Origin of the sequence: Paraburkholderia antibiotica (genome assembly GCF_012927125.1) — a bacterium.
GTDB classification, from domain to species: domain Bacteria; phylum Pseudomonadota; class Gammaproteobacteria; order Burkholderiales; family Burkholderiaceae; genus Paraburkholderia; species Paraburkholderia antibiotica.
In genome coordinates this window covers 227,342-285,012 of the sequence record NZ_JABBFZ010000004.1, presented here as the reverse complement: position 1 = coordinate 285,012, position 57,671 = coordinate 227,342, and the positions used below count along the sequence as shown (strand labels likewise).

The following is a 57,671-nucleotide window of genomic DNA, read 5'->3' as shown; positions in this document are numbered from 1 at the left end:
TTCTGAAGAGTGTGGTTGAGAAGTAGAGCGGGGAAGTAAAGCCGAATGCAAAAGCGCGTCGGGTCAGGCCGCAAGGCCTGTTCCGACGCGCGTGAGTGAAGGGCCGTAGGTTTTTACGCGAGGGTAGACAGGGGCATGGCCAGTCCTTGTAATTGCGTAGCGGAGCGAAAGCCGAAAGGTTTTCGCTCCTTTTTTTATCGCTTATCGTAGGTTGCGTACGGTGCGCGCAGGACCGGATTTGAAGCTCGCGGACCACTTCATCGCCGGCAACTCGACGAGCCGGTAGAACACGTAGGCGGCCGGCACCGCGACCAGCATGTAGCCGAACGACGGCCAGATCGACATCTGCAATGACGAACGGAACAGCCACGACGACAGCAGCACGAAGATCGGCAGATGGATCAGATACAGCGAAAAGCTGAAATCGCCGCAACGGGACAACACGCGGGACAGCGCGCGCGAGACGGTTTCCGACAGCGCACGCAGGCCGCGTGGCGTGTGACGGGCGCCGTCACGCGGATCCAGCGCCTTGTGCAGATAGCACGCAAAGCCGAGCGCCCAGAGCTGGAACGCGCCGTACTGGCCGAAATGAAACGCGACGCAACCGCCGACGATGAAAGCGGCCGCCAGCACGTAGAGCCAGGCCGGAGCGCGCGCGCCGGCTGTGCCGCGTGCTTTCGCATCGGCGATCCACGCGCCAAGCGTCCACGACAACCAGTACGACGTGAAGAACTGGATGTCATGACGCTCCAGCAGGTACGCGGACACGATGTTGATCGCGGCCACGATTGCGAGCACGGCATTCATGCCGATACGTCGCCGCAACGCGAACAGCAGCGGATAGATTGCGTAGAACTGCACTTCGAGCGACAGCGTCCACAGCGCGCCGTTCGACCCGTAGGTCTTGCCCGCGACGCCTTGCAGCGAAAACAGATTGACCAGAAACGCGTGCAGCCCGATCTCGCGAATCTTGTGGCTGACAGGCGGCAGTTGCAGACTCAGCGAATCGAGCGCGAAGGTCAGCACGAGCGCGGCCAGCAACACCGGATAAATACGCGTGAAGCGCCGCAGCCAGAAATTACCGACGTCGAGCCGGTAAGCGGGATTGCCCACGAGCCGCAACGCACCGCCGCGATGGATGCAGTAACCGCTGATCACGAAGAAAATCGGCACGCCGGCCGAGCCCCACGCGATCGGGAAGGTCAGATAGGCGGCGAGCGCGCCGGGGCTGAACGAATGGCCGACGTTCTGATGAAACGCCTGCATGCCGACCCATACGACCTGGCGGCAATGAAAATAGGCGACCAGCAGCGCGGCGATGCCTCGCATCACGTCGATCACGTGCTCCTTGCCGGCGCTCGCGGCGCGCGCATCGCCGCGAGCGCGTGCCGCGGCGGATTGGCTCGTATGAGGCGGCGGAGAGAGAGGCAGGGATGTGCCGGCGGCATCCAGGGCTGGGTCGCTCATGCGCGGTCCTTATCTGAAGCGAAAACGGAAACGGAAAGCTGAAAAGAAAGCTGCGGCGGGAGCATGTTGCTCTTGCGCGAGCGCAGGGCTATCCGCGCTGCATCCATGCTAGAGCACCGCGGCGTCAAAAAATCGATAAAAAATTGCTTTGCCAATTAATGGAATGGTGATTTTGTGACGAATTGTAATTGAGCATGAGCGGATGCGACGTCGAATTATTTACCGCTTTTGACATGCTAATTTAAGACACGGATTTTTCTGACCCGAGGTGAAGTCATGAACCTTCATTTACTTGCCGGCATTGCGGTGCTGCTGATCCTGATCGCCGCCTCCGCGTACCGCGACGCCCTGCGCAACGAGCCAATCCGCCGTTACCGGATGAATCCGGGCAAGCTGCCGCCGGTCGACGATCAGGAATGACGAGCGGCCGGGCGTTTGCGCCCGGTCGGGCCGAACCAGTCGCCCGTCGTTGTGCGGCATGTAAAAGTTTCGGATTTATTCGTCAATTTCATGCCAATGGATATGTAATAATTTCCCTATTTACGCATCATTTGGCATATTGTGAATAAGCCGGATTATTGATTCAGATTGGCGAAAAATCCGCGCGTGAATCTGGCCAGTTTTGTTGCCGGTCTTGCGCCGATACCGATTGGCCGCCAGGTCCGCGAACACACCAACTTCTAACCGATGTGGGAATGCCTACCATGCTGAAAGTCACCAAAGCCGTGTTTCCCGTAGCGGGCCTCGGGACACGATTCCTGCCGGCTACCAAAGCAAGTCCTAAGGAAATGCTGCCGATCGTCGACAAGCCGCTGATTCAATACGCGGTCGAGGAAGCGATTGCCGCCGGCATCACCGAGATGATCTTCGTGACGGGCCGCAGCAAGCGCGCGATCGAAGATCACTTCGACAAATCGTACGAGATCGAGTCCGAGCTCGAAGCGCGCAACAAGCAGAAGCTGCTCGACCTCGTGCGCAGCATCAAGCCGGCCAACGTCGACTGCTTCTACGTGCGTCAGGCCGAAGCGCTCGGTCTCGGCCATGCGGTGCTGTGCGCCGAGAAGCTGGTGGGCGACAGCCCGTTCGCGGTGATTCTCGCCGACGACCTGTTGCACAGCACGAAGCCGGTGATGAGCCAACTCGTCGATACGTTCAACCACTATCACAGCTCGGTGATCGGCGTCGAAACGATCGCGCGCGAAGACAGTCGCTCGTACGGCGTTGTCGACGGCCGTGAATGGGAAGACAACGTGATCAAGCTGTCGGGCATCATCGAAAAGCCGGCGCCGGACAAGGCGCCGTCGAATCTTGGCGTGGTAGGCCGCTACGTGCTGATGCCGACGATTTTCAAGCACATCCGCGCGCTCAAGCCGGGCGCGGGCGGCGAACTGCAACTGACCGACGCGGTGCAGTCGCTGCTGACCGAAGAACAGGTACTCGCGTATCGCTACTTCGGCACGCGCTTCGATTGCGGCAGCAAGCTCGGTTATCTGAAGGCGACGGTCGAATTCGCGCTGCGCCATCCGGAAGTGAAGGCCGAATTCGAAGCGTATCTGCAGGCGTATATGCAGAATGAGGTGCTCGGCGGCACGACGGGGCAACTGACGGCCGAAGCGGCCTGAATGGGAAGTGTTGGTGACCAGCGCAGGGCTGGTTGCGACACGATTTCCTTCGTGAATAGCGATGAATAGCGACACGCGGGCTGTCTGCTCTTACCGAGCGGCAGCCCGATTTTTTTCGCATGCTGGCGGTAGTGGGCTAAGCGAAATCGGGCCGTTCCTGCGTCCGGTAACGCTTCCTTCCTCGCTGATGTTTGCATCAGGCTAAAGCGTCTGGTGTGTAGGGTGCATGTGGTCATGCACGCTCACACATGCGCCGCATCGTTCCTGGCAGGCGCACGATTGCCCGCACTTAATCGGCGACGACGCCTGCTTCACGCAATAGCGCATCGATGGATTCGCTAGCGTGATCGAAACGCCCCGCAGTCTGACGCGTGCCGATGAGCTCGCCCTCGATGATATGAATGTGCGTCGCGACCGTATGCGGATGCACGCCGCAGCGCTGCGCGAGGCTAACGGTCGTTTCCTTCGTGCGCGTCAGCGCGTTCGCAATGATCGCGCGATGCAGCTTCCGATTCGCTGCACGCCTCGCAAGTAACGGCGTGACGTGCACCAGCACCCCATGCATCGCCTGTTCCCATTCGGGATTGGGGTAGCCGCCGGAGCAGCAACGCGCACCGCACGAACATTTCAGCGTGCGCGGCGCGTGGGCAACGACGAGCAACGCACACGACAACGGCGTGAGACGTTCGAGCTGACGGCGGATGCGCGCGGCCTGCGCGGTTCCATCCAGTCCGGTGAGCGCCGATTCGGGTGGAACACGTCGATGCAGCGTTCCGAACGAAGACGCAGCGCTACGCTCGACTGCATGACGCAACGCGTCGCGCAGCGCCAAGGCAGCGCTTGAATAGGTTTCTCGCATGAGCTTTTTTCCTTTCTGGCAGAAGACTCTGAGCTGATCGCTCACGCGAAGAATCATATTTATCGTTCGTTCTTGGGCTTCATTTCAAATCAAAAGCCGGTCGACAGACTTACCGTCAAACAGATGTAAGCCTGACAGATGTCAAATCTGATGGGGTCTGCGGGAGAGTAGAGAACATAAAAGCCACCAGCAAAAAAACGGGCGCCGCAGCGCCCGTTTTTCATGCCAGCTCATAACGATAGAGAGCGGGGCAAAACCACCCCACACCCTCAACCCAGCTTCTTCACCTCGAGCCGGAATTTATGCAGCAACGGCTCGGTATAGCCGCTCGGTTGCTGCCGCCCCTCGAACACCAGTGCCTGCGCCGCCTTGAACGCGATCGTGTCGAAGCCCGGTGCCATCGGTTGATAAAGCGGGTCGCCGGCATTCTGTGCATCGACGACCTTCGCCATCCGCCTGAACGTCTCCTCGACGAGCTCGCGTTTGATCACGCCGTGATACAGCCAGTTCGCGATGTGCTGACTCGAAATACGCAGCGTCGCGCGATCTTCCATCAGGCCGACGTTGTGAATGTCCGGCACCTTCGAGCAGCCGACGCCCTGGTCGATCCAGCGCACCACGTAGCCGAGAATGCCCTGCGCGTTGTTGTCGACCTCGGCGCGGATTTCGTCGTCGCTCCACTGCGCCTTTTCGACGACCGGAATCGTCAGCAGCCCATCGAGCAACTCGTCGCGCAGCGTCGCGTAGTCGGTGCGTTCGAGTTCCTGCTGGACCGCCTGCACGTCGACCTGGTGATAGTGCAGCGCGTGCAGCGTCGCGGCGGTCGGCGAGGGCACCCACGCGGTGTTCGCGCCAGCCTTCGGATGCGCGATCTTCTGTTCGAGCATCGCGTGCATCAGATCCGGCATCGCCCACATGCCCTTGCCGATCTGCGAGCGCCCGCGCAGGCCCGCGCTCAAGCCGACCAGCACATTGCTGCGCTCATACGACGTGATCCACCGGCTCGACTTCATGTCGCCCTTGCGCATCATCGGGCCGGCTTCCATCGCCGAGTGCATTTCGTCGCCGGTGCGATCGAGGAAGCCCGTGTTGATGAACGCCACGCGCTCCGACGCTTTGTCGATACAGGCGAGCAGGTTCACGCTGGTGCGGCGCTCCTCGTCCATGATGCCCATCTTGATCGTGTTGCGCGGCAGCTTCAGCAGGTCTTCGACGCGCGCGAACAACTCGCTCGCGAACGCGACCTCGGCCGGGCCGTGCATCTTCGGCTTCACGATATAGATCGAGCCGGTGCGCGAATTCAGCTTGTTCTGACGATCGCGCAGCGCGCACAGCGTCGTGATCACCGCGTCGAGAATCCCTTCTGGAATCTCGTGACCGTCCTTCGTCAGCACGGCCGGATTCGTCATCAGATGGCCGACGTTGCGGATGAACAGCAGCGAGCGGCCGTGCAGCTTCACCTTCGATTTGCCGTCCGCGCCGGTGTATTCGCGGTCCGCGTTGAGCCGGCGCGTGAAGGTCTTGCCGTTCTTCGCGACCTCTTCGGTCAGATCGCCGTTCATCAGGCCGAGCCAGTTGCGATAGAGCTGCACCTTGTCGTCGGCGTCGACGGCCGCGACCGAGTCCTCGCAGTCGATGATCGTGCTGACCGCCGCTTCGACGACCACATCTTTCACGTGCGCCGAATCGGTCTTGCCGATCGAATCGTTCGCATCGATCTGGATTTCGACGTGCAGGCCGTTGTGCTTGACGAGCACCGCCGACGGCGCGCTCGCGTCGCCCTGATAGCCGACGAACTGCGCGGGCGTTTTCAGCGCGCTCGTACCGTTCTTCAGCGCGACGACCAGCTGGCCGCCCTCGACGCTATAACGCGTCGCGTCCGCATGCGAGCCGTTCGCGAGCGGCGCGGCCTGATCGAGGAACTTGCGCGCGAACGCGATCACCGCGGCGCCGCGCACCGGGTTGAAGCCTTTCTGCTTTTCCGCGCCACCGGTTTCGGGGATCGCGTCGGTGCCGTACAGCGCGTCGTACAGGCTGCCCCAACGCGCGTTCGCGGCGTTCAGCGCATAGCGCTGGTTCGACAGCGGCACGACCAGCTGCGGGCCGGCCTGTTCGGCGATTTCGCTGTCCACGTGGTCGGTCGTGGCTTTGACGCTGGCGGGCACGGGCACGATGTAGCCGATGCCTTCGAGAAACGCGCGGTACGCGCGCAGGTCGCGTACCGGGCCCGGATTGGCCCGATGCCAGTTGTCGAGTTCGGTTTGCAGGCGGTCGCGCTCGGCGAGCAGCGCACGGTTCTTTGGCGCCAGCTCGTGAACGAGGGCGTCGAAACCCGACCAGAAAGCTGCGCTGTCGATTCCGCTGCCGGGCAGGGCTTCGGTTTCGACAAACTGGTCGAGGTTGGCGGCGACCTGCAGTCCGCCGCGCGGGTTCATCTGAGTCATCGACTGCTCCATCTGTTATGGGACCGGTGTGGGGGCATCGGTCCTCGTTGTGCCACGGGTTACCAGTTACACGCCAAGCGCCTGAATGCCGGCCTTCGCGATCTGCGCATCCTGCTCCGACTTGACGCCCGACACGCCGACCGCGCCGATCACGTGGCCGTCGACGCTCACCGGCACGCCGCCTTCGAGCGTGCCGAGCAACGGCGCGCTGAGAAACGCGGTGCGGCCGTTGTTGATCATGTCTTCGTAGACCTTGGTTTCGCGCCGGCCGAGCGCCGCGGTGCGGGCTTTTTCGGTCGCGATGTAGGTGGTCGACGGCGCCGCGCCGTCCAGACGCAGCAGCGCGAGCGGATGGCCGCCGTCGTCGGAGACCACGATCGCGACGGCCCAATGGTTCTTCTCGGCTTCCGCGCGCGCGGCGTCGAGGATGCGGGTTGTTTCGGCCACGCTCAACACGGGTTTGCTCAGCATAATGATTTTCCTGTCTCGATGATGGGAAGGAGGCTTCTACGGGTTCTATCCAGTGACCGCTCGCTCAGTGACTGCAAGGCCTGCGGTGCCTGCCATGTCCTGAAGCAGGCGTGGCGCGGCCTGGCGGCGCGCGTCTGATCCGAAGATTCTACTTGCAGGCGCGCGCTCGCGAAACGGCGGCTTCCCTGGGCGGTCGTCGACGAGGCGCCGATCGCCGGCATCGGCACACGCGCCGCGCCGCGCTTTACAACGCTTTACAATCGCATCTACGCCGAAAACACGGAAAAACCGCGCGCTCACGCGCCATCAACTGTACCGATCACCATGCCGACCATTAGCGAGCTGTTCGTTTATCCGATCAAGTCCTGCGCGGGCATCGCGCTTAACGAGGCGCGCCTGCTGGCGACGGGCCTCGAATACGATCGCTACTGGATGATCACCGATCCGCACGGCGCGATGCTCACGCAACGCGCGTATCCGCGCATGGCGTTGATCCAGGTCGAACTCGGCGCCGAGGATCTGATCGTGCGCGCGCCGGGCATGCGCGAATTGCGCACGCCGCTCGACGCCACGCGGCTCGCGGCGGCGCCGAGGGTCGATACCGCGGTCTGGCGCGATGCGGCCTACGGGCTCGACACCGGCGACGAAGCCGCCGCGTGGTTCAGCGAATTCCTCGGCCTGCAGGCGCGGCTGCTGCGTTTCGATCCGCAGCGCGAGCGCATCGTCGATCGCGATTACACCGACAGCACCGGCGGCGCCACGACGTTTTTCGCCGACGGTTTTCCGCTGCTGGTGGTCGGTCAGGCGTCGCTCGACGATCTGAACGCGCGGCTGAACAGCAAGGGGGCGCCGTCGATCAGGATCGATCGCTTCCGGCCGAATATCGTGCTCGCGGGTCTCGATGCGTACGAAGAGGACTACGTGGAGACGCTAATCGTCGACACGAATGCCACCGCCGGCGCGCCCGACGCATCGCGTGTCGAGCTACGCCTCGTCAAGCTGTGCTCGCGCTGCCCGATGCCGACGATCGATCAGGCCCGCGGCGCGCCCGATCCCGACTGGCCGAACGAGCCGACCGACACGATGCTCGGCTATCGCGTCAGCGCGCGCTTCGACGGCGCGGTGACGTTCGGCAACAACGCGCTGATCGCGAGCGGGGCGGGCGCGTGGCTGCGGGTGGGGCAGCAGGCCGAAGCCGAGTTGGGGTTCGGCGATTGAGTCGTAGCGAAAGCGACTGACAGCGTCGCGTAGAACGAGGTCCGCAAGGACATCGTGTATCGAGCTGTACAACCCTGAATTCGCACGCGCACAGTGCTGCGTCGCACCATCGCTGTGCCTGCGCGCCTCAGAACACGTCGCACGCCAACGTGGCGTTCGATCTGAACTCGCCCCCGCCAAGCCCCACCGGACAAGGCTTTCCGGCCCATTTCCCAAACATGGCACAGCCTTTGCGTAAAGCGTTGCCAGCGGGCCAACGCAGGTCCGTCGCGCACGCAGCAGCACGGCACGCGCCACAGCAACACCGAACAGGACAACGGCGTCCCCCGGATTCAGCCCTCGGCTGGATTCGCGGGACGCCGTTTTTATTTCCGCAATCGCATTCGTATCCGCCCGATCCAAAGGACAGCGCGCTCATGAAAATCATCGTTATCGGTCACGGGATGGTCGGCCACAAACTGATCGAGTGCGTGGCGCAACAGGCCCCGCACGATCTCGACATCACGGTGCTGTGCGAGGAATCGCGACCGGCCTACGATCGCGTGCATCTGTCCGAATTCTTCGCGGGCAAGAGCGCCGACGATCTGTCGCTCGTCGAGCCGGGCTTCTTCGAGCGCCATAACGTGCTGCTCAAACTGAACGCGCGCGCCGTCGCGGTGGATCGCGACGCCCGCACGGTAATGGTATCGACCGGCGAAACGCTGTCGTACGACCGGCTCGTGTTCGCAACCGGCTCCTATCCGTTCGTGCCGCCGGTGCCGGGCCGCGAGCGCGCCGATTGCTTCGTCTACCGAACTATCGACGATCTAGAAGCGATGCGCGCTTGCGGCAAGCACGCGAAAACCGGCACGGTGGTCGGCGGTGGCCTGCTCGGACTCGAATGCGCGAAAGCGCTGCGCGATATGGGCCTGCAAACGCACGTGGTCGAATTCGCGCCGCGCCTGATGGCGGTGCAGGTCGACGACGGCGGCGGCCGCGTGCTGAAGCGCCGGATCGAAGAACTCGGCGTGACCGTGCATACCGCGAAGAACACCACGCAGATCGTCGACGGCGAAGCGGGCACGCACCGCATGCAGTTCGCCGACGGCAGCCACCTCGACACCGACATGATCGTGTTCTCCGCCGGCATCCGTCCGCGCGACGACCTCGCGCGCGCGTGCGGACTCGAGATCGGCGCGCGCGGCGGCATCGTGATCGACAACGCGTGCCGCACCAGCGACCCATCTATCTACGCGATCGGCGAATGCGCGCTGTGGCAAGGCCAACTGTTCGGCCTTGTCGCGCCCGGCTACGAAATGGCGCGTGTGGTGGCAAAGCAGTTGCTGGGCACGAACGACGAAGGCGCCGAATTCGCCGGCGCCGACATGAGCACCAAGCTGAAGCTGATGGGCGTCGACGTCGCGAGTATCGGCGACGCGCACGGCAACACGCCGGAGAGTCGCAGCTATCAGTTCAGCGATGAACGCAAGCAGATCTACAAGAAGCTCGTGGTGTCCGGCTGCGGCAAATATCTGCTCGGCGGGGTAATGGTCGGCGACGCGAGCGAATACGGCACCTTGCTGCAGATGATGCTCAACCGCATCGAGCTGCCCGAGGCACCCGAATTCCTGATCCTGCCGCAAGCCGCCGGCCACGCGAAGCCGGCGCTCGGCGTCGAGGCATTGCCGGCGGCCGCGCAGATCTGCTCGTGCAACAACGTGTCGAAGGGCGATCTGTGCGCGGCGGTGTGCGCCGGCGCGACCGACATCGGTGCGTTGAAGAGCGCGACCGGTGCGGGGACCTCGTGCGGCGGCTGCGTGCCGCTCGTCACCCAGGTGATGAAGGCCGAGATGAAGAAACAGGGCATGGTCGTCAACAACCATGTTTGCGAGCACTTCCCGTATTCGCGCCAGGAGTTGTATCACCTCGTACGCGTCGAAGGGCTGCGCAGCTTCGGCGCGCTGCTCGCGAAACACGGGCGCGGGCTCGGCTGCGATATCTGCAAGCCCGCGGTCGCGAGCATTCTCGCGTCGTGCTGGAACGAATTCGTGCTGAAGAAAGAGCACGCGTCGCTGCAGGACACCAACGACTACTACCTCGCGAACATCCAGCGTGATGGCACGTATTCGGTGGTGCCACGCATGGCCGGTGGCGAAGTGACGCCCGACGGGCTGATCGCGGTCGCGCAGGTCGCGAAGAAATACGGCCTCTATACGAAGATCACCGGCGGTCAGCGCGTCGATCTGTTCGGCGCGCGCGTCGAGCAGTTGCCGCTGATCTGGGAAGAGCTGATCGCGGCCGGTTTCGAATCGGGCCACGCGTACGGCAAGTCGCTGCGCACCGTGAAGTCGTGTGTCGGCTCGACATGGTGCCGCTACGGTGTCGGCGATTCGGTGGGCCTTGCGGTCGAACTCGAGAATCGCTACAAGGGGCTGCGCACGCCGCACAAGATCAAGTTCGGCGTGTCGGGCTGCACGCGCGAATGCGCGGAAGCGCAGGGCAAGGACGTCGGCGTGATCGCCACCGAGAAGGGCTGGAACCTGTACGTATGCGGCAACGGCGGGATGAAGCCGCGCCACGCGGAACTGCTCGCGGCGGACCTCGATAAGGCCACGCTGGTGCGCTATATCGACCGCTTCCTGATGTTCTACGTGCGCACCGCCGATCGTCTGCAACGCACCAGCGTGTGGCGCGACAACCTTGAAGGTGGCCTCGACTATCTGATCGGCGTGATCGTCGACGACCGGCTCGGTGTCGCCGCGGAACTCGAAGCGGAGATGCGCAACGTCGTCGACACCTACGAGTGCGAATGGAAGAAGGCTGTCACCGATCCGCAGACGCGCAAGCGCTTCCGGCACTTCGTGAATAGCGGCGACGCCGACGGCAACGTGAGCTTCGTCGAGGAACGCGGCCAGATCCGGCCGGCCACGCCCGCCGAGCGGCAGGCGAAGCTCGTCGCGATTCCGGTCGTCGTCGAGCCGGCTTGAGGAGTTTTTCCCCCTGTATTTCCGCACATTTATCGAAGGAGCCCAGCCATGAAAAACGAACGTCTGCCGCGCGTATGGACCGCGATCTGCCCGCTCGACGACATCGTGCCGAACACCGGCGTGTGCGCACTGATCAACGGTGAGCAGGTGGCGGTGTTTCACGTCGACGGCGGCGCAGCGCAGGCCGATGCCGCGCCGACGGTCTATGCAATCGAAAACTTCGACCCGGGCTCGCATGCGGCGGTGCTGTCGCGCGGGTTGGTCGGCAGTCTCGGCGAGCGCATCGTGGTCGCGTCGCCGATCTACAAACATCACTTCGATCTGCGCACCGGCGAATGCCTGGAAACGCCGTCGTATTCGGTCAGCGCGTTCGCCGCGCGCGTCGAAGACGGCCAGGTGCTGGTCGAGGTCTGACTCGGCACGGCTCGCCGGTCCCGATCGATTGTCTGGATATCTAACTAGCTGAATCGAGCATGTCTGCTACGAGCGTAAAAACCGTGTGTCCGTATTGCGGCGTCGGCTGCGGGATGGTGCTGCACGTCGAGGACGGTCAGGTCGTGAAGATCGCCGGCGACAAGGAACATCCGGCGAACTTCGGCCGCCTCTGTACGAAAGGGCAGTCGGCGCACGTCGCGCTGCGCAAGTCGGGACGCCTCGAAGGCGCGTTCGTGCGTCATGCGCGCGACGAAGACCCCGTGCCGTTGCCGATGACGCAGGCGTTGCGCGACACCGCCGCGCGGCTGCGGCGCGTGCTCGACCAGCATGGGCCCGATGCGTTGTCGTTTTACGTGTCGGGACAGATGTCGCTCGAAGCGCAGTATCTGATCAACAAGCTCGCGAAGGGCTTTATCGGCACGCACAACATCGAGGCCAATTCGCGGCTGTGCATGGCGAGCGCGGCCAGCGGCTACAAGCTGTCGCTCGGCGCGGACGGCCCCCCGGGCTCGTACGAGGACTTCGATCACGCCGATCTGTTTCTGGTCAGCGGCGCGAATCTGGCCGACTGTCATCCGATCCTGTTCCTGCGCATGATGGATCGCGTGAAGGCGGGCGCGAAGCTGATCGTCGTCGATCCGCGCCGCAACACGACCGCCGAGAAAGCCGATCTGTTTCTGCAGATCAGGCCCGGCACCGACCTCGCGTTGCTCAACGGGCTGCTGCATCTGCTGCACGAAAACGGCGCGACGGATCCCGCTTTCATCGCCGGATTCACTGAAGGCTGGGACACGATGCCCGCGTTTCTCGCCGAGTACACGCCAGAATACGTCGCGGGCATCACGGGTCTCGCCGCCGACGACATCCGCCGCGCCGCGCAGATGATCGCCGCCGCGCCGGAGTGGATGAGTTGCTGGACCATGGGCCTGAACCAGAGCACGCACGGCACCTGGCACACCAACGCGCTGTGCAATCTGCATCTGGCGACCGGCCGCATCTGCCGGCGCGGCAGCGGGCCGTTTTCGCTGACGGGCCAGCCGAACGCGATGGGCGGCCGTGAAATGGGCTACATGGGGCCGGGTCTGCCTGGGCAGCGCTCGGCGCTGGTCGCCGAAGACCGCGCGTTTATCGAAGACCTGTGGGGGATCGCGCCGGGCACGCTGAAAGCCAACGCCGGCAGCGGCACGATCGACATGTTCGCGCGGATGGCCGCGGGCGATATCAAGGCGTGCTGGATCATCTGCACCAATCCGGTCGCGACGGTGCCGAACCGGCAGAACGTGATCGCCGGCCTGCGCGCGGCCGAACTCGTGATCGCGCAGGACGCGTTCCTCGACACCGAGACCAACCGCTACGCCGACGTGCTGCTGCCCGGCGCGCTGTGGGCCGAAGCCGAAGGCGTGATGGTCAACTCAGAGCGCAATCTGACCTTGATGCGGCAGGCCGTCGAGCCGCCCGGCGCGGCGTTGCCCGACTGGCAGATCATCGCGCGCATTGCCTGTGAAATGGGTTTCGCCGACGCGTTCAGCTATACCAGCGCGGAACAGGTGTTCGACGAAATCACACGCGCGGCGAATCCCGCGACCGGCTATGACCTGCGCGGCGCGAGCTATCGACGGTTGAAGGAGACGCCGCTGCAATGGCCGGTGGCATCGATCGATGCGGCCGATCGCAGTCCGCTTCGCTACATCAACGACGGCGTGAGTCAGCCGCTCAGACAGCGACAGGACGGCAGCGTGCCGCGCCTCGTTTTTCCGGGCGCGAGCGGCAAGGCGAAATTCTTCGCGCGTGCCTATGCGAGCGCGGCGGAACTGCCTGACCGCGAATTTCCGATCGTGCTGAACACCGGTCGCGTGCAGCATCAATGGCACACGATGACCAAGACCGGCAAGGTCGCGATGTTGAACAAACTGAACCCGGGACCGTTCGTCGAGATTCATCCGGAGGACGCGACCGCGCTCGGCATCCGCGCGAAAGATGCGGTCGAAATCCGTTCGCGCCGCGGCCGCGCGGTGCTGCCGGCCGTCGTCACCGATCGCGTGAACGCGGGGCAGTGCTTCGCGCCGATGCACTGGAACGACGTGTTCGGCGACGACCTGTGCATCAACGCGGTCACCCACGACGCCGTCGATCCGGTTTCGCTGCAGCCCGAGCTGAAAGTCTGCGCGGTGGCGTTGAGTCCGGTGACGGCCGACCGTATCGAGAGCACGAGCGCTGACGACGACGCGCGTTCCACCCAAACCGGCGCGGCGGTCGCCGCTGCGTGCGCGAAGGATCAAACCATGCCCCGTATCGAAGCGCTCACGAGCCTACTGCAATTGCCGGGCGAGCCGGTGCCTGCACCGACGCTGAACGAGGCCGAGCGCGCTTACCTGGCCGGCTTCGTCAGCGGCTTGCGTAGCGCGGAAGAGCAGGGCATTGATAGCGTGCCGGTACTGCCGCACGCGGCGCCGTTCGAGCCGGCGAAGCGTTTTTACGTCGACGGTTTGCTCGCGGGACTCTATAGCCGTAGCGCGACGAACTCCGCCGCGTCGACAAGCGCATCGCCGAAGCTCACACATAACAACGAACCGCGCGAATCCGGCGTGCGCATCGTGCGCGCACGGCCGAAGGTGACGCTGTTGTGGGCCTCGCAAACCGGCAACACCGAATCGCTGACCGAGCGCTACGCAACGCGCCTGATGGAATCGGGCTTCGAAATCCGCACTGCGTGCATGGCCGACTACCCGTTGGCGACGCTCGCGAAAGCGCAATACGTGCTGCTGATGACGAGCACATTCGGCGACGGCGATCCGCCCGACAACGCGCAGGACTTCTGGACGCAACTGCAGACGGACGGCGCACCGCGTCTCGACGGCGTGCGCTTCGCGGTGCTCGCGCTCGGAGACCGCAACTACGATCAGTTTTGCGGTTACGGCCGACGTCTCGACGAACGGCTCGCGGAGCGGGGCGGCTTGCGTTTGCTGGAGCGTGTCGATTGCGATAGCGAGTGTCAGCCGGTTGCCGATGCGTGGCTCGAACGCATGATCGTCGGTATCAAGGAAGCGGACGCGGCGCTGTATGCGGTGCCGCCCGGCGGCATGATCAACGCGGTAGTCGGGACGGTGCCGACCAGGGCGCGGCCGGCCGCATCGCGCGTGGTCGGCAATCTGCGCCTGAACCGCCAGGGCGCCGCGAAAGATACGCGCTACGTGTCGCTGCAAACGGGCGGCACCACGCTCGAATACGAAGCCGGCGACGCGCTCGGTGTGTGGCCGAGCAATTGCCCCGAACTCGTCGACGAACTGATCGCGCTGAGCGGTCTGCACGCGGAAGCGCCGGTTCACGTCGCGGGCCTCGGCGAGATGCGGCTCGCCGACGCGCTCGGCAAGCACTACGAGATCGCGCGGCCGAGTGCGGAAGCGCTTGCGTTCGTCGCCGCGCGCAGCGGCAACGGCGCGCTGCGCGAACTGCTCGCGCCCGCGCGCAAGACCGATCTGAAGCAATGGCTGTGGGGCCAGCAACTGGCCGATGTGCTGCATGAATTCCCGGTGAGCCTGACGGCCGCCGAGCTGACCGGCATGCTCAAACGTCTGCAGCCGCGTCTGTATTCGATCGCGTCGAGCCCGAAAGCACATCCGGGGGAAGTGCATCTGACGGTGTCCGCGGTGCGCTACAACAACGGGCGGCGGTATCGCAAGGGCGTGTCGTCGACGTTTCTCGCCGATCGTGCGAGCGACGCCGAGGTGCCGGTGTTCGTGCAGAAGTCCGCGCATTTTCGTCCGCCTCATCAGGCGGACACGCCGATGATCATGGTCGGCCCGGGCACCGGCATCGCACCGTTTCGCGGCTTTCTGCACGAGCGCCAGGCGCGCGGCGAGCGCGGCCGCAACTGGCTGTTCTTCGGCGAACAGCATGCGGCCACCGATTTCTACTACCGCGACGAACTCGAAGCGATGCGCGCGAGCGGCCTGCTGACGCAACTCGACGTCGCGTTCTCGCGCGACCAGGCCGACAAGATCTACGTACAGGACCGCATGCGCGAACACGGTGCGCAACTGTGGGCCTGGCTCGAAGAGGGTGCGCATTTCTATGTATGCGGCGACGCGAACCGGATGGCGCGCGACGTCGACGCCGCGTTGAAGGATGTGATCGCGACGCACGGCGGCATGAGCGACGACAAGGCGCTCGAATACGTGAGCCGTCTGACGCGCGAAAAGCGCTATGGGCGCGACGTGTACTGAGCTTCGAATGGCATGACGCTTGCATATTGAAGCCGGTGAAATCGCCGGACGACAGTCGCCCAACGACATGCCACTGCAGATGAATACGACACACAAACGAGACTACCCAGCAATTTATTTAGTGAGGATGTCTGATGAAAAACGTGATGCACTCCCTGAGAAGCGGTGACTGGCGCGCGCTCGTTGCCTGCTTCCTTTATTTCGATACGGGCTTCACCGTCTGGGTGCTATATGGACCGCTCGCGCCGTTCATCAGCAGGAGCATCGCGATGACGCCCGCGCAACAGGGTCTGCTGGTGGCAGTGCCGGTGCTGTCGGCGGCGATTCTGCGCGTGACGCTCGGCAATCTGTATCAGTCCGCGCATGGCAAGCGCATCGCGTTGATGGGCGTGCTGCTGTCGGCGGTGCCGACCATCGTGCTGCCGTTGCTGCAAACGGTGCCATCGTATGAAACGCTGCTGGTACTCGGCGTGTTTCTTGGCGTCGGCGGGGCGAGCTTCGCGGTCGCGCTGCCGATGGCCGGCAGCAACTATCCGCCGAAAGTGCAGGGGCTGGTGTTGGGGCTCGCCGCGGCCGGCAATATCGGCGCGGTGCTCGACGGCTTCCTGTTCCCGCAACTGGCAACCCGCTACGGCTGGCAGATGGCCGCCGGCGGTGCGCTGCCGCTACTCGCGATCGCCGCGCTCACGCTGTATTTCTGGGCCAACGACGCGGGCGTCAAAACGGGCAGCGTGCTGCGCGCATTCGGCGGCTTCGCGACCACGCTGGTCGGGCTGATCGTGCTGGTGCTGCTGGTCGAGGCGGGGCTATTCGGCGCGGGCAAGGCCAGCGTGCTGCTGTTGCCGGTGATCGGCGCGCTGCTCGCGATCGCGGTGCTGCCGAAGCGCTATCGTTCGGTGCTCGGCGAGCGCGATACTTGGGTCATCATGCTCGTCTACAGCATCACGTTCGGCGGCTTTGTCGGGATGTCCTCGTATGTGTCGCTGCTGCTGACGAGTCTCTACCAGTTGAGCAAAATCGACGCGGGCCTGTTCATGGCGCTGCTCGCCGCGACCGGAGCGATGGTGCGTCCGCTCGGCGGGCTGATCGCGGACAGGGTGTCGGGCGTGCGCGCGCTGACCGTGCTGCTTGCGATCATCGCTGTCTGCGACTTCGTATTCGCTGCGGCGATGCCGTCGCTCGCGGGCGGGATCGCGCTGCTGCTGTGCCTGTACACCGCGTTCGGTCTCGGCAACGGCGCGACGTTCCAGCTGGTGCCGCATCGCTGGGCCGGCCGCACCGGCTTGATGTCGGGCATCGTCGGCGCGGCGGGCGGCATCGGCGGCTTCTATCTGCCGGTCGTGATGGGCATCGCGAAGGAAAGCACCGGCAGCTATCAGATGGGCTTCGCGACGTTCGGCGCGCTGGCCGCCTGCGCGTTTCTCGCGATCGTCGCGCTGCGTCGGCCGTGGATGGCGTGGTCGATGCAAACCGCCGGCATCATGCCTGCGCATGCGACGGAGTAATGCCGCGCGGTAACACCACGAAGTAACACGTGATGCACGGCGCTCGCTGGTTGCGGCGCCGTGCGGAAGTTTCAGAACTTATGCCGCAGCGCGACCCGCACGGCCACCTGTTTGTCCGTCGATGACGGCGCCTGCGTACCCAGCATGAACGCGTTGTCGAGAATGGACTGCGTGGTGCCGCCGATCACGCGTTGATACTGACCCTGCACATACACGTCGGTGCGCGTGCTCAGGTTGTAATCCGCCATCAGGCCGACCGTGTGAATCTTCGGCTTGACGGTGCCCGAGGACGCTTCGTAGTTCATCATCGTGTACACATACTGCGCGCCGACGAAGAATCCTGGCGTGAACTGATATCGACCGTTGGCTTCGAGGTTCTGGAATTTGAGCGTATCGAGTCTCACGCCGGGCGCCGCGAGCGGCAGGCCGATATAGTTGTTGCCGGTGGGATTTTTATAGTTCGAGTTGGTATAGGAGAAGCCGGCCGTCGTTTTGCCGAACGTATAGTTGATGCCGCCGCCGACCACCCGCATGCGTCCCGCGATAAAGCTCGCGTCGTTCGACGTGATCGCGCCGACTGTCCCCGCGCCCGGATTGTTCACCTGCAGCCAGGCCGCCGCGAGCAGCAGGCCGCCGTTCGTGTACTGGCCGCCGAAGCTGTACGCGCGGTTGTTGGCGAAGTTCGTATCGTTGCTGAAGCTGTAGAGGCCGCCGAACTTCAGGCCCGCGATCGTCGGGCTCGCGTATTTGACGCTATTGCCGAGGCGGAAGGAGTTGTCGGTGTTGTCGTTGTCGTACGGGTGCGAGAAAAGGAAGCCGGCCCAGCTGCCGTTTGCCGTCGTCTGAGCGAGATAGTCGACCACCGAGTCGTATTGACGACCCAGCGTGAACGTGCCGAAGCGCTCATTGCTCAGCCCCACGTAAGCCTCGCGACCAAACAGGCGGCCGCCCTGGAAGAGCCTGCCCGAGTTCAGTTCGAAGCCGTTTTCGAGCTGGAACACGAGCCGGGTGCCGCCGCCCAGATCCTCCGTCCCCCTCATGCCCCAGCGGTTGCCTTGCGCATAGCCGCTCGCCATTTCCCAGGCCGGGCTACCGCCCGCATTGTTCGTGTAGACGATCCCCTGGTCGATGAGGCCGTAGAGCGTCACGCTGCTTTGCGCGAACGCGCAGGGCGCCGCGAACGCGGCGAATGTAGCGAGGGCGGCGGTGGCGAGGCGGTTTCTTTTCATTCAAGGCTCCGGCTTTTCTTGCAAAAAGCTTACATTCTCAAATTTGAGATGAATGCTGCGTATACGGCACATCCCTGGTTACGGCCTCGAATATGGCGTTGCAGACGCGGCGTGGCGACGCACTGTGTGGTGCGGTCGGGTGCGTGCAGGGGCGAGGCGAGCGTGTGAGCGCGAGCGGAGTGGGCGACGGCGAGCAGTGGCAGCGCGGCTGAAGATCGACATGTGACGGCATCGAGCGCCGGCATTCACACCGCAGTGCCCTCGATCGAAGGACGATGCACGAGCGCGCGGGGCACGCGTTTTACCGGTGCGTGACTGTGCGATTGAACGTGAGAGAGTCTGCTGAGAAAGTGCGCATCATCGGCGGTCCGGTGACCCGAACGCGGGCTCGATAATGCGCGATGCGCCGGCTTCTGCAAACGCCGCAGCTCCTGCAATTGCGTGCGTGAGGTCGCCATCGCCAACCGGATCACCGCACCCCATGCAAAAGGGCCATCGAAATGGCCCCAAGCCGCAAACCGGCGCTAACCGCCTCGAAAAAAGCGGCGATTTAATCCGCGATCCGCCTGTCCGCAAGCGCGTTCTGGCAGTCGGTAATCACCTGTCTGACGAGACGTGCCTGCGGATCGAGTTCGTCGGTATCGAGAATTTCTTCAACCGCGTCGCGTGCCCAGTCGGTATCGACGAACTGCGCATGGCGCCGGGCGATTTCGACCGCGGTGGCCGACAGCTTCGCGATGCAGAGCCAGTCGGCTTCGCGCGCGCGACGGTCGAGCCACTTATGCGCGGCCTGCACGTGAAACGCCGCGTCGGGCCAGTCTTCGTTCAGATAATAAGCGCCGAGGCTTCCGCATGTGAGCCAGCACAACAGCTCCAGACGGTCACGGGGACTCAGATGTTGGCGTACATCACTCATGGCGACGCTCGCTGCAGTAAATGGCTTCCCGGTGAGGGCGGCAGGGCGCCGTCCTCCGCTTTCAACACACATTAGCACGCGATATTCCCGGGCGGCAATTCCCGACCAACCCTGGCGCGCGGCACGAGCGCGGAACGCTGGCGGCAACGCATGAACAGGGTACGAGCAGACGATCGGCGAGGGAGGGGCAGCGCGTGGAGCGAGGTCAGAACGAGGTCAAGGCGAGGCGTGACGCGGCGCGCGCACGCGACGCGGAAACGCCCGTCCGACAAGCGTCCGCGAGCAGGGACGGGCTGATGAAAAACGCGCTGGCGTCGATGAGCGCCGGGAACGCGCCCGGCGCCGACTATCAGCGATCCCCGCGCGTCGCGACGATGAAGAGCCGCGGAAACGGCAGCAGCACGGTGCCGTCGTCGAGCGCCGGATAGGCCTTGGCGATTTCGTCGCGATAGCGTTGCAGGAAGGCGTCGCGCGCGGAGGCATCGAGCGGGGCGATGAACGGCCGCAGCGCGCTGCCCTTGAACCACTCGACCACCGCGTCCGCGCCGCCCGCGAGCGGGTGGTGATAGACGGTGCGCCACACGTCGACGCGCGTGCACAGCGGCTTGAGCAGCGCGTAATACCAGGCCGCGCCGTGGCGCATGGTGCGCTCAACGCCCTTCAGTTGCGGCGCCCACGGGCCGTCGGCGGCGATCTCGCGCAGCAGCCGGTGCGCCGGTTCGTCGAGATTGTCGGGCATCTGCACCGCCAGCGTGCCGCCGGCCGCGAGCTTGTCGACCAGCGCCGGAAACAGCCGCTCGTGGTCCGGCACCCATTGCAGCACCGCGTTCGCGAGGATCACGTCATACGGTCCACGCGCGTCCCACGTCGAAATATCACTGACCTCGAAACCGAATTGCGGCAGGCGCTCGCGAGCCGCCGCGATCATGTCGGTGGAACTGTCGATTCCGCTGATCGACGCGCCCGGCAGACGCGCGGCCAGCACCTCGGTCGAATTGCCCGGCCCGCAGCCGATATCGACCGCGAGCCGCGCGCCTTCCGTCGGCACTGCGGCGAGCAGATCGCGCACCGGACGCGTGCGCTCGTTCTCGAACAGCACGTACTGCTTCGCGTGCCAGTCGCTGGGTTCGGGCAGGGTGGTCCCGGTCATTTTTTTGCTCCTTCGTGGGGTTCGGTGCGCTCATTTTCGGCAGATCGGCACGCAGAGTAAAATGAATTTATTCTTCCGATTGCTGCATTTTTCTAATGAAAATCGACACCCTCGGCGTGCAGGCTTTCGTCGCGATTGCCGATCGCGGCAGCTTCCAGGGTGCGGCGGATGCGCTGCACGTGACGCAAACCGCGATCACGCAGCGGCTACGCAAGCTCGAAACCTATCTCGGCGTCACGCTGATCGAACGCACCACACGCTCGATGGCGCTGACCGAAATCGGTCGCAGTTTTCTGCCGCAGGCGCGCCGGCTGCTCGGCGAACTGGCCGATGCGCTGGTCGAAATCCGCGAAACGGGTATGGCGCAGCGCGGCGACGTGTCGATCGCGTGCGTGCCGACCGTCGGCGTGCAGTATTTACCGCGCATTCTGCAGGCATATTCGGCGCGCTATCCGCACAACCGCATCAAGATTCTCGATCACGCATCGTCGGCGGTGGAGGAGGCCGTGTTGCGCCGCGAGGTCGAGTTCGGCATCAACATCGCGCGCGAGCATCATGCCGATCTCGCCACCGTGCCGCTCACCGAAGACCGCTACGTGCTGATCTGCCACGAGGCGCATCCGCTCGCGAAGCGGCGGCGCATCGCGTGGCGGCAGTTGCAGGCGTATCCGCTGATTTTCGCCGGCGAGGTCAGTGGCAACCGCGCGTTGCTCGACGTGGCGCTGGAATCGAGCGAACTCGCGCTGCGCTCGTTCTACGAGGTGCAGCGCAGCTCGACCGCGGTCGGGCTCGTCGCTCAACGCGTCGGCGCGGCGGTGGTGCCGGCGCTCGCGTTGCAGAAGGGCGCGTACCCGAGCGTGCGCACCGTCGAGCTGATCCAGCCGACGGTGTCGCGCACGCTGGTGCTGGTCGCGCGCAAGACCGCGCAGCTGTCGCCGGCCGCGCAGGCGCTCTACGACATGATTCGCGAGCAGGCGACGCTGAAGAGCGCGTGACGGCGCGTCGCGCGCACGGCAAACTGGCTGGCGGCGCCAGTGCCGGCGTTACATCGCATCGCTTCGTTTACCTTACCCGTCGTTCAATCCACCCTACACACGGACCCACGCTCTCATGCTGCAGATCCTCGGCAAGACCACTTCGATCAACGTGCGCAAGGTGCTGTGGACCTGCGCGGAACTCGGCCTTGCGTTCGAACAGGAAGACTGGGGCTCGGGTTTCCGTTCCACCGACGTCCCCGAGTTTCGTGCGCTCAATCCCAACGCGATGGTCCCGGTGATTCGCGACGGCGAGTTCGTGCTGTGGGAGTCGAACTCGATCATCCGCTATCTGGCGAACCGCTATCGCGGCGACTGGCTGTATCCGGCCGATCCGCTCGAACGGGCGCGCTGCGATCAATGGATCGACTGGCAGGCAAGCGAGCTGAACCGCTCGTGGAGCTACGCGTTTCTCGCGCTGGTGCGGCGCTCGCCCGAGCATCAGGATGCGCGGCAGATCGCGGCGTCGTGTGCGAACTGGTCGGCGCACATGGCGATCGTCGAGCAGCAGCTCGTGCGTACCGGTGCGTTTATCGCGGGAAACGCGTTTTCGCTGGCGGATATTCCGATCGCGCTGTCGGCGAACCGCTGGTTCGAAACGCCGCTACAGCACGACGACTTTCCGGCACTCGCTGCGTATATGGCGAGACTCGCCGAGCGCGACGGGTATCGCGCGTATTGCCGTAATGGCACGCCGTGATTGGCGCCGCTTACGAAAATCATCGCCAATTCTGACGAATTTATTACGCGGGATGCTTCTGCGCGGCACACCCCGCATCCCCTACAATGACGGCCATTTCATTTAGCGACATTGAAGGTCCAACGATGCGGGCAACGAAATTCGCGCTGGCTGTGCTGATGGCGTGCTTCACTCTGAACGCGAGCGCCGAGATGACGGCCGCACAATACAAAAAATGGGCGCACACCGATAACAATTCGATCTACGCGGCGTACATCACCGGCACGATCAACGCGCTCGGTTGGGCCAACGGCGACCTGGTTGCGCAGAAACGTCCGCCGTTGTTCTGTCCGCCGCAAACGCTCGCGATCGGCAACCAGACCGTTTATCCGATGCTCGACGCGTTCTTCGCGAATCATCCGGGCATCTCCGACGACTTCCCGATCGGCCTCGCGATTCTGCGTGCGCTGCAGGGCGCGTATCCGTGTTGAGCGTGCGAGTCTCGCGAAAGCGGGAATAGAATACGAGCGGTCACTCGTATTCGAACCTCGCATTTCCGCCATGCCGAAATCGACCGCCGCACCGCAGCCCAAGCCCCCACAGTTGAAACCCCGCAAGATGCCGGTTCAGCGACGTTCCGCGCAAACCGTCGAGGCCGTGCTCGAAGCGGCGGCCCGCATTCTGGAGACGTTAGGACTCGATGGCTATACGACCAACGCGGTCGCGCAACGCGCCGGCGTCAGCATCGGCTCGCTGTATCAGTACTTTCCGAATCGCGACGCGCTGACCGTCGCATTGATCGAGCGCGAGACCGCGCAACTGGCAGCCGACATCGACGCCGCGACCTTACTCGAGAACTCGCGCGACTGCGTGCGGGCGCTGGTGCGTGCGGCGGTCGCGCATCAGATGCGCCGGCCGGTGCTCGCACGGATCATCGATTTCGAGGAGCGTCGGTTGCCGGTCGGCGAGCGCGATCAGCGGATCACCGATACCGTGCACGCGGCGCTCGTCGATGCATTGGGCCGCAAGCCGGGCGCGCCCAAACTGCACGACGTCAGCCTCGTGGCGCACGATCTGCTCGCGATCGTGCGCGGCATGGTCGATTACGCCGGCGAGCGCGACGAACGCGATGCGGTGGTGCTGGAAGCGCGGGTAATGCGGGCGGTGGACGGCTATGTCGCGCAGTCACGCCAAGTCGGCGACGCAAAGACAGAGTAGGGAAGAGAACAGCGCAGAGAAGCGCTCAGGAACGAAGCGGGGAAGACAACATGCAGAAAAACGAAGGGGGCGACATCGCAATACCGCCCCCTTCGATCATCAAACCTGCACCAGATTCGGAATCTGTACGTCCGGATTGACGTCCGCGTCGTAATCGACGCCCTTCATTTCAAAACCGAACAGACGCAGGAAATCGGTCTTGTAGCCGGCGAAATCGGTGAGTTCGTAGATATTGTCGTTGGTGACCTGATTCCAGAGTTCCTGCACGCGGACTTGCACCGACGGATCGAGTTCCTTGTAGTCCGCGCGCAGACGGCCTTCGTCGTCGATATGCGGCTGGCTGCCGTAGAGGCTGTCCTTGTACAGGCCATAGACCTGCTCGATACAACCTTCGTGCGTGCCTTGCTCTTTCATCACCTTGAACAGCAGCGACAGATACAGCGGCATCATCGGAATGGCCGAGCTGGCTTGCGTGACGACCGCCTTCAGCACCGCGACGCGCGCATCGCCGCCCCTGGCCGCGAGCTTTTCGCGGATGCCGAGCACCTTCTGGTCGAGATCCTTCTTGGCCGCGCCGATCGAGCCGTTCCAGTAGATGTCGTGGGTGATCTTCTCGCCGAGGTAGGTGAATGCGGTGGTCTTCGCACCGTCGGCGAGCACGCCGGCTTCGCCCAGCGCGTCCATCCACATCTGCCAGTCCTCGCCGCCCATTACCGCGACCGTCTGCGCGATTTCTTCCGGCGTCGCCGGTTCGAGCACGGTTTCCTTGATCACTTCCTTGTCGGTATCGATGCCGCGCAGGTTGACCGCCTTGCCGATCGGCTTCAGCACCGAGCTGAACACTTCGCCCGTCTTCGGATGCTGGCGCTTCGGCGCCGCGAGGCTATAGACGACGAGGTCGACCTGGCCGAGATCGCGCTTGATGACTTCGATCGTGCGCGCCTTGACTTCGTCGGAGAACGCATCGCCGTTGATACTGGTCGCGTACCGGCCTTCGGCGGTGGCGAACTTTTCGAACGCGGCGGTGTTGTACCAGCCGGCGGTGCCGGCCTTGGTTTCGCTGCCGGCACGCTCGAAGAACACGCCGAGGGTGTCCGCGCCCGAGCCGAACGCGGCGCTGATGCGCGCGGCCAGACCGTAGCCGGTCGACGCGCCGATCACGAGCACCTTCTTCGGGCCGTTGGCGATGGGGCCGCGTGCCTTCACATACTCGATCTGTTCCTTGACGTTGGCTTCGCAGCCGGTCGGATGGGTCGATACACAGATGAAGCCACGCACACGCGGTTTGATGATCATGAAGCACCTCTTGTCGGAATTGGCGACATTATAGTGGCCCCGCCGCGGGGGCCGGGCATCGGGCTCTGTGGCGGAAGGGGCATGGGGGTAGGGAAGGGCCGTGGCGGGTCGTGCTCGCCGGCGTCCCTGAGGGCGTCGTCACCGGTGTCCTTAAAGGCGGCCGCAAGACCGTGCGTCGGTCCGGCAAAGCACGGCGATATGCGCGAACCCCGGCAAAAAATCGGTGCACGCGCCACATCTTGATACGATTGCGCCTTTCCCAGCCGACGACAGCACGTGAAGCGCCTCATCTCCTCCTTACTCGCGGCCCTCGACAAAGGGCTGACCCTCGCGAACCCGCTCGTCGCGAAGGGCTGGTGGCATCTGCGCCACCCGACCCGCCGCACCTTTGCGTGGGGGCTCGCGGCGCTGCCGGTGCTGTTCGTGCTGTACGTGTTGCTGCTGATTCCGTTCACGCCGAGCATCGGCGACATCCGCAAGGCGAAGATCGAGCAGCCCGCGCAGATTCTCTCGGCCGACGGCAAGCTGCTCGCCGAATTCAAGCCGTCGAACCGCGAGTGGGTGAAGCTGAAGGACATCTCGCCGAACGTCGTCAACGCGCTGATCGCCACCGAGGATCACCGCTTCTACCAGCATTTCGGCCTCGACTGGCGGCGCACCGCGTCGGCCGCGCTGCACACGTTTTCGGGCGACCGTCAGGGCGGCTCGACGATCACGCAGCAGCTCGCGCGCAATCTGTACCCCGACGAAATCGGCCGCGCGCCGACGCTCACGCGCAAGCTGAAGGAAGCGATCACCGCGCTGAAAATCGAAGCGTTCTACACCAAGGACGAAATCCTCGAAACCTACCTGAACACGGTGCCGTTCCTGTACAACGCGTACGGCATCGAGATGGCCGCGCGCACCTATTTCGACAAATCCGCGTCCGATCTGAACGTGCTCGAAGCGGCGACGCTGACCGGCATGCTGAAGGGCAATGCGTACTACAACCCGGTGCTGAATCCGGAGCGCGCGTTGCAGCGGCGCAATACGGTGCTCGGGCAACTGGCCAAGTACGGCAAGCTGACGCCGGCCCAGTACGACAACCTGAGCCGCAAGCCGCTGCGCCTCGACTTCGAGCGTCAGGTCGAGCCGCCCGGACCCGCGCCGCACTTCACGCAGCAGTTGCGTAAATGGCTGGTCGCATGGGCCGATCGCAACGACTACAACATCTATTCCGATGGCCTCGTCGTGCGCACGACGCTCGATTCGCGTCTGCAGACGATGGCCAACCAGGCGGTCACGCTGCAGGGCAACCAGTTGCAGGGCATCGCGAACTCGGCGTGGGGCACGCGCGCCGGCTGCTCGGCGGACAAGGATCTGCTGCGCACGTTCCTGCGCGAAACGCCCGACTTCAAGGCGGCCAAAGACACCGGCCTGTCCGACGACGACGCACTGAAACGTCTGCTGGCCGACCGCAAGCTCGTGCAGAACGTCTGCGAGACGAAGACGCGCGTGCAGGCCGACTTCCTCGCGATGGACCCGCGCACCGGCGAGATCAAGGCCTGGGTCGGCAGCCGCGACTTCGCCGAGGATCCGTTCGATCACGTGCAGCAGGCACGCCGTCAGCCGGGCTCGACCTTCAAGCCGTTCGTCTACGCGGCGGCCTTCGAGGCGGGCGCGAAACCCGACGACAAGCTGCCCGACAACCCGGTCGAAATCCAGCTCACCGGCGGCGAAATCTGGAAGCCGAGCGACGAGGATGAGCCGAGCGGCCGCGAGATCAGTCTGCGCGACGCGCTCGCGTATTCGCGCAATCGCATCACCGCGCAGGTGATGCAGACGGTCGGCCCGAACAAGGTCGCGAAGCTTGCGCGCGCGATGGGTGTACGCGACAGCCAGCTCGACCCGGTGCCGTCGCTGGCGCTCGGCACGAGCCCGGTCACGCTGAAGGAAATGGTGTCGGCGTACGGGACGATCGCGAACCTCGGCAGCTACGTCGAGCCGCTGATGGTCACGCGCATCGAGGACCGCAATGGCAACGTGCTCGCCGAATTCGCGCCGGCCTCACCGAAACGCGAGCTGCCCGCCGATACCGCGCGCACGCTCGTCGATGTGATGCGCGACGTCGTCAGCCGCGGCACCGGCGCGAGTATCCGTACGCGCTTCGGCGTGCGCGGCGACGTCGCCGGCAAGACCGGCACGACCCAGGGCAACGCGGACGGCTGGTTCATGCTGATCCAGCCGCAACTGGTGGCGGGCGCGTGGGTCGGCTTCAACGACAGCCGCGTGACGCTGCGCAGCGATTACTGGGGGCAGGGTGCACATAGCGCGCTGCCGATCGTCGGCGATTTCTTCCAGCGCGCGCAACGCTCGCGGCTGGTGGACAGCCACCTGAAATTCGATACCGAGCAGCAGCCCGGCTGGTTCGCCGAGCGGACCGAACGTCTGCGCGACTGGTTCGAGCATCTGTTTTCGCGCGCGCCGGGGCAGGACAAGCAGGTGGTCGTGCGTAACCCGGTGCGCCGGGCGCCGGAGACGACGGCCGAGCCGGCGCAGGCAGCGGCTTCCGCTGCGTCGGCCGTGCAGGAGACGGCGGGCGCGCCCGCGTCCACGGCGGCAAGCGAGCCGCGCGCGTTGCCGCCGCTGCTGCCGGCGCCGGGCCTCGTGGCGACGCCGACGACCTCAGCGACGGGTAATGGCGTCGATGGGGAAACACATGGCGGCGGTGCCGCGGCGCTCGCGCCGACCCCGACGCCGGACGACGTCGTGCCGTCCGATGCGGGCGGTCAGGGCGGCGATGCGACCAATAATGGTGGTGGAGCGAACTGAACGCGGCTGAGGCGCAGAGCCTGGGCCGCGTTGAATCGCGCGTGAATTGCCTGTGAGGCGAGCGGGGGCCGAAGACCGTGCTGAAACAGCGCCGAAAACAGCGCTGAAAAGAGAAGAGGGCCAGGGACTGAAGGCAAAAGCCTGAAAACGGCACGGTGGGCGTGACCGCCCCGCCTCCTACGTCCCAACCCCGAACTCCGCCAATACCGCCTAATACCTCGCCACCCCAGCTTCGCCGGCCGCACGCGCATGCGGATTGCCATGCACGGTTTCGAGCGACGTATCGTGATGCAGCAGCAACACCGCCGCCATGCCGATCAGTCCCGCGCCGGAGAGGCACAGCAGCCCGGCGCCGAAGCCGCCGGTGCTGTCCTTGATCCAGCCCATCGCGAACGGCCCGAAAAAGCCCGCCAGATTGCCGAGCGAATTGATCGCGGCGATGCCGCCCGCAGCCGCCGCGCCCGACAGGAACGCGGCCGGCAAGGTCCAGATCACCGGCAGGCAGCCGAAAATCCCGAAGCCGGCGATCGACAGCGCGATCATCTTCTGCACCGGATTGTCGAGCCCGGCCGCCGCCGCGATGCCGCCGGCCGCGACGAATAGCGCGATCGCGACGTGCCAGCGGCGTTCGAGCCGGCGATCCGAATGACGTCCCCACAGAATCATGCTGGCGAGGCCGACCACATACGGCAGCGACGTCACGAAACCCGTCTGCAGATTGGTGAGGCCGAACGATTTCACGATCTGCGGCAGGAAGAAGCTCAGGCCGTAGTTGGTTGCGTTCGCGCCGAAGTAGATCAGCGCGATCGCGAGCACGCGCGGATTGATCAGCGCCTCCTTCACGCTGAAATGGCGCACCGCCTCGCGATGCTCGCGCTCCTGCTTCTGGCGCGCGATCAGCCAGTTGCGTTCGTCGTCGGCGAGCCAGGTCGCGTCGGCGGGCTTGTCGGTCAGATAGAACAGCACCGCGAACGACAGCAGCACCGCCGGCAGCGCCTCGATCAGATACAGCCATTGCCAGCCGCCGAGTCCGCCCAGCCCGTCGAGCGACAGCAGCGCACCCGAGATCGGACCGCCGATCACCGTCGACAGCGGAATCGCCGCCATGAAGTAGCCGACCACGCGGCCCCGATAGGCGGCCGGAAACCACAACGTGAGCAGAAAGATGATGCCGGGGAAGAAACCGGCCTCGGCGATGCCGAGCAGAATCCGCAGACCGAAGAACACATGCGCGGCGGAGAGCCCGGTCAGGTGCGCGAGGTTCGGAATAAACGCCATCGCGCCCGCGAGAATGCCCCACGTGAACATGATCCGCGCGATCCAGCGCCGCGCGCCGAAGCGTTCGAGCAGCAGGTTCGACGGCACTTCGAAGAAGAAGTACGCGATAAAGAACACGCCGGCGCCGAAACCGAATGCGCTGGCGGACAGGTCGAGCGCCTTGTTCATCTGCAACGCCGCGAAGCCGACGTTCACGCGATCCAGATAGGCGATGAAATAGCAGAGCATCAGGAACGGCACGAGCCGAACCGTGACGCGATGTAGGGTGCGTGCCTCGAGATCCATCGATGTCTCCTCCGGTTCGGCGACCGGTGCGTGCCGCTGTTGGGTGGGTCGTTTGGTGGGGCTAGGGTCGGTGTGTGGATCGGGATGCCCGGGTGCGCAAGGCATCGCTACAGACTAGACGCCAGATGGCGATTCCGGAAGTTCTTTTGTGAACCATACGGTTCGGTCATTACGAATGGCGGAACGGTACGGGATCGCGCGCATTGTTAAGGGGCGCGCAACAGTGTTTCCGGTTGAACCGGCTGATCTTGTTCCGGCAATTACGGATAATTACGCGTTCTTTACCGGTTAAAAATGCAGGTGTTGCACTATGTTGAATCAGGGTTCGGGCAGTCTTCCCGACACAGTCGAAACGATGCGTGACTCGCTCGATACGTCAGGTACATCGAGCGCACAGCGCGCACAGAAGAACGCACACACAGAGCGAAAAGAACGGAAGAGCGCGCGGCTGTCGGCTTGGGCGGCAGTAGTGCTGGCGGGCGTGGGGCTCGTCGGATGCGCATCGACCTCGCACGTGGTCGCCAGCGACAAGCCCGGCACGTACACGGTCGCGGCCAGCGCGACGGGCGGGCGCATGGCGTGGGCGCGCGCGCACGAACTCGCCACCAACGAGGCGCGCGACTACTGCGAGCAGCGCGGCATGCAAAGCAGTGTGAACACGGAAACCGTCAGCGGCGTGGCCGTGATGACCGAGCATGAGTCGTCGGTCAGCTTCGAATGCCATCCCAGGTTTTGAGCCGCGCTCGCTAGTCTTCGATTCATTCGCGATTGCAGCGGCGCGCTCGCCTCAGTCAATGCTGCACGTGCAAACGGGATTGGTTGTGCGTGCATCGACACGCGTCGACGTAGCTGAGCGGTGAGGGTGGCGAGGGCGGCGACGGACACCGCCCCGCCATGATCATTTCTTATCGAACGTCACGAGGTTTTTGTCGTCGGTATCCGCGACGAAAATCGCCAGCAGTTTCGCCGGTTCGGTCGCGCTCGCATTCTCGCTGACCATGTGATGCGCGCCGGGCTTTTCGGTCCACGACTCGCCCGCATGGTAGACGTGCTCCGCGCCGTGATCGACGCGGCTGCGAATCGCGCCCGACAGCACATAGCCCACCACGAACGCCTGACCATGCCGATGCGGCGCCGACTTGCCGCCCGGCGCATAGTCGACGACGAGCGCGGTCATCGTCTTGCCCGGCACGTTCGCGACCGGCGTGGCGAAAGCAGGGGTGATGGTTTCGTGAGGCACGGCGGTGGCCGTGCCGCTCGCGCTGGCCGCATCGACGGCGTGCGCGGAAGCGGGCTGCGATGCGGCTATAGCGGCGATGCCGGCAAGCAGCACCGATGCGCATCGTGTGCGAATTCCAATCGTATTCATGTCGTCACTCCACGCAGGCCTGCTGCAGTTGTTGTGCGTCGCCATGCGCCGCGCTCACGGCCTTCGCCCATTGCGTCGCGACGGCGTCCAGTTCTCCGCGTGCCCGTTCGAGCGCCTCGGCGCGCGCTTCGGGGTTCGCGAATTGCAGCGGCTGTGCATCGACGAAACCCGGCGCGCTCACGCCGAGAAAACCGAACGCCGCTTTCAGCGCGGGCGTCAACGCATCCATCGATTCATACGGCGAGCCCGCGCGCAAATCCGCGCCACGGCTCGTGATGAACAACACCTTCTGTCGACCGAGCTGCCCGACGGTGCTGCCGTCGTCCGCGAACGTGTAGGTCAGGCCGGTGCGCGTGACGCTGTCGATGAAGGCCTTGAACGCCGAGGGCATCGACCAGTTGTACATCGGCATCGCGAACACCAGCGCATCGGCGGCGAGCAACCGCGCGCACAGCGCATCCGATGCCGCCAGCGTCGCCTTCATCGCCGCCGTGCGCTCGTTGGCGGCGGTGTACGTCGCGATCGCAAACGCTTCGGTGACGTGCGGCGGCGTGTCGACCGTGACGTCCAGATAATCGACCTCGAACTCGACGCGCTCTTCACGCAGGCGCTCGAGAAAATAGCGGCTCAGCGCCCGGGAATTGGAACGCTCGCGCTTCGCGCTGGCGTCGACGTGCATGATCCTCATGTTGTCCGTCCTTGCGGTGGGTTTTAATGTGGGATCAAGGTTAGACGTTCGATTGGCCTGTTGGAATGACCGGTTTTGGTTAATTCAGGGTGGCCACTTTGGGAATTGGTCACGTGGACCGAGTTTCTTCGATGGCTCGGCACGGATCGAGGCTGAGGTGCGGCGGGTTTGAGGCTAGCTTGAGGCTGCTTTGCCGCGCCACGGTTACCCGGATTTTTTGGCGGTCGTCGCGCGCCTGACGAATGGGCCGCCCGAAAAAGTCGCCGCCGCACGGCTTTGCGCCGACGTTTTTTCGCGGGCGCGGCGGGCAGGGCGCGCGGACGCCTGTGCGGTCTGCGCCGCGGCGATCTGTTGCGACATGGTCTCGACACGCTGGCGCAGCTGATCCGCCGCGATCGTGCGCTCGGCCAGCAACGCCTCCTTTTCAGCCAGTTTTTCCATCAGTTGCGCGCCGGTCGCCGCATGCCGTGCATTCGACGCGGCCAGTTCGGCCTTCGATACCGCCAGCTCATCGCGCAATGCATCGCGCTCGGCCCGATAGCCGGTTTCCAGCGTCGCCGCCCGCTCCTGACTCGCCTGCAGCTCCTTGCGCAAACGCTGCGTCGCCGCCCGTTCGCTCTCGATCTCCAGCAATGCGCGCTTTTCCGTGGCGGCGAGCCGCTGTTCGTTCTGTTCGTGCGAGCGGCGCAGTTTGGCCAGCTCGTTGGCGAAATCGCGCCGGGCATCGGCGAGCGCGGCGGTGCCGGCCGCAATTTCATCCTTCGATGCCGTCAGTTGCGCGGTGAGCATCTCGTTGGCCGTTTGCAGTTCGACGAGGCGCGTCTCCAGCGCAGTGACCTGCGTGCGCGCGGCGGCGGCGTCTTCGGCCACCTGAGCGGCTCGATCTTCGGCTCGCTGGCACTGGATTTCCCGTTCCCGCATCTGTTCGCGCGACGCCGCGATTTGCGCGTCGGCGTCCTGCCTGAAGACGTCGAGCGCGGCGGTCGCGGCGTCGCTCGATAGGCGCCACAGTTGCGCCGCGAGTTCGCCGGCCGCCGCGGCGACCTCGGGCGGCAAATCGGGGCGACCGACGTCGACTCGGGTCTTATCGCGCACCTCGACCCAGAAGTCTCGCAACGCCTTGGCCGGTGCGCTCATGCTGCCTTTACGCACCAGCTGATAAAGCCGGTTGGCCGTCGGCGTTTCACCGTAACGGAAAAACAGCAGCGCGCAGACCTCGCGGTACAGGGCCTGAGTGTCGGGCGCGCGTTCGCGGGCGGCTTCGATGTCGGATTCGAGGGTCATGGCGCGGGTTGGCTCGAAGAGATAACGTGAAGTTGATAATACAACGTATTACTATAAAAATGCTACACTCAATCATCTACAACACGACATTAGTACTATAATGTCGTGTTTTATATCAGGAGCATGCCGGACCTCCTTCGGTTCAGTTCTCCAGTGCTTCCGGCGATCATCCCGGCGCGAAGGCATCGGGTACCGCTGCTGGTCGCGCGCATTGCGTCGTGGTCTTCGCACCGTGGCATCGACGCGCCGCGGTGCGGTGCGCCGATCTCCGTTCATGATCCACATCAATGGTGTCGCGCCGGCATGCGATGAAATGACAGCACGCAGCCGCCATCGCGCTCAACGGAGGAACCATGAAGCTGACCTTTCTCGGTGCCAGCGAGACTGTCACGGGCTCCCGGTACCTGCTGGAAGAACCCGGCTTGCGCATCCTCGTCGACTGTGGGCTGTTTCAGGGCGTGAAGAATCTGCGGCTGCGCAACTGGGCGCCGCTGCCGGTGCCGGCCGATTCGATCGACGCGGTGATCCTGACTCACGCTCACATCGATCACAGCGGCTATCTGCCGTTACTGGCAAGAAGCGGCTTTCACGGGCCTGTCTATTGCACGCCGGGCACCGCTGCGCTGTGCGAGATCATGCTGCCCGACAGCGCGAAGCTTCAGGAAGAAGAAGCGGATTTCGCGAACCGGCACGGGTTCTCGAAGCATCGTCCGGCCCTGCCGCTCTACACGCAGGACGACGCGCAGCGCGCGCTGCGTCTGCTGGTGCCGCAGCGCGTCGACCATCCGGTCGATCTGCCGCATGGGCTGTGCTTCCGCTTCCTGTCGTCCGGGCACATCCTCGGCGCCGCAAGCGTCGTGATGTGCCGCAATCACACGTTGCTCGCGTTTTCCGGCGACGTGGGCCGCCCCGCGGATCCGATCATGCGCGCGCCTACGCCGCTGGCGCATGCGGATTACCTCGTCGTCGAATCCACCTATGGTGACCGTTTGCATCCTGATTCGAATCCGCAGGACGAACTCGAGCGCATATTCAATCGGACCTTCGCCAAAGGCGGCGTGGTCGTGATGCCATGCTTCGCGGTCGGGCGCGCGCAGGAAATTCTGTATTACATCGCGGAACTCAAGGAGACCGGGCGCATGGCTCATGTACCCGTCTATCTGGACAGTCCGATGGCGGCCAGCGTGACACAGGTGTATCGCAGGCATCTTGCCGAACATCGGCTGACGATCTCCGGGGCAGGCGCGATCGATAAAGCCGCCATCATGATCAGAAGCGTCGAAGAGTCGAAGGCGATCGCGTCGCACAACGGGCCGATGGTGATCATCGCCGGTAGCGGGATGGCGACCGGCGGGCGCGTGCTGCATCATCTGCGCCTGTATGCGTCCGACCCGCGCAATACGATCGTGCTCGTCGGCTACCAGGCCGCGGGCACACGCGGCGCGGCGCTGGCCGCCCATGAGCCGGCGATCAAATTGTTCGGCGAGTATGTGCGTGTACGCGCAAACGTCGAGTCGATTTCGTCTTTGTCCGCGCATGCCGACTATCACGAGTTGCTGCAATGGTTATCGAGTCTGACCGACGCGCCGACCCGCACGTTCGTCACGCACGGTGAGCCGGCTGCGGCGGATGCGATGCGGCGGCGCATTGTGGAAACGCTCGGCTGGTCCTGCGAAGTTCCCACCTACCTGCAAACGGTCGAGCTCGGGAAACTGTAGTCGAACAGTCGTGATGCGCGAAGCTCCGGCCGGCTGCGCTTCTGGCCCGGCGCGTCTGCGCAAGGGGCGGCGTAGCCGCTCTCCCGCTCTTTTCGGCTGCCACGCCGTGCGTGCGCGGATTCGCGGCGGCGAAGCGTGGCGCCATCGCGCTGCCGACCGTGCTTATCTCGTGCGCGCGGCGTTGTCGGCCGCCGGCTCGACGATCAGATCGTCGACCACCGCGCATACGCCGGGCGCGCTCCATGCGACCCCTCGCGCGAGCGCACGCTCCGCGTAGGAGCCAACCTTGCCGGTCAACGTCACCGTGCCGTCCTTCACGTCGATTCCGATGTGTTTGACCTCACGTTCGGCGTGACGCTGCATAGCCTGACCGATCCTCCTGCCGATCTCGTCCGACGCCACCTTGCGGCGCACTTCGATACCATTGGTTACGCCGCGCACGCCTCGCATATGGCTAACCGCGCGCACGACGACATGGCGCTGGTAGGCCCAGTCCACCGCACCCGTCAACGAGACCCAGCCCTTTTCGACCTGGACCTTCACCGCATCCTCCGGCACTGCGACGCTCCAGTGCAGGATTGCGTGAACCGCGCTCGCCACGTCCTCGTCGCTGTGTTCGTCGTGCTTCGGCACGCGCACCTGCATGTCCACGGCGACTCCCTTCACGCCGGCCACGCGTTGCGCCGCCTTTTCGGCAGCGAGCTTTTCCGCATAGCTCGGCGGATGGCCGGAAAGCGTCACGATACCGTTGGTCACCTCGACGCCGATATCCGTCGCGGTGACGGCCGGGTCCCATTCGAGCTCCTCCTCGATGTCCTTTTTCAACTGCCAGTCGGTTTTCATCAGCCCCTCCATGCGGTGCGTCGTTTGACGGATCGTGCCTCGCGCCATCAGAACCAGGCTTCGTGTCGAGACCACGCGACGGCGCTGATGCAGATCAACCGCGCGCGGGTTCGCGCCGCCACCCCGTCCGAACCTATCCGTCGTCCGCGCGCAGTGCCCGAAGTCCGCGTGCTCGCAGAGACGCCGCTTACGGCACGCCCCGGCTTGCGTGTCAGTCGATGGACAGACGTTTGTGGTCGCCCGGCGCCTTTTTCGGCAGGTTCAACGACAGCACGCCGTCCTTGTACTCGGCTTTGGCGTTGGCCTCGTCGACCTCGCCGCCGAGTGCGAACGAGCGGCTGAAGGTTCCGGAGTAGCGTTCGCGGCGAATCACGCGCTCGCCCTCCTTTTCCTCCTGGTTACGCTCGACCTTCGCGTTGATCGACACGACGCGCCCATCGATCTGAATGTCGATATCCTTCTTGTCCACGCCGGGCAGCTCCGCCTTTACCGAATAAGCGCCGTCGTTTTCCGTCACGTCGATTTTCATCGATGCAAGTTCGGTGTCCTGCGTCGTCAGCATCGAGCGCATCGGCCGGAAAAATCCCTGAAACAGTTCCGAAACAGGATCCAGCGAAAGCGGATCGAAACGCGTCAGATTGCTCATTGCATCTCTCCTTCAGCTAAAAAAAGCCAGAACATGGCCCCGTTGACCGGACTACGGCCGGCGCGCGGGCCGGCCGTAGTCCGTCTCGTGAAACCGCAGCTTCAGCGTAGCCGTACATCATGTTGCCTCGTTGATCCACGTCAAGCGTGACCGGATGCGCCGGCCGGCCTCCCATTGCCGTTTGCACGGGCTCGCGGGGTGCGGGTGAGCCGGGCCGTCGTCGCGTGTGCCGAGCCACGCGAGCGACGAGCAGCGGTGAAGACCAGGCGAGGCCGCATCCGCTTGATTTCGGTCAAACGGCGACCTGGGACGGCCCGAAAAATTTTCTTCACGACCGCACATCACGCGAGGAGGCGAGCATGAATTCCCGGGTTTCGGAATGCCCAGCACCGGGGTTGCCGGGCAAGGTACGGGTCGCGGTCGATCAATCCGCCGTCTCGCAACGGGTAGTCGAGTACGCGAGCCACATGGTGGCCCCGGGCGGCATCGTTCGGCTCGTCTGTGTCGCGAAGAATCCGCGCACCCTCGTTCCGGCCGGTTCGCTCGTCAGAAACGCGCTGCAGGCCGCGCGCGACGAACTGTTGCGCGACGCGCGCGATGCGTCGGACCTGCTCGTTGCCGCGCCGCATTCTGTTCGCCGTCGGCGCCCCGACGGCATTGCGACAGCTCTGCGAACACGCATGAGCGCGTTGTCGGTGCGCCCTGCCTTGCCCACTTTGCTTCGCCTGCCCTGCTCGACCAGCTACCTCGCGGGCCGGCCGTGCGCCCGTCGGGCGAACGGCGCCTCGAATCATGGGCGAGCCGCCATCCATGCATGAAATTCCGCCTCGATCGCGACGATCGAGTGCGCACAGGTCGAATACAGCAGGCCCGCCTCGCCGGCGGTGTCGTACATGCCACGGCACATCGCCTTCAGCCGTATCAGCGTACGACCGTCGTCCGCCTGCCCTTTCGATGCCGCGAGATACACGAAGCCGAACGAATGCGGCAGCGCGGTTTCGATGGCCATGTCGTCCGCGCGAACTATCCGGGTGACCGAGTGGGCCTTGATGAACGCGCGCGCGAGCGCCCATGCGGCCTCGCAATCGACTCCCGGTTCGCAATGCACGGCGGCCTGCTGCCGTGCTTCGTAGATGGCCACTTCCTCATGACGGAACGCCGCCTCGCGCGCCGGATTAGCGCAGCCGCCAACGCATGCCGCGCAGAGAATGAACACGGTGATTCGGGGCAATGTGCGATTCACGGTTGCACCTGCATGTGTGATGCATCTGACTCTCTTACGGTAGCGGCGCACGGCGAGCAGTCGCTGATCCCGATCAAGCACGGTCGTCCCTTCGCGCAAAGACCAGGGCGTTCACACGTGAAGCCGACATCCGCGTCGGCAGTAAAAGCGTAGACCTGGAAGCGCGCGAGGAGCACCGCGCGTCGAACGCAACTGGTCGCGCGTTACCGCGCATCAGGCCTGTACGCCGCATGACGGCGCTTGATCTGCATCAATCGCCGCCGCGGTCCGGGCCATAGACTCGATCTCAATCACGAGCTGCCGCCCGCGTTTGTCTGTCCTTCCGACGTTCTGTCATGGAGTTCCGGCGATGAGCTACAAAAGTATTCTTGTCCACCTCGATACGAGTGCGCGTGCACATCCGCGGTTGGAGTTGGCGGTGCAGCTCGCTTACCGGTTTCAGGCCAGGCTGACGGGACTTTTTTCGACCTATGTACCGCCGCGCCAGGCTTTCGTCGTCATGGCGGGTACCGCTGGGTACTATGCCGGGCACGAGCGGCAACGACACGAGAAAGCTGCGGCGCTCGAGCGCCTGTTCCATGCCGAACTGCTGCGCGCAAAAGTCGGCGGTCAATGGGTCGCGGCGGACGGCTACGCGAACGACGTCGTGCCCCCTTATGCCCGCCTGTCCGATCTGATCGTGCTCGGGCAGAGCAACCCGGACGACCCCGAGTCCTTCGTCGCCGAACAGTTCGTCGAACACGTCGTGCTGTCGGCAGGACGGCCCGTACTGCTGGTGCCGTCCATCGGCACCCCGCGGCCGCCGGGCAAACACGTGCTGATCGCCTGGGATGGCAGCCGCGAGGCCACCCGGGCGATCCACGACGCGCTGCCGTTTCTCGAACATGCCGTAAAAGTGACACTGCTGACGGTCCATGCCGCTGGCGATCACCCGTCGGCGGACCGGATTCCGGGCGCCGACATCGCGCTGATGATCGCGCGTCATGGCGTGACAGTCGACGTGCGTGAGCTCAACGTAGCGAACGACACCCCGGTGGGCGACGCGCTGCTGTCGCAGGCATCGGAACTCGATTGCGACATGATCGTGATGGGCGCCTATGCGCACTCGCGGCTTCACGAAGTCATCCTCGGGGGCGCCACGCGCACGATGCTGCAATCGATGACGGTGCCGGTCCTGCTATCGCACTGAATGCACCGCACACCGCATCGGGAAATTTTGAGGAGATCGACATGTTTCATCGCATACTGGTCGCGCTCGATGGCAGCGACACCGCTTCCCGCGCCTTCGACGCCGCCTTGTCGCTCGCGGCCCAGACGGGCGCCGAACTGATGCCGTTCTATGTGATCGACGTGCCCGTCCTTGCCTACGACGCACCCGGTTTCGACCCGTGCGTGATCCAGGACGCCTTCATCGACGAAGGCAGGAACATCGCCGCCGACGCGCAAAAGCGGCTGACTGCACACGGCGTCAAAGGCACGCCTCGTGTCGACGAAGCGTCGGTACCCGGCGAAGACGTGGCCAGGCGGATCGTCGCGGTGGCCGCGGACTGGCACGCCGATGCGATCGTGATGGGCACGCACGGGCGCCGCGGCTTGCGCAGGTTCATGCTCGGCAGCGTTGCCGAACGGGTGCTGCGCAGCGCCGGCTGTCCGGTGCTGATGATTCCGGCGCGCGCCAGCGAGCCGGCGCAACACCCCACTCCCGGGCCCGCAAACGAAAGAGAGCTGACATGAGCTACAAGACCTTGCTCGTTCACATCGACGACAGCAGCCGCTGCGAAACCCGCGTGGCGCTGGCCCTCGATCTCGCACGGCGTTGGGATGCGCACGTAATCGGTTTGTATCTGGTGGGCGATGACCTCGGCAAGCCGTTGTTCGGCGTGGATGAAAACCTGCTTACGAGCCTCACGGCACATGCAACCGAACGGCGCCGCCAGGCCCAGCAGACATTTCTGGCCATGGCCGAGCGCGCGGGACGCCCGGTGGAATGGCGCGCGCCGGCTGGCCCTCCTGTCGAGACCGCGACGCTGCATGCGCGGCACGCGGATTTACTGGTGCTCGGCCAGCCCGATCCGCGGGATCCCACCACGTACGTCGACCGGCATTTCGTCGGCGAGCTGGTTCTTGGCGCCGGCCGCCCGGCGCTCGTGATTCCGCATGCGGGCGCGATACCGACCCTCGGCGAAAACGTGCTGATCGCATGGGATGGCAGCCGCGAAGCGGCGCGCGCGATCGCCGACGCGCTGCCGTTGCTCAGACGGGCACGCTTCGTCGGTGTCGATGTCGTGAGGCGCGCCGACAACTTCGACGCGGCGTCCGGCGCGATCGATGTCGCGGCCTGGCTGGAGGGCCACGGCATACGTGCGTCGTTCTCGACGACGCCGCGCCACGGCATCGTCGGTACCGGGGCCACGCTGCTCAACCGGATCTCGGACCTGCACGCCGATCTGCTCGTGATGGGCGCGTATGGACATTCCCGAGCGCGTGAGCGCGTCTGGGGCGGCGTGACGCGGACCATGCTCGAATCGATGACCGTGCCCGTGCTGATGGCGCACTGACGCCCCCCGACCGATGCGCGCGCGGTGGCGCGCACACCGGTCGTCCCCATACGACGCATGCCCGCGGACCGCATGTCGCCCGCCGGGCACACGCCTGTCCGTCGCACGAGGTATGCGATGCCGCGACATCGCCGCGCAAGCAGCACCGCTCGCGCGGTCTGCTCCGAGTGTCCCTCACCATCCGCGATCGGCGCTGCCGCCGGTTGTCACCCTCGCCGCCTCTTTATTTCCCGCTCGGAAGATTCCTACAACCGTCCCCTGAACTCCTAGGCGTAGTTAAAGCCAAGCCGATATATTTTTGAGATATAACGACCGATACTCATCGATAGGGACACCGTCGCGCCACCCGTATCGATCGATTACTTTCGCGCACGTAGCCGTCCATCGTTGGCATCCTACTGACACCCGATCGCGCCACGGCATGTCACCGCGCGCGCGAAGCGGCAGGCACGAACCATCTTCCGCGACACGACACGCTGAAACGGGCTCGCCCGCCGCACCATCGAAAGCATTGCCAATACGCGTCGTGCGCGCTTTGCGCAAAAAATCTGGAGACGATCATGCAAGCTGCCGCCTCGCGCGAACCCCGCCCTCCCTCACCGCGCTCCGTGTCCATGCTGCCGATTCAGGCTGTCCGGTCCGGCACCGCGATGCCCCATGAAGCGCGCGGCGGGTCGCGTTGCTCCACCTGCTCGATGCGCGCGGCTTGCATGCCGTCCGATCTGAGCGCAAGCGAATTCGCGAAACTGGATGCGGTGATCTGCACGACCCGCCCGATCCGACGGGGTGAGACGCTGTATCGAAGCGGCGATACGTTTCAGAGCATTTACGCGGTGCGTGCCGGGTCGTTCAAAACGGTGGTCATGCATCGCGACGGTCGCGAGCATGTGACCGGTTTCCAGATTGCCGGCGACGCGCTCGGTCTCGATGGCATCGGCTCCGGCAAGCAGAACTGCGATGCGATCGCGCTCGAAGATAGCGTCGTGTGCATCATTCCGTTCGCGCAGCTCGAGGCGATCTGCCGCGAGATGAAGCCCATGCAACACCACATCTACCAGATGATGAGCAGCGAAATCGTGCGCGAATCGAACCAGATGATGCTGCTCGGCACGATGACCGCCGAACAGCGCGTCGCGACGTTTCTGCTGAACCTGTCGAAGCGCTTCAAGGCGCGTGGCTTCTCGGCCGTCGAATTCCATCTGCGCATGACGCGCGAGGAGATTGGCTGCTACCTCGGCATGAAGCTCGAAACGGTGAGCCGGATGTTCTCGAAATTTCAACGCGAGCGGCTGCTCGATGCGAATGGAAAAACGATTCGTATCGTCGATGCACAAGGCCTCGCGCAGGTCTGAACGACGTGTCCGGCGCGCAATGGCGAGCCGGGGTGTCGAGAGCTCCGCGCCGGCGGCGAGACACCCGAACGTTGACCTGACTCAATCGTGCCGAGGTTCTGCGTGACACGCTAACGGTATCGATCGCGTGTTCGCGGCGACGCCGCGACGGGAGACCTCGAGATGAACGACGCCGCGCAAAACGAAACGTGGGCCCCCGGCGACCCGCACTTCGACGCCACCGCGCCCCTGGAGCGGCAACTGCGTTTCGCTGCCGCAGCTTCTGCTGCGCATCGGACGCGGACCGCGACTGAGCCATTCGCCGAGGCGGCCTTTGGGCGACGTGGTGTCATGACCCGCGCGACCCGAGGATGACGCCTCGAATGGGATGTGCGGCGTCCGGCGCGAGGGGCGGCGCGCAACGTCCGGCATCGTCGAGCGCGCTTCGGGTAACCGCCTGGCTTGTCATGCTCCGCCGCGCGACGATGCCGGCTGCCCGGCCACCTGGGCCGCGGCAGATGCGTGCGTGCCTTCTGCGCGGATCAGCAGCACGGGACACCGCGCCAAACGCAAAACCTGTTCCGCGACGCTGCCGATCACGAGGCGCCTGACCCCTCGGCGTCCGTGCGTGCCCATCACGATCAGATCGGCACGAACCCGTTGCGCGTGGCGCAGCACGGCGCTGGCCACGTCGTCGGACAGACTGTTCGATTCCACCATCTCGGCGCGGCATTCGACCTCGGCGCTCGCGCAGGCCCGTTCCGCCGCCCCTAGCACTGCTCGGCCATCCCTGCGCAGCGCATCGATGAGGGTGATCGGATCGTAATAGCCTGCATATGAAAAGAGCGGGGTCTTGTCCACCACATAGAGCGGATGCACGACGGCCTTCGTCAGCGCGGCGAGTCCCAGCACTTCTTCCAGCGCGCGTTTCGAGGCACTCCCGCCATCGAGCGCAACGAGAATATTCCGGTACATGACGATTCTCCGTAGAGGCATTCAGAGTCGATCCGCATGCGCGCCGCGCCAACGCTAGCTGTAGCACGGTACGTTTCCGTTACCGGGTTCCGGTTGCGGCCACGCCGATTCCGCTCGCGCCCTGCCACCCGACGCCGCGCCGCGCGGGCATACGAGCACCGGACAACAAGCGTCGCGCAGTGTTCGCGATGCCACATGTCCCGGGAATGGTTGCGCCGCACCGCGCATGCCGTGGGAGCCCATGGCGATCAGGTCCGCCCGCCATCGTTGCGCTTCGTCGAGAATGGCGCTCGACGTATCGCCCGAGTCATCGTCGAAGTCGAGCAGCGCGGCTTCGGCCGGGTGGCGGCTGGAGGCGAGCATTGCCTCGCCGCGTTGCAGCACCTCGATTCGATGTCGCGACACCATCTCCGACGGCAACCACTCGCGCCAGGCGAGTCCGTCGTCTGCCGCGTAGACGGCCTTGAAACGGGCGTCTGGCGGCGCAACGGCCAGCGCGACACGCAACGAGTCCAGGGCTGTGCCGCTGCCGTCGATTGCGACCAGCACGCGGCGCACGGTCGGGCTGACTGCCTCGAGCGACGTGGCGGGCAGATACAGAACCGGGCAATGAGTAAGCGCCACCAGTTCGTCGGAGTCGATACGCCCTGCGCGTCGATGTTCGTACCGGTGCGCGGCAACCGCGATCAGATCCGCGCGCCACTGCCTCGCGGCATGCGCGAGCGCTTCCGCGGCGCCTTGATGCAATGCGGTCAGGTCGATCACTTCTGTATCGGCTTCGCCGAGGACCTGGCGCAATGCGCTCGCCGTATCGCGTAACGAGGCTTGCGCGCCGTGCAGCATGGCACGGTGTGCCTCGCACCAGTCCGGATAGTTCAGTATCAGCGTCGGGAAAAGTTGTGCAGGATTGCAAACGATGTCGACCAGCCTGAACTTCGCATCCGCGGCGGCGAACTGCCGGGAGAAGTGTGTCGCCGGAACGAGGCCGGTGCGGCCCGTGGACGCCACCATCACGCGCATGAACGGAGTGGGATCGATAGCGGGGTTCATCGGCAGTCCTCGGAAACGTTGCATCGCGGCGCCGCCACTCGGAGTCGTCCCTCGTGAGCGGCGCACGGGTAGCGGGCGCCATAATCGGAGCCCGCATGCGCGGAAGCGCGCCTGTCCGGACATGGCCCGTGATCGCGAACAGCTACGACATGGCGGCGCGGTTACAGCATGGCCCGCGACGCGATACGCCGCTTGATCTGAGTCAACCGTGGGCCGATCGCAAGGACCGCCGCGCCAGCCGGCTTGCCGTGACTCAGGCCGTCGAGCACAGGGTTCGCGCTGCTTCGCATGCCTCGCGCCGTTTCCAGTGTCTATCGCGAGGCGGGGCCCGGCCGCGCTCTGCTCCACCGCTGCTCCACGATAATGAAGGGGCCTACCGGCAGATGCCTCCGTGAGTGGATTGATCGATGTCAATGACGCCCGGTTGCCGCCTCCTGGACTGATTGATGCCGTTCCTCATGCAGTGGGGCCTGTCGTGATCGCACTGTTACGAAACTTCCTGCCTGCGCGGCACTTGCGCTGGGCACCGGTGTTGTACATGGCGAACCCGAACCGACCGCGCTCGTCGATCAGCAGCACTGCATGTTCTGCCATATGCACGACGCGCCGTTTCTCGCCCCGTCGTTCCAGCAGATCGCCGAGCGCTATCGCGACATGCCGAACGCGTCGCGGATGCTCGAACAGAAGCTGCGTCTGGGCGGCAAAGCTCACTGGGGCGACATGGCGATGCCTGCCGCGGTCGAACGCGGCGGCCCGCTTTCGGCGGAAGACGCGCATACGCTGGTGCAATGGGTATTGAGTCAATGACGTGTCATTGACGCTGGCCATGCCGCATGGTTGCCGCGCGCGGGCCAGCGCGTGCCACGCCGTGCCGGAGAATTTTCATGCGCCTCACCGTGCATCTCGACACATTCGATCGCGTCCACCCAATGGCCTTCGCGATTCTGTGGCTCGACAGGAACACACGGAAATGGTCGCGCGAAGGTCACTTCGGGCTCGATCTACCCGAGTGGGGCGTGTTGCATATGGATTGCGGCAATACGCTCGTCTGTGCTCCTCACTGCACGGTGCCCGTGTGCGTGCTCGAAGGACTCGATCTGAACGCCACGGATGGGCCCTTCGAAGGCGAGGTCGGCCGGGTGCAGTCGTGCGCGGAACGCGGGCGCAGTCTGATGACGGGTCACTGGCGCGTGCAGTGCATCGACACCGAACCGTCGGAACCCGAAAACGGCTTGTTCGCCGCTGGAAACGACAGTTGACGGAGCGCCGGCGAGGTCGTGTCCGTTCCTCTGCGGGACGTCGCCGATCGTAGGCGGCGACGTCCGCTCTCCGTCGCATACCCGCTCAGTTATCGCGCGCGGCGTCACGCGACGGCCCGGCACCCGGCAGCATCCGCTGCATCACATGATCTTTCAGAACGAAACGATGGAACAGCGCGGCGAGGATGTGCAGGACGATGAGCGCGAACAGCACCCACGCGAGAATACCGTGGACATCCCCCATTTCGTGGCCAAACGCCGACCCTGTGCTGCTCAACGACGGATAGCGCACGAGGCCTGCGAGGCGAACCGCCCAGCCACGCGAGGATGCGTTGATCCAGCCGAGCAGCGGGACGATGAGTAAGCAGAGGTAGAGGAAAAAATGGGTAATGCGAGAAGCGAAGCCGAGCAACGGCGGCAACTCCTCCGGTTTGGGCCGATGAGTCAGCCGCCAGACTACCCTGAGCACGATGACGGCAATCAGTGTCGCGCCGACGCCAAGATGCCAGGCAATCAGCCCGACCGGCAGCGTGTCCCTGTGGACGTCAGGCATCGTCCAGCCGATCAGGAACTGCGATGCGATCAGCAGGACCGTCAACCAGTGGAGGGTGCGCGCCACGATATCGTATGCGGCCGCGTTGACGTCGTACCGTTTGATCATTTGAAGTCCCCGGGTTGATTGAGTCGGGCCGAATGGATCGCGCATGGCGGTTTCGATTTTTCAACCAATGCCATGAACAGGCAATCGGACAAACTACAGAGCCTAACGCTAACTTCTTAAGAATTCCTGATATCGGCAACCCAGTGGCAGGAATAAGCGGCTATTCGCTGTTTTCAGACACACTGAAACAGATCCGCGTCGGGCTCCACATGCGGTCTGTGTGCCCGGCGGTGTCGGCGCCGCGCGCGGCGGGATGCAGCCCGTGCACGGATCGGAAGCCTCCCGCCAGGACGACGGGCATCGGTCAAATGCCTAACGTTCGATCCAGTAACGGATCGTCGGTCCCTGCTGTTCGACCTTCAGCACGCGGTAACCGGCCCGCGTCGCGTCGGCCGGAATGCTGTTGATCGACTGCGGGCAATCCGCCAGCACTTCCAGCACCTGGCCGCCCTGCAGCGCCTGCATCGCTTCGAGCATCGCGACGACCGGATACGGGCACGGCTCGCCGCTCATATCGAGCTGGAAATCGGCTGCCTTGATCGCTTCAGTCATCAGAACGCTCCTTTCGATTCGGCCTGCACGGCCATTTGCGCACGTCGCGCGACAAACGCCTTTTCCCACCACAGCAGCAACAGGAAGGCCAGTACGAGCCCCGCGTAGGTAACGAGCAGACCGCCCAGCGGCCCGAACGTCGCGAGCAGATTGACCTTCGGCCATGCGAGCGCGAGCGGCGGCCCGATGCGATCCCACAGCGCCGCCAGCACCGTCGCGCCCGCGATATTGCCGATCCCGACGAACCAGTAGTGCACCTGTCCTTCCATCGAGCGATACATCCAGCCCGTTTCGCAGCCGCCCGCCACGACGATGCCGAAGCCGAACAGCACGCCGCCGATGATCGCGTTCGGCCCCGCCCACAGGATCTTCGGCTCGACGCCGAGCTGCACGTAGCTGAAGATGCCGATCGCGCTGGCCGCCATGCCGAGCACGATCGCCCGTGCCATCGCGGTGCGGCCGGTGATCCACATGTCGCGGAACGCCGAGGTAAAGCAGATCTGCGCGCGCTCGATCAGGATGCCGAACGCGATGCCGAACAGCGCGGCGAAGCCGAGCTTCAGCGCGCTCGAGGCCAGTTCGAGCGACGCGGCCACCGCGACGCAGAACACGGCCACGCCGAGGCGAAACTGCCAGCGCGCCAGCGCGGCACGCGGCGCGACCGTGCCGGCGCTAGCGGCTCGCACGAGCCTGACGTCGGCGCGCAGGAACGGCAGCAGCGCGACCCGCGTGCCGAAGTACGAGCCGACGATGGTCGCCAGCGCGAACAGCCACGCATGCAGCGAGAACTGCGGAATGCCGGTGAAGAAAGCGGCGAGGTTGCAGCCCATCGCGAGCCGCGCGCCGAACCCGGCAATCGCGCCGCCGACGAGCGCCTGCGCGATGCGCCGCTTGCGACGCGGCAGGCGCAGCTTCACGTTGTTCGCCCACAGCGCCGCCGCGAGACTGCCGGCGAACATGCCGAGCACCATCACGCCGTCGACACGCGTCCACGGCGTGCCGTGCAGGCCGATGATCCTGAAGTAGCCCCACTCCTCGGGATGCAGGCCGAACATCTGCAGCGCGTGTCCGCCCCAGCGCGTGAATTCTCCCGTCACCGCCCAGAACGTTCCTGTAAGCCCGAAATACAGCGCCGAGAGCACGCCCGCCGTGATCACCGCGGGTAACGGCGCCCAGAATCTGACCATGTAGTCATGCCGGAATGTCGACCACGTCATCGTTTGTCCTTTTCGGTTCTTTATCGGTTTGATTGCGCTGCCCGGCGGTCCGGCGTCGCGGCCACCCCGGCGACGCGCCGCGATCATAACCGACCCGCGCGCATGCGCCCCGCCCCCTTCCCTCGCCCCGAGCCTTGCGCCCTTCCCTATAAAAAACGGTGCGATCGCCGGCTTCCCGGCAATCGCACCGTCTGGTGCAAAGCATCCCTGCGCGCGATCTACGACTGACACCCCGCCATCAGCGCCAGTCGCGCGAACACGACCGCTTTACGCGAGCGTTCAGGCGAGGTCGAAGCGATCGAGGTTCATCACCTTGGTCCACGCCGCCACGAAGTCACGCACGAACTTCTCCTTCGCATCGCCACTCGCATAGACCTCGCACAACGAGCGCAGCTGCGAATTCGAGCCGAACACGAGATCGACGCGGGTGCCGGTCCACTTCTTCTGGCCGGTTTTCGCATCACGCCCTTCGAACACGTCCGCGGCGGCCGACAGCGGCTTCCATTCCGTGCCCATGTCGAGCAGGTTGCGGAAGAAGTCGTTGGAGAGCGTCTCGGGCTTGTCCGTCAGCACGCCATGCGATTCGCCGCCGGCACGCACGTTCAGCACGCGCAGGCCGCCGATCAGCACCGTCATCTCGGGGACGGTCAGCGTCAGCAGTTGCGCCTTGTCGATCAGCAGCTTTTCCGCCGCAACCGGGAGCTTGCCCTTCAGATAGTTGCGGAAACCGTCGGCGACCGGTTCGAGCGCGCCGACCGATTCGACATCGGTCTGCTCCTGCAACGCATCGCCGCGCCCCGGCGAGAACGGCACCGTCACCTGCGCGCCGCCATTCTTCGCAGCCTGTTCGATGCCGGCGCCGCCCGCCAGCACGATCAGATCGGCGAGCGAGATTTTCTTGCCGCCCGACTGCGCACCGTTGAACTCGCTCTGGATGCCCTCCAGCACCTTCAGCACCTTCGCCAGTTCAGTCGGCTGGTTCGCCTCCCAATCCTTCTGCGGCGCGAGACGGATGCGCGCGCCGTTGGCGCCGCCGCGCCTGTCCGAGCCGCGAAACGTCGACGCTGAAGCCCACGCGGTCGAGACCAGTTGCGACACCGACAGCCCCGACGCGAGGATCTTCTGCTTCAGCGCCGCGACGTCCTTGTCGTCGACGAGCGGATGATTGACGGCCGGAATCGGATCCTGCCAGACCAGTTCCTCGGCCGGCACTTCCGGGCCGAGATAGCGCGAACGCGGACCCATGTCGCGGTGCGTGAGCTTGAACCACGCGCGCGCGAACGCATCGGCGAACGCGTCCGGGTTCGCCATGAAGTGCCGCGAGATCTTTTCGTAGGCCGGGTCGAGGCGCAGCGACAGGTCGGTCGTGAGCATCGTCGGCAGCAGCTTTTTCGACGCGTCGTGCGCGTGCGGAATCGTCGGCTGCGCGCCCTTCGCGACCCACTGATGCGCGCCCGCCGGGCTCTTGGTCAGCTCCCACTCGTGGCCGAACAGATTCTCGAAGAAGCCCATGCCCCACTTCGTCGGCGTGGCGGTCCACGTGACTTCCAGACCGCTCGTGATCGTGTCGCCGCCCTTGCCGGTGCCGAAGCTGTTCTTCCAGCCGAGCCCCTGGTTTTCGAGGCCGGCGCCTTCCGGTTCGGGGCCGACGTTATCGGCCGGACCCGCGCCGTGCGTCTTGCCGAACGTGTGACCACCGGCGATCAGCGCGACCGTTTCTTCATCGTTCATCGCCATGCGGGCGAACGTTTCGCGGATATCGACCGCGGCAGCGACCGGATCGGGATTGCCGTCCGGGCCTTCCGGGTTCACATAGATCAGGCCCATCTGCACGGCGCCGAGCGGATTTTCGAGGTTGCGTCCCGGCGGATCGGTGCGGCTCGCTTCCTGGCCATGCAGTTGTTCGTCGGCGACGATCACGCCTTCGTCGTCATCCTTGCCGGCCGCGCCCTTGCCATAGCGCACGTCGCCGCCGAGCCAGGTCTTTTCATTGCCCCAGTAGACGTCCTGATCCGGCTCCCACGTGTCTTCGCGGCCGCCGGCGAAACCGAAGGTCTTCAGACCCATCGTTTCGAGCGCGACGTTGCCGGTCAGGATCAGCAGGTCGGCCCACGAAATCTTCTGGCCGTATTTCTGCTTGATCGGCCATAGCAGCCGGCGCGCCTTGTCGAGGCTGACGTTGTCCGGCCAGCTGTTGAGCGGCGCGAAACGTTGCTGGCCGCGTCCTGCACCGCCGCGGCCGTCGCCGATCCGGTAGGTACCGGCGCTGTGCCACGCCATGCGGATGAAGAGCGGCCCATAGTGACCGAAGTCCGCCGGCCACCACGGCTGCGAATCGGTCATCAGCGCGGCGAGGTCTTTCTTGACCGCAGCCAGGTCGAGGCTCCTGAATGCCTCGGCATAGTTGAAGTCGTTGTCCAGCGGATTGGAACGGTTCGAATGCTGGCTTAGCAGGTCGAGGCGTAATTGCTTCGGCCACCAGTCGCGATTGGTCGTTCCGCCACCGGCGGAATGGACGAATGGGCACTTTGCTTCGTTTGACATGCGTTCTCTCCTTTGGAGGATGTCTCCGTTATGCGTTGCCATGGTGTCAGGCTTCCGTGGCAATTTGACGATCTGAAAACCTGCCAATCCGCCGACTATTCGGCAGTGCGCTCATGTGGGAATGTGACTATTCAGTTAATTCATCGTGCATGTGTCCGTGGGTCGAAGGAAAATCTTATTGATGTAGCCGGCGTATCGCGCCAGCCGGCGGGCTAATCCTATTCGAATATAGGCGAGTACAAACTTCAATAGAATTGAATACGGCAATGCCGTTCATAGCGACCGGCTATAGCTTTCAGAAGCCCTTCATTGGAACGGCTGATACGGTAAGCGAATCGCGCCGATTACGCGCTGAAGCTTGAGCGCAAGCCCCTGATTTACGCCCGACGCAGCCGACTGTGTGATAGGGTTTCGCGTTTCATCTGCAAGAAATTGGGCCCTGCTTTTCTCTCCAGCAAGCGCGAGCGCGCCTGGAGCGCGGCAGAACGACGCCAGCTGCGTGTCGGCCCCGAGGAGTATTACCGATCGTGTCCAAAGCCGCGCCGTCAGCCGCCTCCCATGCCGGGCTCGCCACCGTCCAGCCCGTCGAATCGCTCGTCGTGCCGGAGTTGCTCGATGGCCGCGACGGCACCAACCGCGGCGCGGTCGAAAACTCGCAGCTCTCGGCGCGCAACGATCTCGACGCGGTGCGCGCCTGGCTGTCGAACTACGCGGACACCAAGACCACCTTCGACAATTACCGCAAGGAAGCCGAGCGCCTGCTGCTGTGGGCCGTCGTGCAGCTCGGCAAACCGCTGTCGTCGCTGACGCACGAGGATCTGCTGATCTTCAAGGCGTTCATCGCCGATCCGCAGCCGGCCGCGCGCTGGGTCTCGTCCAACGGCGGCAAGTATCCGCGCGGCGACGAACGCTGGCGCCCGTTCAACGGGCCGCTGTCGCCGGCGAGCCAGCGCCAGGCGCTGATCATCCTGAACGCGATGTTCACGTGGCTCGTCAACGCCGGCTATCTGCGCGGCAATCCGATGGCGCTACTGCGGCAACGCGCGAAGCGTTCCGCGCCGCGCGTCACGCGCTATCTGTCGACGTCGTTGTGGGACGAGGTGAAGCTGTTCGTCGAGCAACTGCCGCAGGACACCGACGCGCAACGCGCGTACTACGCGCGCTGCCGCTGGCTGACCACGCTGTTCTATCTGCAGGGCATGCGGATTTCGGAAGTCGCCGGTGGGCAGATGGGGAGCTTCTTCAGACGACTCGGCGCGGACGGCAAGGATCAATGGTGGCTCGAAACGCTGGGCAAAGGCGACAAGGAACGGATCGTGCCGGTGTCCACCGAACTGATCCAGGAGCTGCGCAGCTACCGCACCTCGAACGGCCTCGCCGCACTGCCCGTGCGGTCCGAGGAAACGCCGCTCGTGATTCCGTTCAAGGGCCGCAACCGCTGCCTGTCGCGCTCGGCGATTCACGACGCGATCAAGGGCATCTTTGCCGGTGCGGCGACGTGGCTGCGCGCGCGCGGCACGGAATTCGCCGATCGCGCCGACGAACTCGAACGCGCATCCGCGCACTGGCTGCGGCATACGGCCGGTTCGCACCAGGCCGACGGCGGCGTCGATCTGCGCACGATCCGCGACAATCTCGGCCACGTGTCGCTGAATACGACCAGCCTTTATCTGCATACCGAAGACGATGCGCGGCATACCGAGACCGTGCGCCGGCACCGGATGAACTGGGACGACGCGAAATCTGAAGACGGCAATGCGGACGGCAATTAAGCGCGAATCCGGCGTCTGAAACAGGCTGTCATTCCGACGGCGTTTTCCCCGATTTTTCCAATTGAATCAGACCCTGACGCGAGGTACGGAACACATCGCGCGACGGGGTTCGTCCGTATAAAACGCAGCCCGTCTTTTGTTGGATTTTTTGCTGGTTTATTCGAATGGCATCGAATGCGTATTGGCTTTTTACTCGATCGATTCCGCCGCGTAATACATCGTAATGACTAAACCGTCGTTCGGCGGCATTCGCATATCAAGAACATAAAACACCGGTCGTTAATAGAACGTCGTTCGACAAATAACCAATACAAACCGGGGAATGAAGTTGAAAACCATCAATCAGGCGCTGCTGGCGTCGGCGGCGTGCGCGATCTTTCTGGCTGGCTGCGCGACCAACGAGCAAGGCCAGCTCGTGATCGATCCGAACCGGGTCAACGCGGTGATCGTCGGTGCGCTGACGCCGCCGCCTCCGGCCGCGGTCGTCGTCGAGCCGGTGTATCAGCCGCTGCCGACCGATGTCTACGTCGCCAACGTGGTCGATCGCGACGTGGTGATCGTCGGTGGCGATACGTATATCTGGGCCGTCGGGCCGGACGGCATCCGGCATCGCCAGTTCTATGCGCACGGCGACCGTCGCGCGGACGTTTTGCATCGCCGCGAGGAACTGCATCACGTGATGGCGAGCCATGATGGCCATCTGCCGATGCATCCGTTCGGCGGCGAGCATTCGGGCGGCGGCCATCCGCAGCCGGGCCGCCCGGACGGACCCGGACCGGCGCCGATGATGACCGGACACGGACAGCCGCCGCACGCCGACATGCACGCGGCCGGGCCGGCGAGACCGGCGCCCGCGCCTCAGAGGCCGGCGTCGAAGGATCCGAAGAAGTCGTAAGAGAAGTCGCAAGGCGGCCGCTGCGCTGTGTTCGAGCATCGGGCAAACAGGGAACGCAGTGCGGTGGCTGTGAAGAATCCGGCGAGAGCGGCGTGATGACTTGCGCCGCGCCGCCGAAGCCGGCGCAGTCGCGGGCCTGGGCCAGGTCTTGCCGGATGGTCCGTTGGCAAGGCGCATTGCAACGAATCGAAGCGCGTCGAACCACGCCAGTGCGTCCCTCAACACATCCTCAACGCCTCCTCAACGTCCCTTCTTCGTCCCTCCAAGCCCCCTCTTCGCCCGCTCACCCGCCCCCAAATCCCCGCCAATCCCACCCCATTGCCCGCTAGAATTGCTGGCTTTGCCCGCCTCGGGCGCGCCGCAAGGCAAAATACGGGTTTTGCGCGCACCGCGAGCGCGGCCGGACCGGCCCGCCGAGCCCGGGCGATAGTGGCTGACCTCGCCAGGTCGCCCACTGCCGGGACCCATGCCCGCGCCGACTGGCCAACGCAGGGCGAGGCCAGGCAAGGCCAGTCAATAGCCACCGCGCGCCGACCCGCAACATCACGGCCCCGCCCGATTCGCCGCGGCTTTTCAGCCCGGCGCTTGCGGCGCGGCAAGGACCGCTCGTCCTTTAACAGAGCAGATCAGGAGCCTTTATGAGCGATTCGAACCCATCCTTTGTCCGTCGGATTTCACTGGCCGTCGGCACGTTTTTCGGCATTCTCGGCAATGGCGACTTCGCCGCCGACGTGCTGCGTCTGCGCAACGGCGAAAAGATCGGCACGGCCGCGGCCGCCGCCGCGCCGGTTGCCCCAACGCCCGCACCCGCTCCGCAACCGAAGCCGCAACCCGCGCCGGTGCTGAAAGAAGCGAGCCCCGACGCCGCGCTGCAACTGCTCGGCCTGCTACAACGCGACGCCCGCTTCATCGATTTCGTCGAGGAAGACATCAAGGCCTATAGCGACGCCGACATCGGCGCGGCTGCGCGTCTCGTCCACGAAGGCTGCCGCACGACGTTGCGCGAGCACTTCACGATCCGTCCGGTGCGCGACGAGGCCGAAGGCAGCCGCGTGACGCTGCCCGCCGGCTTCGACGCGAGCTCGGTGCGCCTGACCGGCAACGTGGTCGGCAGCGCGCCGTTCAGCGGCAGCATCAGCCATCGCGGCTGGCGCGTCGACGAGGTGCGTCTGCCGAAGCTCGCGGACGGCCATAACGCGAAGGTCATCGCGCCGGCGGAGGTGGAGCTATGAGCGACGCACGCTATTCGATCGGTATCGACCTCGGCACTACGCACTGCGCGCTGTCCTACGTGGACACGCACGCGAGCGACGGCGAGAAAACCCTCCAGGAAGTGCTGCCGATCGCGCAGCTCACCGGCCCCGGCGCGATCGACAATCTGCCGCTGCTGCCCTCCTTCCTGTACCTGCCGCATCCTGACGAACTGGCCTCCGGCGACCTCTATCTGCCGTGGACCGGCCAGCGCGAATTCGCGGTCGGCGAGTTCGCGCGCAGCCGCGGCGCCGGCACGCCGATCCGGCTTGTCTCGAGCGCGAAAAGCTGGCTGTGCCATCCGGGCGTCGACCGTCGCGCGGGCATTCTGCCGAACGATGCGCCGCCCGAAGTCGCGCGCGTGTCGCCACTCGAAAGCTCGGTGCGCTATCTGACCCATCTGCGCGAAGCGTGGGACCACACGCATCCGGACGCGCCGTTCGCCGAGCAGGATGTCACGGTGACGATCCCCGCGTCGTTCGATCCGGCCGCGCGCGAGCTGACCGCCGAAGCCGCCCAGGCCGCCGGCTTCACCCGCATGACGCTGCTCGAAGAACCGCAAGCGGCGCTCTACAGCTGGATCGAAAAGAGCGGCGGCCAGTGGCGCAAGCAGGTCAAGGTCGGCGACATCATCCTCGTCGTCGACGTCGGCGGCGGCACCACCGACCTGTCGCTGATCGCGGTGATCGAGCGCGACGGCAATCTCGAACTGCATCGCGTCGCGGTCGGCGATCACATTCTGCTCGGCGGCGACAACATGGACCTTGCGCTCGCGCACGTGGTCGCGCGCAAGCTCGCCGCGCAAGGCACCCAGGCCGACGCATGGCAGTTGCGCGCGCTCACCTACGCGTGCCGCTCGGCGAAAGAAACGCTGCTGTCCGACCCCGCCACCGAGACGGTCCCGCTCGTCGTGCCGAGCCGCGGCTCGAAGCTGATCGGCGGCTCGATCCGCACCGAGCTGACGCGCGCCGAACTCACGCAGACGATCCTCGACGGCTTCTTCCCGCAGGTCGACAGCGCCGCGCGTCCGGTGAGCCGCGCGCGGGTCGGTCTGACGCAGCTCGGCCTGCCGTATGCGCAGGACGCGGGCATCACGCGCCATCTGGCGTCGTTCCTCGGCCGTCAGGTCGGCGCGCTGGCCGAACTCGAAGGGCTCGGCGCGGCGGACGCAAACGCAGCCGCACAAAACGCCACCTTCCTGCATCCGACCGTCGTGCTGTTCAACGGCGGCGTGTTCAAGTCGACGCTGCTGGTCGAGCGGATCATGGGCACGCTGAATAACTGGCTCGCCGCCGAAGGCGCGCCGGGCGCGCGTCTGCTCGAAGGCGCGGACCTCGATCTGGCGGTCGCGCGCGGCGCGGCTTACTACGGCTACGTGCGACGCGGCCGCGGCGTGCGGATTCGCGGCGGCACCGCGCGTGCGTACTACATCGCGATCGAATCGGCGATGCCGGCCGTGCCGGGGCTCGAACCGCCGGTGCAGGCGCTGTGCGTCGCGCCGTTCGGCATGGAGGAAGGCACCGACGCCGAGTTGCCCGCGCAGGAGTTCGGGCTGGTCGTCGGCGAGCCGGTGCATTTCCGCTTCTTCGGTTCGTCGGTGCGTCGTCAGGATCAGGTCGGCACGCTGCTCGACTTCTGGGGTCCCGAGGAGTTGCAGGAACTCGAAGAGATTCAGGCGACGCTGCCCGCGGCTGGCCGCACCGCCGGCGAAGTCGTGCCGGTCAAGCTGCATGCGCGCGTGACCGAAGCCGGCACGCTGGAACTCGAAGCGATCCCGCGCGGCTCGGACGAGCGCTGGAAAGTCGAGTTCGACGTGCGCGGCGGCGCGAATGCGTGACTGAGATGAAGCGGTACAGCGTCGGTATCGATCTCGGCACCAGCAACACGGTGCTCGCGTACGCGGAAGCCGGATCGCAGCAGATCCGCGTGTTCGAGATCGAGCAGCTGGTGAGTCCCGGCGAGGTCGCCGCGCGGCCGCTGTTGCCGTCGGTGCGTTATCACGCGGCCGACGGCGAGCTGAGCGCGGCCGATCTGCAACTGCCGTGGTCGGCCACCCGCGCGGCCACGGCTCAGGACAACAGGGACGCGACGCCGCCGGTCATGGTCGGCCGGCTCGCGCGGCTGCTCGGCGCGCAGGTGCCGGGGCGGCTCGTCGCGAGCGCGAAAAGCTGGCTGTCGCATGCGTCGGTCGATCGCGTCGCGCCGATCCTGCCGTGGGGCGCGCCCGACGAGGTGAGCAGGGTCTCGCCGGTCGACGCGAGCGCGAGCTATCTCGCGCATGTGCGCGCCGCGTGGAATCAGCGCTTTCCGAAGGCGCCGCTCGAACAGCAGGACGTCGTGCTGACGGTGCCGGCGTCGTTCGACGAAGGCGCGCGCGCGTTGACCGTCGAGGCGGCGCGGCTCGCGGGACTGCCGTCGCTGCGGCTGCTGGAAGAACCGCAGGCGGCGTTCTACGACTGGCTGTTCCAGCATCGCGAGACGCTGGCCGACGAACTCGCGGCGACGCGGCTCGTGCTGATCTGCGACGTCGGCGGCGGCACCACCGACCTGACGCTGATCGAAGTCGGCCTCGCCGACAACGGCGAGCCGCGCCTGACGCGCATCGGCGTCGGCAATCATCTGATGCTCGGCGGCGACAACATGGACCTCGCGCTCGCGCATCTGGTCGAAGCGCGGCTACCTGGCGGTGCAGGCGACGGCAAGGCGGCGCCGCAGCGGCTGTCGGCGGCGAGTCTGTCGCAACTGGTCGAGCGTTGCCGCGCGGTGAAAGAGCAACTACTCAGTGCCGATGCACCCGAGTCGGCGTCGGTCACGCTGCTCGGCGCGGGGTCGAAACTGATCGGCGGTGCGCGCAGCGCGCAGGTGTCGCGCGACGAGGTCGAGAAGATCATCGTCGACGGCTTTTTTCCGCAGGTCGCTGCGCACGCGCGGCCCGGCCGGCCGCGCGGCGCGATCGTCGAATTCGGTCTGCCGTATGCAACCGATGCGGCGGTCACGCGGCATATCGCGGCGTTTCTCGAACGCTTTGCCGCGCAGTCGCGCAAGGCGCTCGGCGACGATGCGGGCGCGGCTGCGCTTGCTCCTCCGGAACCGACGGCCCTACCCGTTCCCGACACGCTGCTGCTCAACGGCGGCGTATTCCGCGCCGACGCGCTGTCGCGGCGGCTCGCCGACACGCTCGGCAACTGGCGCGGCGCACCGCTCAACGTGCTGCACAACGACAACCCCGACGTCGCGGTCGCGCGCGGCGCGGTCGCCTATACGCTGGCGCGCGCCGGTTTCGCGCCGAAGATCGGCGGCGGCTCGGCGCGCAGCTACTTCCTCGTGCTCGACGAAATGCCGGCTCTCGCAGAGCGGAGCGACAACGACACCGACGCCGCGTCGGCACCGCGCGGCATCTGCCTGTTGCCGCGCGGCACCGAAGAAGGTCACGAGATCCTGATCGCCGATCGCACGTTCGCGCTGCGGCTCGGTCATCCGGTGCGGTTCCACCTGGTGTCGTCGAGCGCGGACACCGTGTATGAACCCGGCGAACTGGTTGAGTTGAGCGGCGCCGACTTCGTGCGTCTGCCGCCGATCGCGACCGTCGTGCAGCCGCGCGACGGTCAGCGCGCCACCGAAACCACGGTGCGCATCGCAACGTCGCTGACCGAAGTCGGCACGCTCGACGTGCATTGCATCGAACTCGATAACCCGTCGCAACGCTGGCTGCTCGAATTCCAGTTGCGCCGCGAAGACGCGCAGGTGGATCTCGCCGTCGATGGCACGCCGCAACGTCACCCGGCGCTCGACCGCGCGATCGAACTGATCGACCGCCCGTTCGGCTCGCGTGCTCACAACGTCGACCCGAAGGAAATCAAACGGCTGCGCGCGCAGCTCGAACATCTACTCGGCCCGCGCGACGGCTGGAACAGCGCGTTGCTGCGCGAACTGTTCGGCGCACTGTGGGAGCGCGCGCGACGCCGCCGTCGCTCGGCTGATCACGAACGGCTGTGGCTGAACCTGGCCGGCTATTGCGTGCGTCCGGGCTTCGGCTATCCGCTCGACGAATGGCGCGTCGAGCAACTGTGGACGCTGTTCGACGACGGCATCCAGTACGTGCAGGACAGCCAGGTGTGGTCCGAATGGTGGACGCTGTGGCGCCGCGCGGCGGGTGGCCTCGACGAAGACGCGCAACTGCGCGTGCTCGACGCGATGGACTATCTGCAGCAAGCCGCGCAATCGCGGCACAAGCTGCCCTTCGATGTCGCGAAGACCGGCCTGACCGATATGGTGCGGTTGAGCGCATCGCTCGAACGGATTCCGGCCGAGCGCAAGATCGAGCTCGGCGAAGCTGTGCTCACGCGCCTGAAAAAACCGGCGGAAAACCCGCAGAGCTGGTGGGCGGTCGGGCGCATCGGTGCGCGGCAACCGTTCTATGGCAGCGCGCACAGCGTGGTGCCGCCCGAGGTCGCCGCGCAATGGCTCGACGCGATCCTCGCGCTCGACTGGAAAAAGGTCGACCCTGCCGCTTTCGCCGCAGTGCAGATCGCACGCATGACCGGCGATCGCTCGCGCGATCTGTCCGACGAACTGCGCGCCACGGTCGTGCGCCGGCTCGAAACGACGAACGCGCCGCGCGCATGGATCACGATGGTCAGCGAAACCGTCGCGCTCGATAACGCGGACGAAGGCCGCGTGTTCGGCGAGTCGTTGCCGGCGGGGTTGAA

The 57,671-nt window shown here is 65.0% G+C and carries 48 protein-coding genes (2 of these 48 running past the window's edge); 27 read left to right on the top strand and 21 right to left on the bottom strand.

From position 1 onward, the window contains the following. Nucleotides 1-26: the 3' end of a glycosyltransferase family 4 protein gene (locus tag HHL14_RS10350; RefSeq protein WP_169497504.1), read on the top strand. Its footprint begins 2,428 nt before the window's first position; the window shows 26 of its 2,454 coding nt (coding positions 2,429-2,454); the start codon falls outside the window, past its left edge; its stop codon occupies nucleotides 24-26. A 175-nt stretch (nucleotides 27-201) separates the two neighbouring features. Here HHL14_RS10350 and HHL14_RS10345 read toward each other — a convergent pair whose 3' ends face one another. Further along, complete coding sequence (locus HHL14_RS10345) at nucleotides 202-1,467, bottom strand: acyltransferase family protein (protein ID WP_169497503.1); 1,266 nt, start codon at nucleotides 1,465-1,467, stop codon at nucleotides 202-204. 276 nt (nucleotides 1,468-1,743) lie between these two features. On the opposite strand from HHL14_RS10345, the gene HHL14_RS10340 reads away from it, so the two are divergent. Continuing rightward, nucleotides 1,744-1,887 carry a hypothetical protein gene (locus HHL14_RS10340; protein WP_169497502.1) on the top strand — a complete coding sequence of 48 codons (144 nt, stop codon included), beginning with the start codon at nucleotides 1,744-1,746 and terminating at the stop codon, nucleotides 1,885-1,887. A 284-nt stretch (nucleotides 1,888-2,171) separates the two neighbouring features. Continuing rightward, nucleotides 2,172-3,089 (top strand): UTP--glucose-1-phosphate uridylyltransferase GalU, encoded by a 918-nt coding sequence (galU, locus tag HHL14_RS10335; protein WP_169497501.1) that lies wholly within the window; start codon nucleotides 2,172-2,174, stop codon nucleotides 3,087-3,089. A gap of 289 nt (nucleotides 3,090-3,378) precedes the next feature. Here the strand turns inward: galU and HHL14_RS10330 are convergent, their stop codons facing one another. The 3 genes from HHL14_RS10330 to HHL14_RS10320 form a co-directional block, all read right to left on the bottom strand. Next, nucleotides 3,379-3,948: a hypothetical protein gene (locus HHL14_RS10330; protein ID WP_169497500.1), complete on the bottom strand. Its 570-nt coding sequence runs from the start codon at nucleotides 3,946-3,948 to the stop codon at nucleotides 3,379-3,381. A gap of 269 nt (nucleotides 3,949-4,217) precedes the next feature. Beyond that, nucleotides 4,218-6,392, bottom strand: a complete 2,175-nt coding sequence (locus HHL14_RS10325; protein WP_169497499.1) for a malate synthase G — start codon at nucleotides 6,390-6,392, stop codon at nucleotides 4,218-4,220. A gap of 66 nt (nucleotides 6,393-6,458) precedes the next feature. Then, on the bottom strand, nucleotides 6,459-6,863 hold the full coding sequence (locus tag HHL14_RS10320) for a GlcG/HbpS family heme-binding protein (RefSeq protein ID WP_169497498.1): 405 nt from the start codon (nucleotides 6,861-6,863) through the stop codon (nucleotides 6,459-6,461). 324 nt (nucleotides 6,864-7,187) lie between these two features. On the opposite strand from HHL14_RS10320, the gene HHL14_RS10315 reads away from it, so the two are divergent. From HHL14_RS10315 to HHL14_RS10295, 5 genes are all read left to right on the top strand, one after another. Next, on the top strand, nucleotides 7,188-8,081 hold the full coding sequence (locus tag HHL14_RS10315) for an MOSC domain-containing protein (RefSeq protein WP_169497497.1): 894 nt from the start codon (nucleotides 7,188-7,190) through the stop codon (nucleotides 8,079-8,081). Nucleotides 8,082-8,497: 416 nt separating this feature from the next. Then, nucleotides 8,498-11,047: a nitrite reductase large subunit NirB gene (gene nirB, locus HHL14_RS10310; RefSeq protein ID WP_169497496.1), complete on the top strand. Its 2,550-nt coding sequence runs from the start codon at nucleotides 8,498-8,500 to the stop codon at nucleotides 11,045-11,047. A gap of 48 nt (nucleotides 11,048-11,095) precedes the next feature. Then, nucleotides 11,096-11,461: a nitrite reductase small subunit NirD gene (gene nirD / locus HHL14_RS10305; protein WP_169497495.1), complete on the top strand. Its 366-nt coding sequence runs from the start codon at nucleotides 11,096-11,098 to the stop codon at nucleotides 11,459-11,461. A 59-nt stretch (nucleotides 11,462-11,520) separates the two neighbouring features. Further along, nucleotides 11,521-15,705 (top strand): bifunctional nitrate reductase/sulfite reductase flavoprotein subunit alpha, encoded by a 4,185-nt coding sequence (locus HHL14_RS10300; protein WP_169497494.1) that lies wholly within the window; start codon nucleotides 11,521-11,523, stop codon nucleotides 15,703-15,705. A gap of 134 nt (nucleotides 15,706-15,839) precedes the next feature. Beyond that, a complete protein-coding gene (locus HHL14_RS10295) occupies nucleotides 15,840-17,210 on the top strand; it encodes an MFS transporter (RefSeq protein WP_169497493.1) in 1,371 nt (456 codons plus the stop codon). 71 nt (nucleotides 17,211-17,281) lie between these two features. Here HHL14_RS10295 and HHL14_RS10290 read toward each other — a convergent pair whose 3' ends face one another. From HHL14_RS10290 to tam, 3 genes are all read right to left on the bottom strand, one after another. Beyond that, complete coding sequence (locus HHL14_RS10290; RefSeq protein WP_169497492.1) at nucleotides 17,282-18,439, bottom strand: porin; 1,158 nt, start codon at nucleotides 18,437-18,439, stop codon at nucleotides 17,282-17,284. Between the two features lie 550 nt (nucleotides 18,440-18,989). Next, nucleotides 18,990-19,355 (bottom strand): hypothetical protein, encoded by a 366-nt coding sequence (locus HHL14_RS10285; protein WP_169497491.1) that lies wholly within the window; start codon nucleotides 19,353-19,355, stop codon nucleotides 18,990-18,992. Nucleotides 19,356-19,704: 349 nt separating this feature from the next. Beyond that, on the bottom strand, nucleotides 19,705-20,505 hold the full coding sequence (tam, locus tag HHL14_RS10280; RefSeq protein WP_169497490.1) for a trans-aconitate 2-methyltransferase: 801 nt from the start codon (nucleotides 20,503-20,505) through the stop codon (nucleotides 19,705-19,707). 95 nt (nucleotides 20,506-20,600) lie between these two features. Here tam and HHL14_RS10275 point away from each other — a divergent pair, with 95 nt between their 5' ends. The 4 genes from HHL14_RS10275 (at nucleotide 20,601) to HHL14_RS10260 (ending at nucleotide 23,436) form a co-directional block, all read left to right on the top strand. Then, entirely contained in the window at nucleotides 20,601-21,500 is a 900-nt protein-coding gene (locus HHL14_RS10275; RefSeq protein WP_169497489.1) for a LysR family transcriptional regulator, read from the top strand. Between the two features lie 115 nt (nucleotides 21,501-21,615). Beyond that, the gene (locus tag HHL14_RS10270; protein ID WP_169497488.1) at nucleotides 21,616-22,239 is read left to right on the top strand and encodes a glutathione S-transferase family protein; all 624 of its coding nucleotides are present in this window, start codon (nucleotides 21,616-21,618) and stop codon (nucleotides 22,237-22,239) included. Nucleotides 22,240-22,364: 125 nt separating this feature from the next. Then, entirely contained in the window at nucleotides 22,365-22,709 is a 345-nt protein-coding gene (locus tag HHL14_RS10265) for a hypothetical protein (RefSeq protein ID WP_169497487.1), read from the top strand. A 70-nt stretch (nucleotides 22,710-22,779) separates the two neighbouring features. Then, complete coding sequence (locus HHL14_RS10260) at nucleotides 22,780-23,436, top strand: TetR/AcrR family transcriptional regulator (RefSeq protein WP_169497486.1); 657 nt, start codon at nucleotides 22,780-22,782, stop codon at nucleotides 23,434-23,436. 99 nt (nucleotides 23,437-23,535) lie between these two features. Here HHL14_RS10260 and fabV read toward each other — a convergent pair whose 3' ends face one another. Then, entirely contained in the window at nucleotides 23,536-24,732 is a 1,197-nt protein-coding gene (fabV, locus tag HHL14_RS10255) for an enoyl-ACP reductase FabV (RefSeq protein WP_169497485.1), read from the bottom strand. Nucleotides 24,733-25,008: 276 nt separating this feature from the next. Here fabV and HHL14_RS10250 point away from each other — a divergent pair, with 276 nt between their 5' ends. Further along, nucleotides 25,009-27,543, top strand: coding sequence for a penicillin-binding protein 1A (locus HHL14_RS10250; RefSeq protein WP_169497484.1), 2,535 nt, complete (start codon nucleotides 25,009-25,011; stop codon nucleotides 27,541-27,543). Between the two features lie 210 nt (nucleotides 27,544-27,753). Here the strand turns inward: HHL14_RS10250 and HHL14_RS10245 are convergent, their stop codons facing one another. Beyond that, complete coding sequence (locus tag HHL14_RS10245) at nucleotides 27,754-29,106, bottom strand: MFS transporter (RefSeq protein ID WP_169497483.1); 1,353 nt, start codon at nucleotides 29,104-29,106, stop codon at nucleotides 27,754-27,756. Nucleotides 29,107-29,416: 310 nt separating this feature from the next. Here HHL14_RS10245 and HHL14_RS10240 point away from each other — a divergent pair, with 310 nt between their 5' ends. Further along, nucleotides 29,417-29,842, top strand: coding sequence for a hypothetical protein (locus HHL14_RS10240; RefSeq protein WP_169497482.1), 426 nt, complete (start codon nucleotides 29,417-29,419; stop codon nucleotides 29,840-29,842). 162 nt (nucleotides 29,843-30,004) lie between these two features. On the opposite strand, the gene HHL14_RS10235 is transcribed toward HHL14_RS10240, so the two are convergent. From HHL14_RS10235 to HHL14_RS10225, 3 genes are all read right to left on the bottom strand, one after another. After that, on the bottom strand, nucleotides 30,005-30,475 hold the full coding sequence (locus tag HHL14_RS10235) for a cupin domain-containing protein (RefSeq protein ID WP_169497481.1): 471 nt from the start codon (nucleotides 30,473-30,475) through the stop codon (nucleotides 30,005-30,007). A gap of 4 nt (nucleotides 30,476-30,479) precedes the next feature. After that, a complete protein-coding gene (locus HHL14_RS10230; RefSeq protein WP_169497480.1) occupies nucleotides 30,480-31,163 on the bottom strand; it encodes an FMN-dependent NADH-azoreductase in 684 nt (227 codons plus the stop codon). Nucleotides 31,164-31,367: 204 nt separating this feature from the next. Continuing rightward, on the bottom strand, nucleotides 31,368-32,447 hold the full coding sequence (locus HHL14_RS10225; protein ID WP_169497479.1) for a DNA-binding protein: 1,080 nt from the start codon (nucleotides 32,445-32,447) through the stop codon (nucleotides 31,368-31,370). A gap of 353 nt (nucleotides 32,448-32,800) precedes the next feature. On the opposite strand from HHL14_RS10225, the gene HHL14_RS10220 reads away from it, so the two are divergent. Beyond that, the gene (locus HHL14_RS10220) at nucleotides 32,801-34,165 is read left to right on the top strand and encodes an MBL fold metallo-hydrolase RNA specificity domain-containing protein (protein ID WP_169497478.1); all 1,365 of its coding nucleotides are present in this window, start codon (nucleotides 32,801-32,803) and stop codon (nucleotides 34,163-34,165) included. A 162-nt stretch (nucleotides 34,166-34,327) separates the two neighbouring features. On the opposite strand, the gene HHL14_RS10215 is transcribed toward HHL14_RS10220, so the two are convergent. Further along, nucleotides 34,328-35,008 (bottom strand): BON domain-containing protein, encoded by a 681-nt coding sequence (locus HHL14_RS10215; RefSeq protein WP_169497477.1) that lies wholly within the window; start codon nucleotides 35,006-35,008, stop codon nucleotides 34,328-34,330. 211 nt (nucleotides 35,009-35,219) lie between these two features. Next, entirely contained in the window at nucleotides 35,220-35,654 is a 435-nt protein-coding gene (locus tag HHL14_RS10210; RefSeq protein WP_169497476.1) for an Hsp20/alpha crystallin family protein, read from the bottom strand. Between the two features lie 359 nt (nucleotides 35,655-36,013). Here HHL14_RS10210 and HHL14_RS10205 point away from each other — a divergent pair, with 359 nt between their 5' ends. Next, nucleotides 36,014-36,472: a hypothetical protein gene (locus HHL14_RS10205; RefSeq protein ID WP_169497475.1), complete on the top strand. Its 459-nt coding sequence runs from the start codon at nucleotides 36,014-36,016 to the stop codon at nucleotides 36,470-36,472. On the opposite strand, the gene HHL14_RS10200 is transcribed toward HHL14_RS10205, so the two are convergent. Then, the gene (locus HHL14_RS10200) at nucleotides 36,445-36,897 is read right to left on the bottom strand and encodes a hypothetical protein (RefSeq protein WP_329601640.1); all 453 of its coding nucleotides are present in this window, start codon (nucleotides 36,895-36,897) and stop codon (nucleotides 36,445-36,447) included. The two genes, HHL14_RS10205 and HHL14_RS10200, sit on opposite strands and share 28 nt — an antisense overlap. Nucleotides 36,898-37,246: 349 nt before the next feature. Between HHL14_RS10200 and HHL14_RS10195 the strand changes: the two genes are divergently transcribed. From HHL14_RS10195 to fnr, 4 genes are all read left to right on the top strand, one after another. Further along, nucleotides 37,247-38,086 carry a universal stress protein gene (locus HHL14_RS10195; protein WP_169497616.1) on the top strand — a complete coding sequence of 280 codons (840 nt, stop codon included), beginning with the start codon at nucleotides 37,247-37,249 and terminating at the stop codon, nucleotides 38,084-38,086. Nucleotides 38,087-38,127: 41 nt separating this feature from the next. After that, nucleotides 38,128-38,631, top strand: a complete 504-nt coding sequence (locus HHL14_RS10190; protein ID WP_169497473.1) for a universal stress protein — start codon at nucleotides 38,128-38,130, stop codon at nucleotides 38,629-38,631. Further along, nucleotides 38,628-39,455: a universal stress protein gene (locus tag HHL14_RS10185; RefSeq protein WP_169497472.1), complete on the top strand. Its 828-nt coding sequence runs from the start codon at nucleotides 38,628-38,630 to the stop codon at nucleotides 39,453-39,455. The genes HHL14_RS10190 and HHL14_RS10185 overlap by 4 nt, the downstream gene beginning before the upstream one ends. 614 nt (nucleotides 39,456-40,069) lie before the next feature. Next, entirely contained in the window at nucleotides 40,070-40,807 is a 738-nt protein-coding gene (fnr, locus tag HHL14_RS10180) for a fumarate/nitrate reduction transcriptional regulator Fnr (RefSeq protein WP_407945277.1), read from the top strand. A 444-nt stretch (nucleotides 40,808-41,251) separates the two neighbouring features. Here the strand turns inward: fnr and HHL14_RS10175 are convergent, their stop codons facing one another. Both HHL14_RS10175 and HHL14_RS10170 read right to left on the bottom strand, forming a co-directional pair. Continuing rightward, on the bottom strand, nucleotides 41,252-41,761 hold the full coding sequence (locus HHL14_RS10175; RefSeq protein ID WP_169497470.1) for a universal stress protein: 510 nt from the start codon (nucleotides 41,759-41,761) through the stop codon (nucleotides 41,252-41,254). 54 nt (nucleotides 41,762-41,815) lie between these two features. Next, on the bottom strand, nucleotides 41,816-42,934 hold the full coding sequence (locus HHL14_RS10170; RefSeq protein ID WP_230412980.1) for a universal stress protein: 1,119 nt from the start codon (nucleotides 42,932-42,934) through the stop codon (nucleotides 41,816-41,818). Between the two features lie 396 nt (nucleotides 42,935-43,330). Here HHL14_RS10170 and HHL14_RS10165 point away from each other — a divergent pair, with 396 nt between their 5' ends. Together HHL14_RS10165 and HHL14_RS10160 are read left to right on the top strand one after the other, a co-directional pair. Continuing rightward, nucleotides 43,331-43,618 carry a c-type cytochrome gene (locus HHL14_RS10165; protein ID WP_169497614.1) on the top strand — a complete coding sequence of 96 codons (288 nt, stop codon included), beginning with the start codon at nucleotides 43,331-43,333 and terminating at the stop codon, nucleotides 43,616-43,618. A 77-nt stretch (nucleotides 43,619-43,695) separates the two neighbouring features. Further along, the gene (locus tag HHL14_RS10160; protein ID WP_169497469.1) at nucleotides 43,696-44,070 is read left to right on the top strand and encodes a DUF3564 domain-containing protein; all 375 of its coding nucleotides are present in this window, start codon (nucleotides 43,696-43,698) and stop codon (nucleotides 44,068-44,070) included. 85 nt (nucleotides 44,071-44,155) lie between these two features. Here HHL14_RS10160 and HHL14_RS10155 read toward each other — a convergent pair whose 3' ends face one another. From HHL14_RS10155 to katG, 4 genes are all read right to left on the bottom strand, one after another. Next, nucleotides 44,156-44,731: a cytochrome b gene (locus HHL14_RS10155; protein ID WP_169497613.1), complete on the bottom strand. Its 576-nt coding sequence runs from the start codon at nucleotides 44,729-44,731 to the stop codon at nucleotides 44,156-44,158. A gap of 312 nt (nucleotides 44,732-45,043) precedes the next feature. Next, a complete protein-coding gene (gene yedF / locus HHL14_RS10150; RefSeq protein ID WP_169497468.1) occupies nucleotides 45,044-45,283 on the bottom strand; it encodes a sulfurtransferase-like selenium metabolism protein YedF in 240 nt (79 codons plus the stop codon). Then, on the bottom strand, nucleotides 45,283-46,500 hold the full coding sequence (gene yedE, locus HHL14_RS10145) for a selenium metabolism membrane protein YedE/FdhT (protein ID WP_169497467.1): 1,218 nt from the start codon (nucleotides 46,498-46,500) through the stop codon (nucleotides 45,283-45,285). Before yedE ends, yedF begins: the two co-directional genes overlap by 1 nt. Before the next feature lie 279 nt (nucleotides 46,501-46,779). Continuing rightward, the gene (gene katG, locus HHL14_RS10140) at nucleotides 46,780-49,044 is read right to left on the bottom strand and encodes a catalase/peroxidase HPI (RefSeq protein ID WP_169497466.1); all 2,265 of its coding nucleotides are present in this window, start codon (nucleotides 49,042-49,044) and stop codon (nucleotides 46,780-46,782) included. 527 nt (nucleotides 49,045-49,571) lie between these two features. On the opposite strand from katG, the gene HHL14_RS10135 reads away from it, so the two are divergent. The 5 genes from HHL14_RS10135 to HHL14_RS10115 all read left to right on the top strand — a co-directional run. Next, nucleotides 49,572-50,816 carry a tyrosine-type recombinase/integrase gene (locus tag HHL14_RS10135; RefSeq protein WP_169497465.1) on the top strand — a complete coding sequence of 415 codons (1,245 nt, stop codon included), beginning with the start codon at nucleotides 49,572-49,574 and terminating at the stop codon, nucleotides 50,814-50,816. Between the two features lie 322 nt (nucleotides 50,817-51,138). Further along, nucleotides 51,139-51,711: a hypothetical protein gene (locus HHL14_RS10130; RefSeq protein WP_230412979.1), complete on the top strand. Its 573-nt coding sequence runs from the start codon at nucleotides 51,139-51,141 to the stop codon at nucleotides 51,709-51,711. A 638-nt stretch (nucleotides 51,712-52,349) separates the two neighbouring features. Then, on the top strand, nucleotides 52,350-52,943 hold the full coding sequence (locus tag HHL14_RS10125; RefSeq protein WP_169497464.1) for a DUF2760 domain-containing protein: 594 nt from the start codon (nucleotides 52,350-52,352) through the stop codon (nucleotides 52,941-52,943). Further along, complete coding sequence (locus HHL14_RS10120) at nucleotides 52,940-54,799, top strand: Hsp70 family protein (RefSeq protein ID WP_169497463.1); 1,860 nt, start codon at nucleotides 52,940-52,942, stop codon at nucleotides 54,797-54,799. The genes HHL14_RS10125 and HHL14_RS10120 overlap by 4 nt, the downstream gene beginning before the upstream one ends. Then, nucleotides 54,796-57,671 carry the 5' portion of an Hsp70 family protein gene (locus HHL14_RS10115; protein ID WP_329601639.1) on the top strand. 16 nt of this gene lie beyond the right edge of the window, so the window shows 2,876 of its 2,892 coding nt (coding positions 1-2,876); it begins with the start codon at nucleotides 54,796-54,798; its stop codon lies off the right edge, out of view. Before HHL14_RS10120 ends, HHL14_RS10115 begins: the two co-directional genes overlap by 4 nt.

Bases quoted from the DNA above. Each gene is read 5' to 3' on its own strand.
- HHL14_RS10345 (WP_169497503.1), bottom strand. From the start codon at position 1,467: ATGAGCGACCCAGCCCTGGATGCCGCCGGCACATCCCTGCCTCTCTCT.
- HHL14_RS10340 (WP_169497502.1), top strand. From the start codon at position 1,744: ATGAACCTTCATTTACTTGCCGGCATTGCGGTGCTGCTGATCCTGATC.
- galU (WP_169497501.1), top strand. From the start codon at position 2,172: ATGCTGAAAGTCACCAAAGCCGTGTTTCCCGTAGCGGGCCTCGGGACA.
- HHL14_RS10330 (WP_169497500.1), bottom strand. From the start codon at position 3,948: ATGCGAGAAACCTATTCAAGCGCTGCCTTGGCGCTGCGCGACGCGTTG.
- HHL14_RS10325 (WP_169497499.1), bottom strand. From the start codon at position 6,392: ATGACTCAGATGAACCCGCGCGGCGGACTGCAGGTCGCCGCCAACCTC.
- HHL14_RS10320 (WP_169497498.1), bottom strand. From the start codon at position 6,863: ATGCTGAGCAAACCCGTGTTGAGCGTGGCCGAAACAACCCGCATCCTC.
- HHL14_RS10315 (WP_169497497.1), top strand. From the start codon at position 7,188: ATGCCGACCATTAGCGAGCTGTTCGTTTATCCGATCAAGTCCTGCGCG.
- nirB (WP_169497496.1), top strand. From the start codon at position 8,498: ATGAAAATCATCGTTATCGGTCACGGGATGGTCGGCCACAAACTGATC.
- nirD (WP_169497495.1), top strand. From the start codon at position 11,096: ATGAAAAACGAACGTCTGCCGCGCGTATGGACCGCGATCTGCCCGCTC.
- HHL14_RS10300 (WP_169497494.1), top strand. From the start codon at position 11,521: ATGTCTGCTACGAGCGTAAAAACCGTGTGTCCGTATTGCGGCGTCGGC.
- HHL14_RS10295 (WP_169497493.1), top strand. From the start codon at position 15,840: ATGAAAAACGTGATGCACTCCCTGAGAAGCGGTGACTGGCGCGCGCTC.
- HHL14_RS10290 (WP_169497492.1), bottom strand. From the start codon at position 18,439: ATGAAAAGAAACCGCCTCGCCACCGCCGCCCTCGCTACATTCGCCGCG.
- HHL14_RS10285 (WP_169497491.1), bottom strand. From the start codon at position 19,355: ATGAGTGATGTACGCCAACATCTGAGTCCCCGTGACCGTCTGGAGCTG.
- tam (WP_169497490.1), bottom strand. From the start codon at position 20,505: ATGACCGGGACCACCCTGCCCGAACCCAGCGACTGGCACGCGAAGCAG.
- HHL14_RS10275 (WP_169497489.1), top strand. From the start codon at position 20,601: ATGAAAATCGACACCCTCGGCGTGCAGGCTTTCGTCGCGATTGCCGAT.
- HHL14_RS10270 (WP_169497488.1), top strand. From the start codon at position 21,616: ATGCTGCAGATCCTCGGCAAGACCACTTCGATCAACGTGCGCAAGGTG.
- HHL14_RS10265 (WP_169497487.1), top strand. From the start codon at position 22,365: ATGCGGGCAACGAAATTCGCGCTGGCTGTGCTGATGGCGTGCTTCACT.
- HHL14_RS10260 (WP_169497486.1), top strand. From the start codon at position 22,780: ATGCCGAAATCGACCGCCGCACCGCAGCCCAAGCCCCCACAGTTGAAA.
- fabV (WP_169497485.1), bottom strand. From the start codon at position 24,732: ATGATCATCAAACCGCGTGTGCGTGGCTTCATCTGTGTATCGACCCAT.
- HHL14_RS10245 (WP_169497483.1), bottom strand. From the start codon at position 29,106: ATGGATCTCGAGGCACGCACCCTACATCGCGTCACGGTTCGGCTCGTG.
- HHL14_RS10240 (WP_169497482.1), top strand. From the start codon at position 29,417: ATGTTGAATCAGGGTTCGGGCAGTCTTCCCGACACAGTCGAAACGATG.
- HHL14_RS10235 (WP_169497481.1), bottom strand. From the start codon at position 30,475: ATGAATACGATTGGAATTCGCACACGATGCGCATCGGTGCTGCTTGCC.
- HHL14_RS10230 (WP_169497480.1), bottom strand. From the start codon at position 31,163: ATGAGGATCATGCACGTCGACGCCAGCGCGAAGCGCGAGCGTTCCAAT.
- HHL14_RS10225 (WP_169497479.1), bottom strand. From the start codon at position 32,447: ATGACCCTCGAATCCGACATCGAAGCCGCCCGCGAACGCGCGCCCGAC.
- HHL14_RS10220 (WP_169497478.1), top strand. From the start codon at position 32,801: ATGAAGCTGACCTTTCTCGGTGCCAGCGAGACTGTCACGGGCTCCCGG.
- HHL14_RS10215 (WP_169497477.1), bottom strand. From the start codon at position 35,008: ATGAAAACCGACTGGCAGTTGAAAAAGGACATCGAGGAGGAGCTCGAA.
- HHL14_RS10210 (WP_169497476.1), bottom strand. From the start codon at position 35,654: ATGAGCAATCTGACGCGTTTCGATCCGCTTTCGCTGGATCCTGTTTCG.
- HHL14_RS10205 (WP_169497475.1), top strand. From the start codon at position 36,014: ATGAATTCCCGGGTTTCGGAATGCCCAGCACCGGGGTTGCCGGGCAAG.
- HHL14_RS10195 (WP_169497616.1), top strand. From the start codon at position 37,247: ATGAGCTACAAAAGTATTCTTGTCCACCTCGATACGAGTGCGCGTGCA.
- HHL14_RS10190 (WP_169497473.1), top strand. From the start codon at position 38,128: ATGTTTCATCGCATACTGGTCGCGCTCGATGGCAGCGACACCGCTTCC.
- HHL14_RS10185 (WP_169497472.1), top strand. From the start codon at position 38,628: ATGAGCTACAAGACCTTGCTCGTTCACATCGACGACAGCAGCCGCTGC.
- fnr (WP_407945277.1), top strand. From the start codon at position 40,070: ATGCTGCCGATTCAGGCTGTCCGGTCCGGCACCGCGATGCCCCATGAA.
- HHL14_RS10175 (WP_169497470.1), bottom strand. From the start codon at position 41,761: ATGTACCGGAATATTCTCGTTGCGCTCGATGGCGGGAGTGCCTCGAAA.
- HHL14_RS10170 (WP_230412980.1), bottom strand. From the start codon at position 42,934: ATGTCCGGACAGGCGCGCTTCCGCGCATGCGGGCTCCGATTATGGCGC.
- HHL14_RS10160 (WP_169497469.1), top strand. From the start codon at position 43,696: ATGCGCCTCACCGTGCATCTCGACACATTCGATCGCGTCCACCCAATG.
- HHL14_RS10155 (WP_169497613.1), bottom strand. From the start codon at position 44,731: ATGATCAAACGGTACGACGTCAACGCGGCCGCATACGATATCGTGGCG.
- yedF (WP_169497468.1), bottom strand. From the start codon at position 45,283: ATGACTGAAGCGATCAAGGCAGCCGATTTCCAGCTCGATATGAGCGGC.
- yedE (WP_169497467.1), bottom strand. From the start codon at position 46,500: ATGACGTGGTCGACATTCCGGCATGACTACATGGTCAGATTCTGGGCG.
- katG (WP_169497466.1), bottom strand. From the start codon at position 49,044: ATGTCAAACGAAGCAAAGTGCCCATTCGTCCATTCCGCCGGTGGCGGA.
- HHL14_RS10130 (WP_230412979.1), top strand. From the start codon at position 51,139: ATGAAGTTGAAAACCATCAATCAGGCGCTGCTGGCGTCGGCGGCGTGC.
- HHL14_RS10125 (WP_169497464.1), top strand. From the start codon at position 52,350: ATGAGCGATTCGAACCCATCCTTTGTCCGTCGGATTTCACTGGCCGTC.
- HHL14_RS10120 (WP_169497463.1), top strand. From the start codon at position 52,940: ATGAGCGACGCACGCTATTCGATCGGTATCGACCTCGGCACTACGCAC.